Raw genomic sequence first — 55,519 nt, 5'->3', positions numbered from 1 at the left:
GCGCTGCTCGGCCGGTTCAAGCAGCCAACGGTACCGCCACCTGGTGCCACTCGGCCGGTCAGGACGGCCCACGGCGTGCGCGCGGGGACGCCGCGCGGCCGTGCGGTCCTTCCGTTTCGCGGGGGCGACGGCGGCGCTCAGCCCAGCAGGACGACGTCCAGCTCGGTGCCGGGCTCCACGGACGTCGTCTCCTCGGGCACCACGATCAGGCAGTCCGCGTGGGCGAGGGCCGCCACCAGGTGCGAGCCCGCGCCGCCGACCGGGGCCGCCTCGCCCGTGGCCGCGTCGTACCTGCCCCGCAGGAACTGGCGCCGGCCGGCAGGCGACGACACCGGCTTCCCGGCCGCGAGCCTGGCCCGCACCACCGGGCGGTGCACCTCGGTGGCGCCCATCATCGCCCGGATCGCGGGCCGTGCGAACAGCTCGAAGGAGACATAACTGGAGACCGGATTGCCGGGGAGCGCGAGCAGCGGGGTGTGCGCCGGTCCGATGGAGCCGAACCCCTGCGGCTTGCCCGGCTGCATGGCCAGCTTGCGGAAGTCGATGCCGCTGCCCGGCTCGTCCTCGTCGCCCACCGAGGAGAGCGCCGCCTTCACCACGTCGTACGCGCCGACGCTGACGCCGCCCGTGGTCACCAGCAGGTCGGCGCGGACCAGCTGGTCCTCGATGGTGGAGCGGAGGGTGTCAGGGTCGTCGGCGACGGCGCCGACCCGGTAGGCGATCGCGCCCGCGTCGCGGGCCGCGGCGGCGAGGGCGAAGCTGTTGGAGTCGTAGATCTGGCCCTCCGCCAGCTCCTCGCCCGGCTGCACCAGTTCGCTGCCGGTGGACAGCACGACGACGCGCGGGCGCGGCCGGACCCGCACGGTGCCCCGGCCGATCGCGGCGAGCAGCGCGATCTGCGGTGGGCCGAGCACCGTGCCCGCCTCCAGGGCGAGATCGCCGGCCTGCACGTCGCTGCCGGCGCCGCGCACATGCGCGCGCGGCCCGGCCGGGCGGTGGACGCGCACCTCGCCGCTCGCGCCGTCCGCGCCCTCGCCTGCCGGGAGCATGGTGGCGACCGCGCCGCCGCCCGCGCCCCCGTCGGTCCACTCCACGGGCACGACGGCCTCGGCGCCCGGCGGCAGGGGGGCTCCCGTCATGATCCGCGCGGCCTGCCCCGGGCCTACCTCGGGCAGCGGGCCGCTGCCCGCGGCCACGTCGCCGACCACGGTCAGCACGGCGGGGAACTCGGGCGTCGCGCCGCTGAGATCGGCGGTGCGCACCGCGTACCCGTCCATGGAGCTGTTGTCGAACGGCGGCAGGGACACCGGCACGACCACGTCCTCCACGAGGACGCAGCCCTGCGCGTCGGGCAGGGGCAGCTCGATGGGGTCGAGGGGGCGGATCGCCGCGAGGATGTCCTCGACGTGCTCCTCCACGCTCCACAGGGCCTCGCTCTGGCCCGCCGGTGCCGACTCTGCCGTGCTGCTCACGATGCCTGCATCTCCTCGATGACAAATCTGCGGAGCCAGGCCCGGAAGTCCGGGCCCAGGTCTTCACGTTCGCACGCGAGTCTGACGATGGCACGCAGAAAGTCCCCGCGGTCGCCCGTGTCATAGCGCCGTCCCTTGAAGACGACGCCGTGCACGGGCCCGCCGGTCCTCTCGTCGGCGGACAGCTGCTGGAGTGCGTCCGTCAACTGGATCTCGCCGCCACGGCCGGGCTCGGTCTTCCGCAGTATGCCGAAGACGGCGGGGTCGAGGACATAGCGGCCGATGATCGCGTAGTTGCTCGGGGCGTCAGCGGGCTCCGGCTTCTCGACCAGGTCGTGCACCTTGACCACGTCGGAGTGCGCGGTCGGCTCCACGGCGGCGCAGCCGTAGAGGTGGATCTGCTCGGGCTCGACCTCCATCAGCGCGACGACGCTGCCGCCCTCGCGCTCCTGCACCTCGACCATGCGCGCGAGGAGGGGGTCGCGGGGGTCGATCAGGTCGTCGCCGAGGAGTACGGCGAAGGGCTGGTCGCCGACGTGCGGCTCGGCGCAGAGCACGGCGTGGCCGAGGCCGCGCGGGTCGCCCTGGCGCACGTAGTGCATGGTCGCCAGGTCGCTCGACTCCTGCACCTTCGCGAGGCGCCGCAGGTCGCCCTTGCGTGAGAGTGCCTCCTCCAGCTCGTAGTTGCGGTCGAAGTGGTCCTCAAGGGGGCGCTTGTTGCGTCCGGTGATCATGAGGACGTCGGAGAGGCCCGCCGCGACGGCCTCCTCGACCACGTACTGGATCGCCGGCTTGTCGACGACGGGGAGCATCTCCTTCGGCGTCGCCTTCGTGGCGGGCAGGAAGCGGGTGCCGAGCCCGGCGGCGGGGATGACAGCCTTAGTGATCCTGGGGGGTGGCGAGTAGATCATGCGCGGCACCCTAGTCGCCCCTCATGGACGGGAAGATGAGCTTTGGGTGAACTTCGTCCCGTAAAGAGCGATAAAGAATGATACGAGAGATTCAGGGCGGTCCATGACGAACCCGGAGCCCGGTGGGGCACCCCAGGACCCCGGCGCGCAGCCGGTGGCCAAGGCCGCGGCGCGCGCCGCACTCCTCGCGGCGCGGAGCGCGCTCTCCCCCGGCGCGCGCGCCGAGGCGGCAGCCGCGCTCGCCGCGCGCGCCCTCGAACTCCCCGAGGTCGCCGCGGCCGGCACCGTCGCCGCCTATGTCTCCGTGGGGCGCGAACCGGGTACGCACGCCCTGCTCGACATCCTGCGCGCCCGGGGCGTGCGCGTGATCCTGCCCGTACTGATGTCCGACAACGACCTCGACTGGGCAGTGTACGAGGGAGCGGAACGGCTGGCGCGCGGCCCTCGGGGCCTGCGGGAGCCCGCGGGCGTGCGGTTGGGGCCCCGGGCGGTGCTCGACGCGTCGGTGGTCCTGCTGCCCGGCCTCGCCGTGGACGGGCACGGCAGGCGGCTGGGGCGCGGCGGCGGCTCGTACGACCGGGTGCTCGCGCGGCTGGCGGACGCGGACGCGCACCCGGTGCTCGCGGTGCTGCTGTACGACGGCGAGGTGGTGGAGCGCGTGCCCGCGGAACGGCACGACCGCCCCGTCGACGCGGCGGTGACGCCAGGGGGCGTGCACCGCTTCGGCGGCGGGGCGGCCTGAGGCGGACGAAGAGGGCCGGCAGGGGCAGGCGGCGGGGCCGGGCGCGCCGCGCTCTCGCACGGCCGCCCGCGGCTCCTCACGGCTTCAGGGTCAGCTTGTCCTTGGTGGCCCTGTTCACGGCGTCGATGCCGAAGGCCCACGGCAGCAGCTCGCCGTCCTCCCACTTCTTCGTCTGGTCGGTGTAGTGCGCGCTGTACGCGTGCCCCGAGGCGCCCGTCAGGTTGATCCAGCGGGACTTGTCCCAGTCGCCGACGTTGACGACCATCCGCATCGAGGGGACGGTCGTCACCCTGTAGCCGCCCGCCGCGTTCCAACTCGTCGCGTCGACCGCGGAACCGCCGCCGCCCAGGTTGTAAGGGCCGCGGTTGAGCAGTGACTTGAGGAAGCCAGGGCCGCTGGTGCCGAGGGTGCTGTTGGTCAGCGTCAGCTGGTGCAGCCGCCCCCAGCTCCAGGTCGACATGTCCTTGCCGAGCTTCGCGGTCAGCTCCCAGCGCGCGTCCTTCATGGCACGGGCGAACAACTGGTCGCGGGTGGTGGTCGCGTGGTCCCTGCGGTTGCCCACCGAGGTCCACCAGCTGTTGTGGTCGTCCTTGAGGATGTTCCCCACGACCTCGAACCAGCGGTCGCCGCCGTCCGGCTGCGCCGTGTCGGCGGACCGCTCGCCGCACTCGCGCACCAGCGTGTCGGTGTCCGGCGGCCCGGTGCTCTGCGCCGGGCGCACGTTCAGGCACTGCCCCTTGACCCTGACCTCCTTCGGCAGCTTCTCGCCGAAGGCAAGCTCCAGGATGTTGCGCCAGACCGCGTTGAAGTACGCGGCGGCCGCGGAGTCGGGTTCCTGCGTGTAGTCCCAGTTCTCCAGGAGCTTCTGGGCCTGCCGCACCGCGGGGTCGGGCACGTTGTTCTTCGCGAGGTCGTCCTTGAGCAGGTAGGGCACCAGCTGCTTGGCGATCTCGCTGGTGTTGTCCATCTGCATGGCCTGCATGTCGTCGGTGGAGATCTTGCCGCCGCCGCGCGTCTTCGACTCGATGAGGTCGGTGATGCGCTGGCTGCGCGTGCCGTAGTCCCAGTCCTTCGTCAGCAGGTACGGGTACGTCGCGGTGTCCACGACCGCCTGGTTCGCGGTGACGATGTAGCCGCGCTTCGGGTTGTACTCGTACGGCATCGCGTCGAACGGGATCGACTTCTCCCAGTGGTACGCGGGGTCCCAGCCGGGTGCGGGCAGCGAGCCGTCGCCCTTGGCGCGCACCGGCACCTTGCCGGGCGCCTGGTAGCCGATGTTGCCCTGGGTGTCCGCGTAGACGAGGTTCTGCGAGGGGACCTCGAAGTGGTGCGCGGCGCTCCTGAACTGGGCGAAGTTCTGCGCCTTGTCCAGCGCGAATACGGCGTCCATGGTCTTGCCCGGCGTGAGCGCGGTCCACTCGAGGGAGACCGCGTAGCCGCTGCCCCGGTCGGGCGCGAGGCCCGGCACGGGTGCCTGCTTGCCGACCTTGACCAGCTCGTCGTCCCGGTCGGAGACCACCGGGCCGTGGATCGTGGAGCGCACGACGATGGTCCTGCTGCCCCCGCCCGCGATCTTGATCGTCTCCTTGCGGGTGGTGAACTTCTTGTCCTTGTCGCCGTACTGGTAGGTGTCGCCGTCGACCTTCTCCAGGTAGAGGTCGGTCACGTCGGCGCCGAGGTTGGTCAGCCCCCAGGCGATGTCCGCGTTGTGGCCGATGATCACACCGGGCATGCCGGAGAACGTGTAGCCGGAGACGTCGTACTGGCAGCTGGGCGAGATGGTGCGGCAGTGCAGCCCCATCTGGTACCAGACCGAGGGCAGGCTCGGCGACAGGTGCGGGTCGTTGGCCAGCAGCGGCTTGCCCGTGGTGGTCAGCTTCCCTGACACCACCCAGGAGTTGGAGCCCACGCCGCTGCCGCTGCCGCTCGGACCGAAGATCTGCGGGATGGCGTCGAGGGAGTCGGAGAGAGAGCCGAGCTGCGCGTCGACGGCCTGCGTCGCGCCCGACGCGGTGCTCGCGTCGTCCTGGTACGCGGCGGTGTCGGCGGAGACGGCCGAGCCGTCGGCTGCGAGGCCACTGGCCGTGGTGCCGGCGCCCGTGCCCGTTCCGGTGTTCGTGCCCGCGCCGGTCGAGGCGCCGACCGTACCGGTGCCGGTGCCCGAGCCGTCGCCCGTGCCGGAGAGTCCCGTGGTGCCGCCGGACACCGGCGGCAGGTCCTGCCCGGTACCCGTGCCGGGGTCGGTGCCCGTGCTCTCGTCACCCGAGGTGGCCTTCGGGTCGAACGTGCCGTCCACGACCGTGCCGCCCTGCACGATCGGCTTGTTCTTGGCGGCCGGATACGGCGGGTAGAGCTGGTCGATCTGCTTCGTGCTGAGCCGGCTCGTCAGCAGGGACCTGTCGATCTCGTCCTGCATGTTGCCGCGCAGGTCCCACGCCATGGCCTTGAGCCAGGCCACCGAGTCGACAGGCGTCCACTTGGCGGGCTTGTACGAGCCGGTGAGGTTGAGCGCCGCGTACTCGACGGAGATGTCCTTCGCCGGCCGGCCCTTGAGGTAGGCGTTGACGCCGTCCGAGTACGCCTGGAGGTTCTTCTTGGTCTCGGTTGACAGCTCGTGGTCGTACTCCTGCTGGGCCACCCCGTGCCAGTCGAGCGTGCGCAGGAAGGCGTCCGTGTCCACCTGGCTCTTGCCGAACATCTCCGAGAGGCGGCCCGAGGTCATGTGGCGCCTGACGTCCATCTCGTAGAACCGGTCCTGCGCCTGCACGTACCCCTGCGCGCGGAACAGGTCGGTGTCGCTGTTCGCGTAGATCTGCGGGATGCCGTAGCCGTCCCGCTCCACGTCGACCGGGCCGCTGAGCCCCTTGAGCTGGACCGACCCCGACGTCTGGGGCAGGGAGGAGCGGACGGTGTCGACGCCCCAGTACGCCCCATACCCGATCCCCGCGACCAGCGCCAGGACCAGGACGATCACGATCAGCCGGGCGCGTCGCCCCTTCTTCTTTGCGGGAGGGGGAGCCGAATTGGCGGGCATCGCTGTCCTTCGCGGGGCAGGGCGGTCCTGGAAATGCTGGAGCAACTGTAGGCGCAGTAGCCGGTTCACTCGGACGCGGAGTCCCGTTGAGCCGATCCAGTGATCGCACGCACACTCGAACGCGTCAAGAAAACGTTAAAGATTAGGTAAGGTAACAAAGTACCGGCCCGCCGGAGGAACGATCCGGCTCGCGTGGGAGGAAGGATCGGCCCCTGACTGTCCACCAGCTCAACATCCTGTTGCTCATCTGCTCCCTGGTCCTGCTCGTCGCCGTCGCGGCCGTGCGCATCTCGTCCCGGAGCGGGCTCCCCAGCCTGCTGATCTACCTGGGCATCGGCGTGGTGATAGGTCAGGACGGCTTCTTCCATGTCCGCTTCGACAACGCGGAACTGACCCAGGTCATCGGCTACGCGGCCCTTGTCGTGATCCTCGCCGAGGGCGGCCTCGGCACGAAGTGGAAGGACGTCAAGTCCTCCCTGCCCGCGGGCATCGCCCTGTCGACCCTCGGGGTCGGCGTCAGCATCGGCGTCACCGCGGCCGCGGCGCACTACCTGGTCGGCCTCGACTGGCGGCAGGCCGTGATCATCGGCGCTGTGGTCTCCTCGACGGACGCGGCCGCGGTCTTCTCCGTGCTGCGGCGGGTGCCCCTGCCCACCCGGGTCACCAGCGCGCTGGAGGCCGAGTCCGGGTTCAACGACGCCCCCGTGGTGATCATCGTGGTGGCGCTGTCCTCGACCGGGCACGTGGAGAGCTGGTACGTGCTGGTCGGGGAGATCCTGCTGGAACTCCTGATCGGCGCCTGCGTGGGCCTCGCCGTGGGCTATGCCGGCGCCTACGGGCTGCGGCGCGTGGCGCTGCCTGCCTCCGGCCTCTACCCGATCGCCGTGATGGCCATCGCCGTCGCCGCGTACGCCATCGGCGCCACGGCGCACGGCAGCGGCTTCCTCGCCGTCTACCTCGCGTCCATGGTCCTCGGCAACGCGCGCCTGCCGCACGCCCCCGCCAACCGCGGCTTCGCCGAAGGGCTCGGCTGGATCGCGCAGATCGGCATGTTCGTCCTGCTCGGGCTGCTGGTCACCCCGCACGAACTCGGCGCGGACTTCTGGCCCGCCGTGATGGTCGGGCTGGTCCTCACGGTCGTCGCGAGACCCCTGTCCGTCCTGCTCAGCCTCGGCCCCTTCCGCATCCCGTGGCAGGAGCAGGCCCTGATGTCGTGGGCGGGTCTGCGCGGCGCCGTCCCGATCATCCTGGCGACCATTCCGGTCGTGGCCCGGATCGACGACAGCCGCCGGATCTTCAACATCGTCTTCGTGCTCGTCGTCGTGTACACGCTGGTGCAGGGTCCGACCCTGCCCTGGCTCGCCAAGGCCCTGCGGCTCGGCAGTTCGTCGGACGCGGCCGACCTCGGCATCGAGTCGGCGCCCCTGGAGCGGCTGCGCGGCCATCTGCTGTCCGTGGCCATCCCCCGGCGCTCCAAGATGCACGGCGTCGAGGTGGGCGAGCTGCGGCTGCCCCAGGGCGCGGCCGTGACCCTCGTCGTACGGGACGACAACAGCTTCGTGCCCCAGCCGTCCACCCTGCTGCAACGCGGCGACGAACTCCTCGTCGTGGCCACCGACCCGGTGCGCGACGCCACGGAGGAACGCCTGCGCGCGGTCGGCCAGAGCGGCAAGCTCGCCAGCTGGCTGGGCGGCCGGGGCGCACCGGGCACACCGGGCACACCGGGCGCCGCCGGCGGGGGCGCGGGCGGCGGGCGGCGCCGGACCGCCGGAAGCACCGGAAGCGACCGGGACGGCGGGAAGCGATGACCCACGCGGGGCCTCACCCGGGGGGCGCGCCCGCCGGGGCGTCCCCCGGCGGGCGCCCCGGCGCGGTGGCCCCGACGGAAGCAAGGCCGACCGGTCGCTTCTCCGTCCATTCGCAGGGCTCACATCCCCGGTGCCTGTAGGATTGGCGAGCTGTGGATGCGCCGCGACAGCCCTCTCCGAGGCCGGGCCCCAGAGCCCGACGCTCCGCACGCGCGTCCCCGCACCGCGACGTCCTCACGTCGCCACCTCACTGACCGAAGCACTCGACAGTTCTCGACCCCGTCTGACGCAGGGCTGGCGCGGCCCCCGGGCCCGCGCACAGCGGACAGCCTTCGGCCGCCCCTCACGCAGGGGCGCGTCACCAGACGGCAGAAAGGCAAGGACCGTGTCCCACACGGTCGACTCCCCCGCCGTGGAAACGGCCGCCCCGAGGCCCGGCTACGGGCAGCTCCTACGGACCCCCCGCGCCTGGACCTTCCTCGTCCCTGGCTTCGCGGCCCGGCAGCCCTTCGCGATGCTGACCATCGGCATCGTCCTGCTCATCCAGCACACCACCGGCTCCTACGGCACGGCGGGCGCCGTCGCCGCGACGACCGGCGTGGCCATGGCGCTGTGCGCGCCGCAGAGCGGCAAACTCGCCGACCGCGTCGGACAGGCCCGCGTGCTGGTCCCCGGCGTGCTCGCGCACGCCGCGTCCGTCGCGGCGCTCATCGCGCTCGCCCTCGCCGACGCGCCCCTGTGGACGCTGTTCGCCGCGGCGGTGCCGACCGGCGCCTCCGTGCCCCAGATCGGCCCGATGGTGCGCTCGCGCTGGGCGACCGCGCTGGCCGGGTCCCCGGGGACCGCCCGGCTGCTGCCGACCGCCGCCGCCTTCGAGTCCGTGACCGACGAGTTCACCTTCGTCATCGGCCCCGTGCTCGCCACCGCCCTGTGCACAACCGTCCACCCGGCGGCGGGACTCGGGGCCGAGGGTGCGCTCACCCTCGCGGGCGGCCTCCTGTTCGCGGCCCGCAGGGCCACCCAGCCACGCCCCCTCAGCGCCGGGACCGGGGCGCGCGGCGCCCGCGCCTCCGCCCTCTCCGTGTCCGGCGTACGCGTGCTCGCCGCGGCCTTCCTCGGCATCGGGACCGTCTTCGGCGGGATGCAGGTCTCCCTGGCCGCGTTCGCCGAGGAGATCGGCAGCCCCGCCGTGAACGGCCCCCTCTACGGCGTCTTCGCGGCAGGCAACATGCTCTCGGGCCTCGCCTTCGGCGCCATCACCTGGAAGACCGGGCCCCGGCGCAGGCTGGTGCTCGGCTACGGCGGCCTGACGCTGATCGCCGCCACGCTGTGGGCCGTCCACTCCGTGCCGCTGCTCGCCCTCCTCGGCTTCCTCGCGGGACTGTGCATCGCCCCCGCGCTGATCAGCGGATACACCCTGGTCGACGCGCTGGTGGAACCCTCGGCGAGGACCGAGGCGTTCACCTGGCTGACCGGAGCCGTCGCCCTGGGCCAGGCCGCGGCGGTCACGGTCGCCGGCCGGCTGGCCGACGCGCACGGCGCGCGCGCCGGTTTCCTGGTGCCGCTCGCCGGCACGGGCCTCGCCCTGATCGTGCTGCTCTCCTTCCAGTCGAAGCTGCTGCCCCGGGGCGCGGGGCACAGCGCGATACGTGCGATGGGTCACCGGGAACCGGCGGCAGTGGACTGATGGCGCGGAATACGTCACTATGGAGCGTCGTTAGCACTCATCGAGTGAGAGTGCCAGGAGGAGCAAGTGCCGACCTACCAGTACCAGTGCACCGAATGCGGCGAGGGCCTCGAAGCGGTGCAGAAGTTCACCGATGACGCCCTGACCGTGTGCCCCAACTGCCAGGGACGCCTCAAGAAGGTGTTCTCGGCTGTCGGCATCGTCTTCAAGGGATCCGGTTTCTACCGCAACGACAGCCGCAGCTCGTCGTCGAGCAGCGCCCCCGCGGCGAAGTCGTCGTCCTCGGAGTCCAAGACCTCCTCCGAGTCCAAGGGCTCCTCAGACTCGAAGACGGCCGCCTCGTCGTCTTCTTCGTCCTCGACGTCCTCGACCTCGGCCCCGTCGAAGTCTTCCGCCTCGTCGAGCGGCTCCTCGGCCGCCTGAGCCAGCCCGGCTCCGCCTCCTTGCCGAATGCCCCGGCCCGCCCCGTGCGGGCCGGGGCATTCGGCTGTCCGCTCCTTCTTCCGCCGCTGCCTCCGCCGCCTCCTCCGGGTACGGCCGGGGTGCGCGGCCACCGCCTCCGCCGACTACGGCCGGGGTGCACGGCCGCGGCTGTCGGCTGATCTGCGGCGACGGTTAGGGTGACGGCCATGGCGAACGCAGAGATCGGCGTGATCGGTGGCTCCGGCTTCTACTCCTTCCTCGATGACGTGACCGAGGTCGAGGTGGAGACCCCTTACGGTCCCCCGAGCGACTCTCTCTTCCTCGGCGAGGTCGCGGGCCGGCAGGTGGCCTTCCTGCCCCGGCACGGGCGCGGCCACCACCTCCCGCCGCACCGCATCAACTACCGCGCGAACCTCTGGGCACTGCGCTCCGTGGGAGTCCGCCAGGTGCTCGGCCCCTGCGCCGTGGGCGGTCTGCGCCCCGAGTACGGCCCCGGCACCCTGCTGGTGCCGGACCAGCTGGTCGACCGCACGAAGTCGCGGACGCAGACGTTCTACGACGGCCTGCCGCTGCCCGACGGCAGCAGGTCGAACGTCGTCCACACCTCGCTGGCCGACCCCTACTGCCCCGAGGGCCGCAAGGCGGCCGTCGCGGCGGCGCGCGGCAAGGGGTGGGAGCCCGTCGAGGACGGCACACTGGTGGTGATCGAGGGACCGCGCTTCTCCACCAGGGCGGAATCCCGGTGGCACGCGGCCATGGGCTGGTCGGTCGTCGGGATGACCGGTCATCCCGAAGCGGCACTCGCTCGTGAACTCGGCCTCTGCTACACCTCCATGACGCTCGTGACGGACCTTGACGCGGGGGCGGAAACGGGTGAGGGCGTCTCGCACGACGAAGTGCTGAGGGTCTTCGCCGCGAATGTGGAGCGACTGCGCGACGTGCTGTTCGACGCGGTGGGCGGACTGCAGGCGAGCGAGACACGCGACTGCCTCTGCGCACACGCCCTCGACGGAATCGATCCCGGGATCAGCCTGCCCTGACCGCCGGGCGGCGAACCGCCGCCGCACCGGCCCAGCGCACAACCACCCCCGCGGGTGAGCGAGTTGTCCACAGCCCGGGGGGTTGTCCACAGGCCCCGGCGGGATTCGGCGAGGCGGGGCAAGGTGAGGGGCGGCGACCGCGTCGAGGCGGTCGCGCACCCTTCACAGCAGGCGGTGGTCCGGCATGTCCCGCAGTGTTCCCCACAGTGTTCCGACCGATTCGACGCACGCGTCCGCCCCCGCGGGCCCGTCCGCGCTCTCCCCTTCGTCCCTTCCTTCGCCCCTTCCTTCGCCGCCTTCTTCCTCCCCTCCTTCTTCTCCTTCTCTCCGCCCGCTGTGCGCCCGGCACCGGCCCCCGGGCGGCCCCTCGGTGCCCGAACCGCGCGGTGTGCCCGCCTTCGACCCCGTGCGTGTGCGCGGACAGCGGGACCGCCTGCGCAGGGCGGTGCTGCGCAGGCAGCGCGTCATGGCGGCGGGCCTCGCGGTGGGTGCCGCCGTGCTCGCCCCGACCGGCGCCGGCGGCGCCACGGGCGCGGCCGGCCCCGTCTCCTCGCGCACGGGCCCCGACGCGCGGGCGGGCGAGCACACGGGCGCGGGCGGGCGCCAGGACACACCGGTCGGGGCGGAGCCCGCGGCCCGCCCACCGGACGGCCCCGCTGAGCGCGGTGTGTCCGCGCCGGTGCGCATCGCCGACGCCGCGACCGTGCGGCTGCTGCGCCCCGGGGACAGGGTCGACGTGATCGCCACCCCGGCCGCGGTGCCGGGCGCCGCGGACCGGGCGCCCGAGGCCAGGACCGTGGCCTCGGGCGTGAGGGTCGCGGAGATCCCCGATGCGGGCCCCGATGACCCGGTCGAGGGCGGCGCGCTGCTGGTGCTCTCGGTGTCACGGCGGGTCGCCGCGGAGCTCGCCGCGGCCGCCCCGGTGTCCCAGCTGGCGGTCACACTGTGCTGACACTGCGAGAGAAACACCTGGTCGCAGCGGCGTGTCGTCAATCTGGTGTGACGCCGGACTGGACAGCGACGCCCTGCCCTGACGTAAGTTGCCAGGCAGAATGCCACCCCTTTGGCACGGGCGAAGAAAGGCTCTTTCGTGAGCAAGGAGAAGGAGAGCGTGCTGGCGGGCTTCAAAGCCTTCCTGATGCGCGGGAACGTCATCGACCTCGCGGTCGCGGTCGTCATCGGCGCCGCGTTCACGAACATCGTGAACGCGGTCGTGAAGGGCGTCATCAACCCGGTGGTCGGCGCCTTCGGCACCCAGGACCTGGAGCAGTACACCTACTGCCTCCAGGCCCCCTGCACGACCGACAAGGCGGGAGAGGCGACACACGGCATCGAGCTCATGTGGGGAACGGTCCTCAGCTCCGCGCTGAACTTCCTCATCACGGCGGCCGTCGTCTACTTCCTCATGGTCCTGCCGATGTCGCGGTACCTCGCCAGGCGCGCCCGGCTCCTGGCCGCCAAGGAGGAGGTGCCGGTGGAGACCGTCGTGGAGGCCAGCGAGCTGGACGTGCTGAAGGAGATCCGCGACACGCTCGTCTCGCAGCGCGGCCCCGGCGGCAGCGAGACCGTCGTTCCGCAGCGGAAGTAGGGCCGCTCTGCGGGCCGCCCCGTCAGATGTGGTGGGGCGGCTTCTCGTCGAGGAACCGTGCCAGGTCGGCAGCGCTGCCCGAGGCAGCGGAGGGGCGCTCGCCCCAGCCGTCGTCGGTGTCGTCCGCCGCCCGCTGGTCCAGCGGGTCGTCGAAGACCAGGCGGGGCCGGGCGGCGGGCGGGGCCTGGGGCGCCGCCCCTGCGGGTGCTCCGGCCCGCCCGGCGTCGTCGGGCTCTGGCCCGGTGGCTGTGCTCATGCCCCCAGCCTACGGCGGTCGGCAGGGCTGCCGGCGAGGGCGGAAAGCGCGTCCTCGTCCGGCATGGCCGCCGAGTCTGATGTGCTGGGCGCATGACGACGGCAGGCCCCAGGAAAAGGATGGCAGGTGTCGTGCGGCACATGACCGCACGCGCGCGGGACGAGGAGCACCGCGCCTCGACACCGTTGGAGCTCTTCTTCGATCTTTGTTTCGTCGTCGCGGTGGCCCAGGCCGGCGCGCGACTGGTGCACTCCCTCGCGGAGGGGCACGTGGGCAGCGGCGTGATCGGCTATGTCTTCGTGTTCTGGGGCATCTGGTGGGCCTGGATGAACTTCACCTGGTTCGCCTCGGCCTACGACGTCGACGACGTGCCCTACCGGGTGGCGACGCTGGTGCAGATCTGCGGCGTCCTGATCTACGCCGCGGGCGTGCCGCGGGCCTTCTCGGAGAACGACTGGACGATCGCCGTCATCGGCTATCTGGTCATGCGGCTGGCGCTGACCTGCCAGTGGCTGCGGGCGGCGGCCTCCGAGGACCGCGGAAGCCGGGCGCGGCGCACCGCCGTGCGGTACGCGGTGGGGGTGGCGGTCTGCCAGGCGGCGTGGGTGGGGCTGCTGTGGGCGCCGGAGGGGACCCGCCGATGGCTGTTCCTCGTCGTGGGCATCGCCGAGATGCTGGTGCCCGTGGTGGCGGAGCGCGCCCAGGAGACGCCGTGGCATCCGCACCACATCGAGGAGCGCTACGGGCTGTTCACGCTGATCGTGCTGGGCGAGACGATGTCCGCTGCCACGGTCGCGGTGCAGTCGGCGCTCGACGAGCACGAGGCGCTGGACCGGCTGCTGCCGATCGCGGGCGGCGGCATCCTGATCGTCTTCGCCGCCTGGTGGGTCTACTTCGCGGCCCCGGTCCACCAGCGTCTTGCCAGCGACAGGGAGGCCATTCCCTGGGGTTACGGGCACCTCGCGATCTTCGGTTCCGCGGCGGCGATCGGGGCCGGTCTCGAAGTGGCCGTCGAACAGGCGGTGGGCGAGGCGCACATCTCGGCCCGGGCGGCGGGGGCGGCCGTGTGCGTGCCGACGGGGGTCTTCCTGCTCGTGGTGTGGCTGCTGCACGCGCGGCACTTCAAGCGGGGTCTGGCGGAGCAACTGGTGCTGCCGTTCACCTCGGTGGCGGTGGTGTGCTGCCTCTTCGCGGGCGAGTGGGCGGTACCGGCGGCGGGTCTGGCGGCGGCCGCCGCGGTGGCGGTCGGTGTGACGCTGGCCGCGCGGATCCCCGAGGACGGGTCGGGCGGGTCGGGCGGTCCCGTACGCGGCCTGCCGCCCGCGGGAGCGGAGGGCGCCGCCGACGCCGGGGAGGGCCCCCGGTGACGCGGGAGCGCCCCGGCGGCGGGCAGGGCAGCTCCGGCGGGGAGTTTTTGGTGCCCGGCGGTGCGGGGGCGCGTCCTCGCACGCCGGGGCGGGGCGGTGCGCTGACCGATGTCGCGGGGCTGCGGGTGGGCCATGCCCGGGTGGCGGGCGAGCGGGCGCTGACGGGAACGACGGTGGTGCTCGCGCCGGACGGCGGGGTGACGGCGGCGGTGGACGTCAGGGGCGGCGGCCCCGCGACCCGCGAGACGGACGCGCTGGACCCGCGCAACCTGGTCGGGCGGGTGGAGGCCGTGGTCCTGACGGGCGGCAGCGCCTACGGGCTGGACGCGGCGTCCGGGGTGGCGGCCTGGCTGGAGGAGCAGGGGCGCGGGGTGCGCATCCCGGACCGGGGGCACGTGGTCCCCGTGGTGCCCGCGGCGGCCGTGTTCGACCTGGGGCGCGGCGGCGACTGGAGTGTCAGGCCCGGGGCCGCGACGGGCCGCGCAGCCGTCGAGGCGGCGGCCGACTCGCCCCTCCTCGCGCCGGTCGCGGAGGGCTCGGTGGGCGCGGGGACGGGCGCGCTGGTCGGCCAGTTGAAGGGCGGCGTGGGGACGGCGAGCACGGTACTGCCGGACTCCGGCGCCACCGTCGCCGCGCTCGTCGTCGCCAACGCGGCGGGTTCGGCGGTGGATCCGCTCACCGGGGTGCTGTACGGGCGGTACTTCGGGGGGCACGCGGTCCCTCCCGCGCCGGCGGTCCACGAGGCGGCCCAGGCCCGACTGGCCGCGCTGGGCGAGGACATGGGGCCCGCGCCGCTCAACACCACGCTCGTGGTGGTCGCCACGGACGCCGCGTTGAGCCGCGCCCAGGCGCAGAAGGCGGCGGGCACGGCGCACGACGGCATCGCCCGCGCGGTGCGGCCGGCGCACCTGTTGAACGACGGGGACACCGTGTTCGCCCTCGCCACCGGTGACGTCCCTCTGGGCGAGGGCCCGTTGGCGCTCAATCCGGTGCTGGCGGCGGCGGCCGACACGGTCACGCGGGCGATCGTGCGGGCGGTGCTCGCGGCGGAGGGGGTCAGCGGCCCCGGAGGCGTGTTCCCCTCGTACCTGGACCTGTACGGATCTGACAGCGCGCGGGATGTTCTGTGACGCACGGAGGAGGGAATTCTCCGAATGGCGCTGTCTTTACCAAAACTCTGGACGTGATCTCACCCCAAGGGGCTACCGTATGCGTTCACAAAGTTACACCTGGCGATGTCGGGGAGATCCCTCTTGAACGGTCCGCACGAGACGACCGAGACGCACATCCAGCGCCTTCTGGAACGCTCACTCAACTCCTTCGCCCTGCCGGCCGCGCTGATCGGGCGCCTCGACTCCGCGCTGACGCACGCCAGTTCGCTGTCCTCCGCACACCACAGCAAGGGGCGGCACCGGGAGACGTACCGGCACACGTTCCTGCTCTCCGACGGGAGCGCGCTGACGCTGTGGGAGGTCGTCCACACGGCGGCGCGCGGGGACACACCGCTGCACGAGCTGTTCGCCGCGGAAGCGGACGCCCGTGAGGCGTCTGCCCGCCTCTTAGGCGGGGAGGAGCCGCCTCCCGGGCCGGCCGACGCGGACGGCGACGGCTTCGCCCACGACATCCGGATCTCGCCGCCCGAACTGCTCGCGGCCCAGCCGTCCGCGCTGCCCAGGCTCTATGTGAGCGACAACTCCCCCGACCACGCGCGCCGGGTGCTGCGCAGGGCGGAGAACGCGGACCGGCCGGGCGAGGCGACCGCGCGCCTCCTGCGCACGGCCTTCGCCCATCACATCGCCCAGGTCTTCGGCCACTGGTCCCACGCGGAGGAGGGCGGCGGGTTCATGCTGTACGAGCACGCGTTCCTGCTGCTCGACGGCACCGAGACCAGCCTGTGGGAGGTCGAGCACACGGCCACGCCTGACGGGCGGCACATGTGCGAGGTCTATCTGGACGAGGGCGCGGCGAGGGCCGCGCTCGAACGCAGGTCGCGGGTGCGCTGACCCGCGGGCGCGGGGGCCCGGCCCCGGGCAGGGGAGAGCCCCGGCGCCTGGGGGGGTTGGCACCGGGGCTCGTCTGTGGGGCGGCGGAAAAGCCGCCGTCTTCGTGAGTGACCATACGGGCAATGGGCGCATGCGTCACGCCGCCGCGTCGAAGCCCGTGTCCCTCGCCATCTTCTTCAGTTCGAGGAGGGCGTGCTTCTCGATCTGCCGGATCCGCTCACGCGTGAGGCCGTGCTCCTTGCCTACCTCCGTCAGCGTGCGCTCCCGGCCGTCCTCGATGCCGTAGCGCATCCTGATGATGGACGCCGTCCGCTGGTCGAGCCGGCCGATCAGGTCCTCGAGCTCCTCGCTGCGCAGCAGCGTGAGGACCGACTGCTCGGGCGAGACCGCGGAGGTGTCCTCCAGCAGGTCTCCGAACTGCGTGTCGCCCTCGTCGTCCACGGACATGTTCAGGCTCACCGGGTCGCGGGCCCAGTCCAGCACGTCGATGACCCGCTCGGGCGTGGAGTTGAGCTCTGCCGCGATCTCCTCGGGCTCGGGGTCCCTGCCGTTCTCCCGGTTGAACTCGCGCTGCACGCGGCGGATCCTGCCCAGCTCCTCCACCAGGTGGACGGGGAGCCGGATCGTGCGCGACTGGTCCGCTATGGACCGGGTGATCGCCTGGCGGATCCACCAGGTCGCGTACGTGGAGAACTTGAAGCCCTTCGCGTAGTCGAACTTCTCGACCGCGCGCACCAGGCCGGCATTGCCCTCCTGGATCAGGTCGAGCAGCGGCAGGCCGCTGCGCGGGTAGCGCCGGGCCACGGCGACCACCAGGCGGAGGTTGGAACGGATGAAGACGTCCTTGGCGCGCTCGCCCTCGGCCACCAGCGCCTCCAGCTCCTCGCGGGACGCGCCGCCCGCCTCGCTCGTGACCTCGCCGTCGAGGATCTGACGGGCGTAGACTCCCGCTTCGATGGTCTGGGACAGCTCGACTTCCCTCGCGGCGTCGAGCAGCGGGGTCCGCGCGATCTCGTCGAGGTACATGCCGACCAGGTCGCGGTCGGCGATCTCCCCGCCAGTAGCGCGAACACTGTTCGCCTCGGTCGTTCCGCGCGAGGCAGTGCGACGGGCGACGGCACGGGTTGCCATGCGAGCTCCCTTGCTGGACTGAGTAGGTCGCGACACCCGATCGGGTGCCCTGCTTCCGGTGGTAAGAACGCCTGGAAACCGGACAGAATTCCCATGCCGTCCGCGATTTTCGTGATCATGCAGTACCCTGTCCGGCTAGCCTGGCCCCCCAAGGAGGGGGAACCATGGGCAGCTCAGTGACGGAAGTGCAGGTCAGGCCCGGCATCGAGGCAGATGCCGAGGCGCTCGCGGACATCTACAACCACTCCGTCCGGGAGACGGCCGTCACATTCGACACCGTTCCGGTCACTGCGCAGGAGCGCCTCGGGTGGCTGCGCTCCCACCCGGTAGACGGCCCGCACCGCCTGCTGGTTGCTCGGGATGTCCCCTCTGCCCGCATTCTCGGCTATGCGACGAGCGGCCCGTTCCGGGCCAGGCCCGCGTACGCGACCTCGGTCGAGGTGAGCGTCTACTGCGCGCCGGGGGCCCGCGGCCACGGGGTGGGCACGCGGCTCTACGCCGCCCTCTTCGCGGCCCTCGGCGGCGAGGACCTCCACCGCGCGTACGCGGGGGTCGCCCAGCCCAACGAGGCCTCCGTGCGGCTGCACGAGCGGTTCGGCTTCCGCCACGTCGGGACGTACGCGGAGGTGGGGCGGAAGTTCGGGACGTACTGGGACGTGGCCTGGTACGAGAAGCCGCTGCCGGGTGCGCGGCACGAGGGGTGAAGAGGCGCGGGGCGAGGGCGGGGCCGGAGCGCGGCCCCCGGTGGCGCCGGCCGCCCCGCCGGAACACGGCCCACGGGCGGCGCCGCAACGCCCTCCCCCGTTGACGCCGTCCGCCGGGACACGGCCCCCGGGGCGGCGCCGCCCGCCCCCGTCCGGCGGCGTCCGGGAGGCTCAGCCGTACTGGAGCGAGCGCTTGGCGAGGCCGAGCCAGAAGCCGTCGATCACGCTGCGGCCACTGCCCAGCTCGTCCTCGGCCGCGCCCAGCGTGACGAACAGCGGGGCGAAGTGCTCGGTCCTCGGGTGCGCGAGCCGGCCGGCGGGCGCCTTGTGCTCGAAGTCGAGCAGCGCGTCGACGTCCTGGGCGAGCAGGGCCCGGTTGCCCCAGTCGTCGAACTCGACGGACCAGGACGGCAGCCCGCCCTCCTGCCGCAGCGCGGCGAGGTTGTGGGTGAAGAAGCCGCTGCCGATGATCAGCACGCCCTCGTCGCGCAGCGGCGCGAGCTTGCGGCCGATCTCCAGCAGCCGCCGCGGGTCGAGGGTCGGCATCGACATCTGGAGCACCGGGATGTCGGCCGCGGGGAACATCTCCTTGAGCGGCACGTACGCGCCGTGGTCGAGGCCGCGGTCGGGCTCGTCGTGCACGGGCATCCCCGCACCGCGCAGCAGCTTGCGCACGGACTGCGCGAGGGCGGGGGCGCCGGGGGCCTCGTACCGCACCTGGTAGTAGCGCTCGGGGAAGCCCCAGAAGTCGTAGACGAGCGGAACGGTGGAGGTCGCGCTCAGCGCGAGCGGCGCCTCCTCCCAGTGCGCCGAGACGATGAGGATCGCCGTGGGGCGCGGGAGGTCCGCCGACCAGGCGGCGAGCTCGCGTGGCCACTGGGGGTCGTCGGCGAGCGGCGGCGCGCCGTGCGACAGGTAGAGGGCGGGCATGCGCTCGGCCACTGCGGTCATGGAAACGACCTCCCACAGAAGATCTTGAACTCTAAAATAATAGCCTCAGGCTATCTGGATATCGTCAAACTTTCAAGGAAAGGTAGGATTAGGACCATGACAACGCCGCCGGTCCCCTGTCCTGACGAGGAGCCGCGCTGGCTGAGCGACGAGGAGCAGCGGGCCTGGCGTGCGTTCATGCACGCGACCGTCCTCCTCGACGACCACCTGGACCGGCAGCTCCAGCGGGACGCCGGTATGCCGCACATCTACTACGCGCTGCTCGTCCATCTCTCCCAGGCGCCGGACAGGGCCCTGCGGATGACGGACCTCGCCCAGGGCGTGAAGATCACCAGGTCGCGGCTTTCGCACGCCATCACCCGGCTGGAGGCGGACGGCTGGGTGCGCAGGGAGGAGTGCCCCTCCGACAAACGGGGTCAGCTCGCCCGCCTCACGGAGAGCGGGGAGGCCAAGCTGCGGGAGGCGGCGCCCGGCCATGTCGCGGCCGTACGGCAGGCCGTCTTCGACCGGCTCACCCCCGAGCAGACGACGCAGCTCGGCGAGATCATGCAGGCGGTGGCCACCGCGCTCGAGCCCGAGGGCCCCTGCGCCGACCTGCCGTGGCGGCGCTGAGGCGCCGCGCGCCCTCACGCAGGCGCCTCGCGGCGCCACCGGTCCCCGCGGCCGTACGCGCACCCACCCGCGACAGGACGCGCGACCGCCCGCCCCCCTGACGCACGTCCGCCCCGGTACCGCGATCGCGGTACCGGGGCGGAGTCCGTGCGGCGGATGCCCGTCGGGGCCCCCTCGGGGCCCGGGTCCCGCGGCCTCCCCGGCCTTGCGGCACGGCCGCGGAACCCCGGTGTCCCGGATGTCCCGGGTCCCCTCGCGGGTCAGTGCATGGAGACCGGCAGCTGGACCTCGTCGTCGAGGCCCGCGGCCCCGTCCTCGGTGCTCTCGGAGGTGACCTTCGTGACGCCGGGGCGTCCCGCGTTGATCGCGGTCAGCGCGATCGCGGCAGCCACGGCGAGAATGGCGACGGCGACCCAGATGGCGGACGTGTACCCGTGCACCAGGCCCTGGGCCTGCACCAGCCGCGCGCCTGCGGCGCCGGCCGCGGCGGGCGCGTGGTGCGAGGCGAGGTAGGTGCCCGTGGCGGACGCCGCGATGGTGTTCAGCAGGGCCGTGCCGATGGCGCCGCCGACCTGCTGCGAGGTGTTGACCATCGCGGAGGCGACACCCGCGTCACGCGGCTCGATGCCGTGCGTCGCGAGTGACATGGCCGGCATGAACGCCGTACCCATGCCGAGGCCGAGCAGGATCATGCCGGGCAGGATGACGCCCGTGTACGAGGAGCCGACCTCCAGGCGCGTCAGCAGCAGCATACCGACGGCCGCGACGACGAAGCCGGGGCCCATCAGCGCCCGCGCGGGCACCTTGTTCATCAGCCGGGCGCCGATCTGCGTCGAGCCGGTGATCATGGACGCGACCATGGGCAGGAACGCGAAGCCGGTCTTGAGGGCCGAGTACCCCTGGACGACCTGGAGGTAGTACGTCAGGAAGAGGAACAGGCCGAACATGCCGATGATCGCGAGGCCGAGCGAGGAGTAGACGCCGGCCCTGTTGCGGTCGGTGACCACGCGCAGCGGCAGCAGCGGCGCCTTGACCCGCGACTCGACGAACGCGAAGGCGGCGAGCAGCACGACCGTCGCGACGAACATCGCGAGGGTCACCGAGTCGGTCCAGCCGTCGGACTCGGCGCGGGTGAAGCCGTACACCAGCGAGACCAGGCCGAGGGTGGCGAGGAACACGCCGGGGATGTCCAGCGGGTTGCGGTTGCGGCCGCCCGCGGGCTCCTTGATCACCAGGAACGCGCCGAGTGCGGCGATGATCGCGAACGGGATGTTCACGAAGAAGGTCCAGCGCCAGTCGAGGTACTGGGTGAGGAAGCCGCCGAGCAGCAGGCCTACGGCACCGCCGCCACCGGCGATCGCGCCGAAGATGCCGAACGCCTTGGCGCGCTCCTTCGGGTCCGTGAAGGTCGTGGCGAGCAGCGAGAGCGCGGCCGGCGCGAGCAGCGCGCCGAAGACGCCCTGCGCGGCGCGCGAGCTGAGCAGCATCGCCTCGTTGACCGCGGCGCCGCCGACCGCGGAGGCCGCGGCGAAGCCGAACAGGCCCACGACGAAGGTGCGCTTGCGGCCCCATAGGTCGCCGACCCGGCCGCCGAACAGCAGCAGGCCGCCGAACGCCAGCGCGTAGGCCGTGATGACCCACTGCTTGTTGCCGTCGGATATGTGCAGGTCGGTCTGGGCGTGCGGGAGCGCGATGTTCACGATGGTCGCGTCGAGCACCACCATCAGCTGGGCGAGCGCGATGAAGACGAGCGCCTTCCAGCGGCCTGCGGCCGCGGCGTGCTCGGGAGCGGAAGCGGAGCTCGCGAGCTCGCTTTCCGGCCTTTTCGACAGTCTTCTTGACATGGAGGTATCCGCCTAAGGAGGTACGGGAGGACGGGAGCGTACGTAAGTCCTGGCGACGCTGCCGTGCTTACGAGAGGGGACGCCACCCCGGTCTGCGGGTGACGCGGTCTTCGGTGTCCGCCGCCCGGGACGGACGTGGCCCCGGGGCGGACATGGCCCCGCGGCGCTGCGGGCGTCCGGGCGCCGCGGCGGTCAGTGCGTGCGGTGCGCCGGCCCGTCCGGCGGGCGGGATCGGTTGCGGGTGGTTCGGTGGCGGGGTCGTGGGACCCGGTACGTGGTACGTGGTGAGGGCGGGTACGGCCCGTCCGGCGGGAGGCCGGTCCTGTCCTGCCCCGCCTCGCGGCGGGCCGTGTGCCCTTCTGGCGTGTGGCTGTGTGTCTGGGTCAGGGCGCGTCAGGGGGTGGCGCGGCGCAGATCCTCCAGAGTCGCGGACCTGCCCGGCAGAGCGGACCTGGCAGGGGCTTCGAGGCCGTCGAGAAAGAGCTGCAGGTGCCGGTGGGTGAACCGGTCCGTGTCCAGGCAGCCCGTCCCTGGCAGTGGGCGGGAGAGCTGGGCGAGCGCGACCATGAGGTCGCCGTGACCCACGTCGGAGCGGAGCCTGCCGGCCCGCCGCGCGCGCTCCATCATCGCCTCGACCGTCTCCGTCAGGCGGAGGCGCTCCGTGTCCAGATCCGCCCGGCGCGGCCCGAAGCCGTCGGACAGCAGGGCACACAGCGCGCCGATCCGCTCGTCGACCGCCTCGTGCGCGAAGCGGCACAGCGCGGCGAACGGATCGGGTTCCTCGGCGCCCGCCCGCTCGGCCGACTCGGCCGCCCGGGACATGACGCTCCGCGCGACCTCGACGAGGAGCGCGGACCTCTCGGCGAAGTGCCGGTACAGCGTGGCGTTGCCGATGCCGGCCCGGCGGGCGATGTCGTCGAGCGGGGCCTCGGGCCCGTACTCCACGAAGATCTCACGGGCGGCCGAGACGATCCGCTCCCTGTTGCGCAGGGCGTCGGCGCGCGGCCGCGTGGAGCGGTGCGCCTCGGCCTCCGTGCCGGGTCGGGTGGCGGTCTTCATGTCGGCCTTCCGTCTGCGCCCCGGGTCTGCGCCGGGGCCGCGATCGCTCGCTGTGAACTCTCCGTTGATTCCACGTAAACGGGGATCACCTCCCCGCTTGCCGCGGACACAGGTGCAAACGGGGATACGGTCCCCAGTTATTTCCCACCCACTTTGTGATCCGGGTCACATGGTCTTTGAATCCCGTTTTGCCCGGAAAACCCACGATCGGCGCACCCAGCGAGCGGCGACACGCCGACGGACGGAGGGTGATCGAACAGAGAGCAGTCAGGACGGCCGGCTGCCGCGGACCCGGAGGGCGACCGCATGCAGGAGAGGCGCCGGATACGCAGCTCGCACATATCCAGCGGGACCAACGCCCGCGGGCGCCGCGGCGCCCACCGCCGCAGCCGCCGCCACCGCGTCGGGATGCTCGCCGGCTTCACCGCGCTCGCCCTCGCCGCCCTGACCACGGCCAGCGGCTCCCCCATCGCCACCCGCGCCACCGCGGGCCCCGGCTCCGCGCAGCACGACGCGGTGCTCGGCCCGTGCCGCATCAGCTCGAAGCCGGGCGCCGCGGTCCAGATGTCCGAGGGCCTCCCGACCAACACCGGCTACGCGCACTCCACCGGCGTCCTGCACGCCCTCAACCTGATGGTCGACTTCCCGGACGCGCAGGGCCCCGGCCCTGCGATGTCCCGCTTCCACGAGTTCTTCCCGCAGACCGCGCGGTGGTTCAGGACCGGCTCGTACGGCCGGCTCGACTACCGCCCCGAGACGCCGGTGCGCCACTGGCTGCACATGCCGAAGACGTTCCGTGCCTACGGCATCAACCGCGGCTCCCCGTACGAGCCCGGCTATCACCGGCTGGTCGACGACATCGTGAAGGCCGCGGACCCCGAGGTGGACTTCAGCAGGTACGACCTCGTCAACATCCTGGTGACGCCGAACGCCGGGCCCTCGGCGCTCGACACCGTGCTCTCGGTGACGTTCTCCGGCAACAAGGACGCGTCGCACGCGGACGGGGTGCCGCTGTCGAACATGTCGTTCGTCTACAGCCGCCAGGACGACGGCTCGGGCTCGTACGGGAGCACCGGCTACCGGGTGCTGCCCCACGAGAACGGCCACACCTTCGGCCTGCCGGACCTCTACACCTCGGAGGGCGGCGGCTCGGTGGGCCACTGGGACATCATGTCCGAGGACTGGGGGGCCGACAACGACCTGCTGGGCTGGCACAAGTGGAAGCTCGGGTGGCTCGACGACGACCAGGTCAGCTGCGCGTCGTCGAGCGGCGCCCTGGAGCGGCGGCTCGAACCGCTGGAGACCCGCGGCGGGCGCAAGATGATCTTCGTGCCCGTCTCCGGGCAGTCCGGGTACGCCATCGAGGTGCGCACCCGCGCGGGCAACGACGACGCGGTGTGCCGCCCCGGCGTGCTGATCTACCGCGTCGACGCGTCCGTCGACACCGGCGAGGGCCCGATCTCGATCTCCGACGCCACCAGGAACAGCGGCGGCTGCACCCGCCTGCCCAACGTCCAGGCCGAACTCTCCGACGCCACCTACCAGCCGGGCCAGACCTTCACCGACAGGGCCGACCACCTCACCGTCTCGGTCCTGTCGAAGGAGGCGGACGGCGGGTACGCGGTACGGGTGACACGCCCCTGAGGCGCGGGGCGGTCCCTGAGGCGCGGGGCCGGTCCCTGAGGCGCAGGGCGGTCCCAAGAGCGGCGGGGTCCTGAGAGCGGCCGGGGTCGCCGCGTACGGGCGTACGCGGCGACCCCGGGGAGCCGTACGGGCCGCAACGGCCGCCTAGGCGGAAGGGGACAGCCCGGCCGCCCACTCCTCGATCCGTACGACCTCCGCCTGGCCCGGGAAGACCTTGCCGGTCAGCACGCGGTGCACCTCGGGGTCGCCGTCCAGGCAGCCGTCCTCCAGCACCGTCAGGCGGAAGTCCAGGTCGGCGGCCTGGCGGAGTGTCGAGAGCACCACACCGCTGGTGGCGATGCCGGCCAGCACCAGCGAGTCGACGCCCTGCGCCCGCAGCACCATGTCGAGGTCGCTGCCCGCGAAGGCGCTCACCCGCTTCTTGGTGACGACGATCTCGCCGTCGAGCGGCGCGACGTCCGGGTGGATCGCGGCGCCGGGGTCGCCCGGGGCGAACCCGCGGGCCGCGCCCTCCGCGACCGCGCCCGCGATCCGGCCGAAGGCCTTGTTGCGCGGGCTGACTTCGGGGTGCCCCGCGCGGAACCCGACCACGACATGGATCACCGGCGTTCCCGCCGCGCGCGCCGCGTCGACGGCCCCGCGCAGCCTGGGCAGGTACGCGGGGTCGCCGTCGAAGCGGCCGACTATGTCCTGCTGCACGTCCATCACGAGGAGCGCGCTTTTCGCCATTGCGGCTTTCCCTTCTGGTTCTTCTGCTTCTACTGGTTCTTCTGGACCTTCTGGTCCTGCCGGTCCTTCTCGTCCTGCCCGTCCTGCCCGTCCTGCTCCGAGGCGGGCTGCCCGTCCGCGCGCTGGTGGCGGCCGCGCAGCACCGAGGCGACCGCGGAGACGAGCGCCATGCCCGCGGCCACGGTGAACACGATCACGAGCCCGTGGTGGAACGGTCCCGAGACCAGCTGCGGGAAGAAGCTGTGCCCGGTCAGGGTGCGCCGCTGAGCGCCGGTCAGCCGGTCGAGCACGCCGCTCGGGCCGAGCAGGTGCTGGACCGGGTTGTTGCCGAGGAACGTCGCGAACAGCGTGCTGACCGGCGGCAGCGAGGCGACCTGGTGCGCCGTCGCCGCGGGCACGCCCTGGCCCTGGAGGCCGGAGCTGAGCGTCGCGGGGAGCTTGGCCGCGAGCCCCGAGACCATCAGCGAGAAGAACACGCCGATGGACAGCGCCGTACCGGAGTTCTGGAAGGTGGAGCGCATGCCGGAGGCGACGCCCCGGTACTCGGACGCCACGCTGCCCATGATCGACGACGTGTTGGGCGAGGAGAACATGCCCTGGCCGAGCCCGTTGAGCAGCAGCAACAGGGCGAACAGGGAGTAGTTGAAGTTCACCGGCAGCAGGAGCAGGCCGATGAAGGAGGCCGCCACCACGAGCAGCCCCGTCGTGGAGAACAGCCGCGCCCCGAACCGGTCCGACATATAGCCCGAGATCGGCCCCGCGACCAGGAAGCCGCAGGTCAGCGGGAGCATGAAGATCCCGGCCCAGAGGGGCGTGGCCTCGAAGTCGTAGCCGTGCAGCGGCAGCCAGATGCCCTGCAACCAGATGATCAGCATGAACTGGAGGCCGCCGCGCGCGATCGAGGTCAGCAGCGCGGCGAGGTTGCCCGCGGCGAAGGCGCGCACCGTGAACAGCGAGAGCCGGAACATGGGCTCCTTGACCCGCGTCTCGATCAGGCAGAACACCGCGAGCAGGAACACCCCGCCGAACAGCCCGGCGAGGACCATCGGATTCCCCCAGCCGGTGGCGCTGCCGCCGTACGGCTGGATCCCGTACGTGATCCCGGCGAGCAGGATGCCCGCGCCCGCGGCGAACGTGAGGTTGCCCCACCAGTCGATCCGCCCGCGCCGCCCCGACGCGGTCTCCCGCAGGGAGAGGTACGACCAGATGCTGCCGGCCACGCTGATCGGGACGCTCACCCAGAACACGGCGCGCCAGTCGACCACGGCGAGCAGGCCGCCCGCGAGGAGCCCGAGGAACTGCCCGGCGAGCGCGGTGATCTGGTTGATGCCGAGCGCCATGCCGCGCTGCCGTGCGGGGAACGCGTCGGTGAGGATGGCGGCCGAGTTCGCGGTCAGCATGGAGCCGCCGAAGGCCTGGACGACTCTCCAGAGGATCAGCCAGAGCGCGCCCCCGCCGCCGGTGAGCGGGTCGAGGGAGAGCGCGATCGAGGCGCAGGCGAAGATCATGAACCCGAGGTTGTAGATCTTCACGCGGCCGAACATGTCCCCGAGCCGCCCGAGCACGACGACGAGGACCGCGGAGACCAGCAGGTAGCCCAGGATCATCCACAGCAGGTAGCCGATGTTGCCGGGCGCGAGCGGGTCGAGCCCGATGCCCCGGAAGATCGCCGGCAGCGAGATGATCACGATGGACGCGTCCATCGTCGCGATCAGCACACCGAGCGTGGTGTTGGACAGGGCGATCCACTTGTAGTTCGCGGGCATGGGGGACTTCGCCATGCGCTCGGCGCGGGTGGGCCGGCCGCGCCGGCCGGAGCCCGCCCCTGCAGCCACCCCGCCCGCGGGCCCCTCGTGGCCCGGGGCGCCTGAGCTGCCGCCTGGCGTCCCCGGGGCGCCTGAGGCACCACCGGACGTACGCGGGGCGCCCGGCATGCCCGGAGAACCCGGGGTGCCCGGAGACCCCGGGGTACCCGGAGAACCCGGGGTGCCCGGAGACCCCGGGGTGCCCGGCCCGGTCACAGCCGTTCTGCCAGGCGGTCGAGCAGCGGCAGTACGGCGACGAGCATCCCGCGCTCCTCGGGCGTGAACTCCCGGTCGAGCACGTCGGTCATCCGCTGCACCGACTCCGAGCGCCGGTCCATCAGCACCTTCCGCCCCTCTTCCGTGACGCTCATGACGGACCGCCGCCCGTCCGCCGCGTCCTGTTCGCGCCGTACCAGACCGCGCTCCTCAAGCAGCGCCAGCGTCGAGGCCATCGCCTGCGGCCGTACGCGCTCAAGCTCGGCGAGCGAGCCGGGGGAGTCGGCGCCGTCCCTGCTCAGCCGCGCCAGCACGGACGCGCCCGACAGCGTCACGTCGCCGACGGCGTGCGTCTGCCGCAGCCGCCTGGTGATCCGCGCGACGGCGAGGCGCAGCGCGGCCCCCACCTGTGCGACATCGTCCTCGCCCGCCGCCCCGGGCATCCCCTCATCCATATTTAGTAACAATAGGCTTATCAACCCGTCGTAACTACTGCCTCCACCTGTGAAAACGCCACGCCCCCGCGCGGCCCGGACGGCTAGGGTCCGGCGGATGGATCTGACCCGGGCCCTTCCCCTCACCACCGACCGCCTCCTGCTGCGCCCCTTCGTGCCGGAGGACCCGGAGGACATCGACGGCATGTACGCGTACCACCGCCTTCCCGAGGTGGCCCGCCACCTCTACCGACCGCCGCGCACCCGCGAGCAGTGCGCGGCCGTCGTCACAGACGCCGCCACCCTCCCCACCTGGGAAAACGACGGTGACGCTCTCATCCTCGCCGCCGAGAGGGCCGTTGCGCCCGGCGTGATCGGCGAGATCGTCCTGCGCTGCGCGAGCGCACACGCACGGCAGACGGAGATCGGCTGGACGCTCCACCCCGCTCACGGCGGGCGCGGGTACGCCACGGAGGCGGCCGCCGCGCTCGCGGCGTTCGCCTTCGACACGCTGCGCACCCACCGCCTCTTCGCGCGCCTCGACGTGGAGAACACCGCCTCCGCACGCCTCTGCGGACGCCTCGGCATGCGCCGCGAGGCCCACCTCGTCGAGAACGACCTGGACGGCGACCGCTGGGGCAGCGAGTACGTCTACGCGGCGCTGACCCACGAGCTCCGGCGCGCCTGAACCCTCCGGCCGCGCGGAGCGCCACGCGCGACGGCCAACGAGCCCGCCACCCCCACCCCGTGTCACCATGCGTGAACACGACGCGACAAGACGTGAGGAGAAAATAACTTTCACGGCCCTTGTGTCCTCCTGAAGGAATCCTTCACCCTGGCCTGGCGCCATGCTCCTTGACCTCGCTCAGTCCCGGCCCCGCTCAGTCCCGGCCCCGCTCAGTCCCGGCCTCGCTCAGCCCCGGCCCCGCTCAGTCCCGGCCCCGCTCAGTCCCGGCCTCGCTCAGTCCCCACCGGCGAAAGAGGAACCCCACCATGGACACCCCGCACAGCCGCACACCCGCCAGCCGCCGCACCGTCCTCACCGCGGCGGGCGCCGCCGTCGCCTCCCTTGCGCTCGGCACCTCCGCGGCGTCCGCCGCGACCCGCCGCCGCAGGCCGCTGCCCGACCTGCTCTCGGAACTCACCCCCGCGCAGCGGGTGGGTCAGCGGATCATCTACTCGTACCCGGGCCTCACCCCGCCGGACAGCCTGCTCAGCGCGATCAGCGCCGGCGAGGCGGCCGGGGTGATCTTCTTCGGCGAGAACATCTCCGACGCGGACCAGATCGCCTCCGCCGTCTCCCAGCTGAAGGCGGCGAACGAGAGCAGCCCGGTGAAGGCCCCCCTTCTCCTGATGACCGACCAGGAGGGCGGCCAGGTGCGCCGCCTGCCGGGTGCGCCCGAACTGTCCGAGAAGCAGGTGGGCGAGGCGTCGGACCCCGAGGCCGCCGCACAGGACGCGGGGACGGGCGCGGGCCGCAACCTCGCGGGCGTGGGGATGAACGTCAACCTCTCCCCCGTACTCGACGTCTACCGCGAACCCGGCGACTTCGCCGACGCCCACCAGCGCTCGTACGGGACCGACCCGGACGAGGTCGGCACACTCGGCGGTGCGTTCGTCACCGCACAGCAGGACACCGGCGTCGCCGCGACCGCCAAGCACTTCCCCGGCCTCGGCGCGGCCACCGCGGAGGAGAACACCGACCTCGGCCCCGTGACCCTCCGTCAGTCGCTCGACGAGCTGCGGAACGTGGACGAGGCGCCGTACCGCGCGGCCCTCGACGCCCACGTCAAGCTGGTCATGCTGTCCTGGGCGGTCTACCCGGCCCTCGACGCGACGCACCCCGCCGGCCTCTCCTCGAAGATCATCCAGCAGGAGCTGCGCGGCCGCCTCGGCTTCACCGGCGTCACCATCACGGACGCCCTGGAGGCGAAGGCCCTGAGCAGCTCCTACACCACAGAGCGCCGGGCGGTCCTGGCCGCAGGCGCGGGCATGGACCTCCTCCTCTGCTCGGCCAGAGACGTCTCCCAGGGGCGCGCCGCCGCCTCCGGCCTCACCACGGCCCTCGCCGACGGCACCCTCCCAGGCACCCCCTTCGACACCGCGGCCAAACGAGTCGCCGCCCTCCGCGCGGCCCTGGCGTGAGCCTCGGACCCGGGCGCCACGGGGCGCGCGTGGACCCTGCTCCCGCGTGCCGCCGAGCGCGCCGCGCCCGCCCGAGCCCGGAGTCCCGGCGCCGTGCCCCCGCGCCGTTCCCCCGGCTCCGGATCCGCTACCCTGTAGCTGCGCCTTCGTAGCTCAGGGGATAGAGCACCGCTCTCCTAAAGCGGGTGTCGCAGGTTCGAATCCTGCCGGGGGCACAGGGAAACACCCGGCCAGAGGCCCTTCCGTCCGCAGGACGGGAGGGCCTTCGCCGTCGCCGCACACGGCGGGTGGCGAGCGTCCAGGCGGGGGCCGTCCGGGCTAGGCAGCGGCAGGGTCGCGCGCGGCGCTGCCCTCAGGAACGCTGCACTCCGGCCTCGCCCATATCTGTTCCCGCCGGATGAGAATTGAACTGCGCCCGCGGACAGATTTATTGGCGCGGCAGCCGGAGCGGAATTACGGAACAGACGCGGGCCGTTGCGGCGTGCTACTGTCATTTCAGTTGCAGTTGTGGTTCCCGAAACTTCAGGTGCGTCCCGGTCGGCTCCATGCCGTCGGGAGCATTTTTTGTCATCCGGTGTTTCCGGACGGGGTGATCATCGCGGCGACACGGCGTTCGCACAGTGCGGACGGCGATGCACTGCCCCGAAGGAGAATGACATGGCTACTGGCACCGTGAAGTGGTTCAACTCGGAAAAGGGTTTCGGCTTCATCGAGCAGGACGGTGGCGGCGCGGACGTGTTCGCCCACTACTCGAACATCGCCGCCCAGGGCTTCCGCGAGCTGCTCGAAGGCCAGAAGGTGAGCTTTGACATCGGTCAGGGCCAGAAGGGCCCGACGGCCGAGAACATCGTTCCCGCCTGACGCGACTGACGCGTACTCACAGCTGGGGCCCGCATCCTTCGGGGTGCGGGCCCCGGCTGCTTTCGCCTCCCCGGGGCAGTCCCGGCCGGGCGGAGCGCAAGGATCCCGGAAACCCTCAGGTTCCGCACCCGGTCTTCTTCGCCGGATTCACCGGATTCACCGGACGCGGGCGCGCTTCCGGGCCGTGCCACCCCTGACGCCCCGAGCGGTGCGTCCACATCGCGGCCGCCTTTCTCGAGACCGGCGTCTGCACAGACTGTGCGCGGCGAAAATCTTCTCCCGCGTTCCATTCGGCACGTTCTTGAAATTCTCCGCCTCGGTCAACACCGCGGGAATTGACGTGACATGTGCCGCATCGAGGAAGGTTCTGCATGAACCACACCCGTGCCAACACCCCTTTCACACGCACCACCCGTGGCGGCGGCAGGGGCGCCGCCGTGTCGGCAGGCAGCCGGTCCGGTTCGTCCGCCCGGGGCGAGTTCGCCCTGCCCAGGACGGCGACCCCCGCGCTTCCCGCCGTCGAGGGCTTCGCCGAACTCGACATGCCCGGGGAGCTTCTCGCCACGCTCGGCTCACAGGGCGTCACGATCCCCTTCCCGATCCAGGCCGCGACGCTGCCGAACTCCCTCGCAGGCCGGGACGTCCTGGGCCGCGGACGCACCGGTTCCGGCAAGACCCTCGCCTTCGGGCTCGCGCTGCTCGCCCGTACGGCGGGCCGGCGGGCCGGGGCCGGACAGCCACTGGGGCTGGTCCTGGTACCGACGCGTGAGCTGGCGCAGCAAGTCAGTGACGCGCTGGCCCCGTACGCCCGAGCCGTGGGGCTGCGGATGGTCACCGTCGTGGGCGGGATGTCGATCGGCAGGCAGGTGAGCAAGCTGCGCGGCGGCGCCGAGATCGTCGTCGCCACGCCCGGACGCCTCAAGGACCTCGTCGACCGCGGCGACTGCCGGCTGGACCGGATCGCCGTCACCGTCCTCGACGAAGCCGACCAGATGGCCGACATGGGCTTCATGCCGCAGGTCACCGGCCTCCTGGACCAGGTGAGCCCCGGGGGACAGCGCATGCTGTTCTCCGCCACCCTCGACCGCAACGTGGACCTGCTCGTACGCCGTTACCTCAGCGACCCGGTCGTGCACTCCGTCGACCCCGCGGCCGGCGCGGTCACGAAGATGGAGCACCACGTGCTCCACGTGCACGGCGCCGACAAGTACGCGGCCACCACCGAGATCGCCGCGCGCGACGGCCGCGTGATCATGTTCCTCGACACCAAGCACGCCGTCGACCGCCTCACCGAGCACCTCCTGCACAGCGGGGTGCGGGCCGCCGCCCTGCACGGGGGCAAGTCGCAGCCGCAACGCACCCGTACGCTCGCGCAGTTCAAGACCGGACACGTCAGCGTGCTGGTGGCGACCAATGTCGCGGCGCGCGGCATCCACGTCGACGACCTCGATCTCGTCGTCAACGTCGACCCGCCGACCGACCACAAGGACTACCTGCACCGCGGGGGCCGCACGGCGCGCGCCGGCAAGTCCGGCAGCGTCGTCACCCTGGTCACCCCGAACCAGCGCCGTGCCGTGACCCGTGTCATGGCGGCGGCCGGCGTCGTTCCGCGGACCACCCGGGTCCGCTCCGGCGAGGAGGTCCTGCACAGCATCACGGGCGCCCAGGCGCCGTCCGGTGTCCCGGTCGTCATCACCGCACCCGTGGCCGAACCCGCCAGGAAGCGCGGCGCCGGCTCGCGCGGCCGCCGCCGCCCCGCATCGGGGCCCCGTCGGACGCCCGTACGGCAGCCCCTCTCCGACGCGGCCTGAGGCCCGCGGCGCGATCGGCGAGCCGCACACTTCCGTGCGGGCCGTCCCCGTCCCAGCAGGAGGCACCTTTGACGCCGGACCTGATGCACCACCGCTCGCCGACCGCGTCTCCCGGGCGCGGGACGGCGGTCGACGCCACGGACACGGCCGCACCGCGGGTCTGGGCCACCATGACCGTCGAGGTGGCGCTGTCCGTCATGGCCGCGGCCCGCACGAGGCACCTGGCCGTCTGTGACGAGGACGGCCAGTGCACCGTCCTCGTCACCCTGGCCGGGCTCACCGCCGTCCGCGACAGCCCCGGCTACACGGACAGGACCCGCCTGGGCGACATCGTCCGGGGCCCGGATCCGGGCCCGGGGCACTCGGCGGCCCCGCCGAGCGGCGGCAGGAGCGCGGCCGAGCACACGAGGGGCCGTCGGCCGTCCGTGGCGTCCGTGGCACGCGGGTGCTAGGGGCGCGCTCCCGCTGAACGTCCCGCCCGAACCGTCCCGTTTTCCCCTCCCCCTTGTGAGGCATCATGCGCTGTGTCATCGCCCGTTTCCCGTTCGACCTGACCAGGAGCGGCGTGCTGGAGTCGATGAAGGACGTCAAGCCCGAGCCGGCCGCCGGCGAGGGCGGGACAATCGTCATCGGGCGGCGCCGCTACCCGACCAAGCAGGTCGGCCAGGTCATCACCGGCCAGGACCGGCGCGATTTCAGCGCGGGCGAGGTCCTGAGGGCCATGGCCAGGCTCGGCTTCACCTGCCACGCCCCGGCCCCTGCCGTGGCCGTGACCGCGCCCACGACCGACCCGTACCAGCGGGCTTCCGCGCTGCTCGGCGCACCGCTGCTGCCCTTCTGAGTCCTGTGTCCCGCTGAGTCCGCCGCCCTTCTGGGGCGCGGCTCAGGTGCGAGCGCGCGGTGGTGGGGGCCCGGCCGGGGTGTCGGCCGGGCCCCTGCGCTGTACCCGGGTCGTCGGCTGTGTCCGCGGCGTCAGTGGTCGGAGTAGCTGAAGTCGCCCACCGTCCAGGCGACGACGTCCTCGATCGCGACGCGGTACATGCCGCCCGTCTCCGGGATCCCTACGGTGCCCTGGAGGATCCGGGCCACGTGGAAGTGCAGGTGGGTGGGTGGGCCCTCCGTCTTCGCGGGGTTGTCGAAGACGGCGGAGAACTCGGCCAGGCTGGCCGAGTCCGTCAGTACCTCCGACACCCGCTGCCGCCACACGGCCTCCGGGGCCAGGCGGCCGGTGATGACGGCGCCCGCCGTGACCACCGTCAGGGACATCTGGTTGCTCTGCCCGGACTCCACGAGGGCGGCGATGTCAACGATCAACTCGTCAGCTTTCGACATGGCAGCGGATTCTATGCGCCGGCTCCCCGCGCGGAGCCGTGGCCTCGTCGGCGCCGGAGGCCGGGTACCCGGGAGCCGTGGGGAATGGGGGCCGCCACGGTGGGGTTGGGCGGGGTATGGGTGGATTTCCGGGTGGCGTGGCGGAAGAGTCGGCGCGGGAGCGGCTGCACGAGGAGCAGGCGGCCGTGCGGGGTCTCGTGGGGGCGCTGATGCGGGAGTTCGAGGGGATCATGGAGGCCAACGCGCTGGTGGCGGTGGATGACGAGCACGATCCGGAGGGGTCGAGCACCGCGTTCGAGCGGGCTCATGTCGCGGCTCTGCTGGCGCGGGAGCGCGAGCACCTGGCCGAGGTGGAGCGGGCGCTGGGGCGGTTGGAGCGCGGGGAGTACGGGCGGTGCCTGGGGTGCGGCGGAGCGATTCCGGCGGAGCGGCTCGCGGTGCGGCCGGCGGCCGAGACGTGCGTGGGATGCGCCGGGGCGCGGTAGGGGTCCGGCCGTCGCAGACGTAAGGCACATCGGTGCACAGGCACACAGGCACATTGGTGTACAGGTGCAGTGGTGCACAGGCACATTGCCGCACAGGCGCAGTGGCGCAGGCACACAGGCGCAAGGAACGGCCTCTCCGCCCGGAAGGCACGGGCCCCGGCCGCCGTGAGGGTACGTCGTGGGGCATGGGCGTCGCCTGCCCGGCCGCATCCGGCACCCCGACCGCCCTGGGACATCGGGCCGTACCGGGGGCATGGGACGCCGGCCGCACCCGGGGCCCGGGAACGCGCCGGAGGAAGGGGGCGCCCCCGTTCGGTGGGGCGCCCCCTGTGCCGGGGGTCAGCCCTGGCGGGCCTTGAAACGGGGGTCCTTCTTGTTGATCACGAAGACCCTGCCCCTGCGGCGCACGACCTGCGCCCCGGGCTTGGCCTTCAGGGACTTCAGGGAGTTTCTGACCTTCATGGCGGCCACCGCCTTCCGCTCTGGTTCCTCTGGGAGGGTCAACCATATGGGATTGGTTTTCATTTCCATATGGAGGGGCGGGTCGCTCGTTCCGGTGGGGTCGGGGGGAGGAGGGTTCGATCGGCGGGTTCGTGGAAGATGCACGTGATCGCTGGGTGTCGTCGGCTCGGTCATCCGGCAGCCGTCGCCGTACGAAGGGGCCTCACGTGGTTTTCTCGCCTCCCTTGTTCCGCGGTCCCGGCCCCAGGTGGGTGCTGGGCGCCGTCACGGGGGCCGTCGTCGTCGCGGGGGCGGCGGCCGCGGTCTCGCGGGGGCCCGCCGTGTCGTTCGGGCCCCTCGGGCCCCTCGCCGAGCTGGCGGTTCGCCGGATCCGGCTCGGGGACCAGGTGGCCGCAGCCAAGCGGAGTACGGGCGCGCCGGTCGACGATCCCGTACGGGAGCGCGAGGAGCTGGCCCGGGTGCGGCGGCGGGCGGCGGAACTCGGGCTCGATCCGGAGGCCGCGGCGCGGTTCTTCGAGGACCAGATCGAGGCGAGCAAGGTCGTGCAGCGCGGGCTGCTGGAACGGTGGCGGGACCACCCGGGCGAGGCGCCCGCCACGTGCCCCGACCTGGCGGCGGTCCGTGCGGAGCTGGACGCCGTCGCTCAGCGTCTTCTGTACGAGCTGGCCGCCACGGAACGGGTGCGGGGCGCGGGGCCCGGGTGCGCGGTGGCGCTGTCGGGGGCGCGGACCGCGGGCGCGGCCGTGCACCGGCTTGACGCGCTGCACCGCGAGGCGCTGGGGATCGCGCTGCGGTCGGTCTGCGGCGTGGGAGGGGCGTAGGGGGTGCGGGGGCGCCCACGCGGAGGCGCGAGGGGTCAGGAGTGGCTCTCCGGGGAGAGATCTTGGGTGCCGAGGGTGGCCAGGAGGGGAGGAGCTGGGCACTGGGGGAGCCGGGTGGGGCGGAGTAGACCGCGATGCGCAGGTCGGCGCCCGGGACGGTGAGGGTGTCGCAGTCGACCGGGACCGGGCCGAGTTCGGGGTGGTGGACGGTGTTGTGGTCGGCGCTGTGGAAGCCGACGACATGGGTCTGCCAGAGCTCCTCGAAGCGGGCGCTCACCCGGCGGAGGTCGGCGACGAGGGCGCGCAGCCCGGGGTCCTCGGGGTAGCGCGCGGTGGAGGAGCGCAGGTCGGGGACGAGCGCGGTCTCGAACAGCGCGCGCTGCTCAGGCTCGTGCGTGACGCGGTTGGGGTGGCCGGCGAAGTACCGCCAGGCGACGCTGCGTTCGAGGCCGCGGTACGCGGACGGGTCGCCGACGAGGGCGGCCCACAGCGGGTTCCAGGAGATGGTGTTCCAGTACGCGTCGTGGACGGCGAGCGGCGACTGGCCGAGCTGGTCGAGGAGGCGCTGCACGGTCGGCGGGATGTACGGGGAGAGCCGTCCGGCCGCGGGCGGCGCCTGCCCGCGGCCAGGAACAGGTGGTCGCGCTCGACGGGCGAGAGCCGCAGCGCGCGGGTGAGGGCGTGCAGGACCTGCGGCGAGGGTGCGGTGGCGCGGCCTCGTTCCAGCCGTACGACGTAGTCGAAGGAGACCCCCGCGAGCTGGGCGAGCTCCTCGCGGCGCAGGCCGGGGGGTGCGGCGGGTGCCGGACGTCGGGCCTGCGGGCAGCCCGGCGTCCGTGGGCGCGGTGCGGTCGCGCCAGTGGCGCAGGGCGCGCCCCAGGTCGCCGTGGTCGGTGCGGCTTCCCGGGCCGCCGGAGCCGCCGCCGGGACCGCTGCCGCCCGCGCCCGGCCCCGCCGCGCCGGGCCCGCGCACCCGCGGGCCGGGGCGGGGGCTGCTCGGGCGCTGGGGGCGTGGGCTCACCCGTCCAGTACCGGGCGCGGCGCGGCGCGCAGCCTGGTACCGGCGGTCCCCCCGCAGGCGGGGGCCCTGTCGTGGCCCGGCGGGCGGGCGGGCGGGCGGGCGGGAGCGTGGGCGGCATGACCATCACCGTGATCACCGGGGCCGACAAGGGCCTCGGATACGAGACAGCCCGCCGCCTGGTCGAGCGGGGACACACCGTGTACGAGGGCGCGCGGGACGCGCCGCGGGGGCGGCGCGCCGCCGGGGAGCCGGGGGCGCGGGGGCGGCGCGCCGCCGGGGAGCCAGGGGCGCGGCCGCTGCTGATCGACATCACCGACGAGGGGTCCGTACGGGCCGCGGCCGAGGCGGTGAGAGCGGAGGCAGGCCGCGTCGACGTGCTGATGAACAACGCGGGCGTCACCGGGGCCGGTGCTCCGGACGAGACCGAGTCCGCGGTGCTGCGGCGGGTGTACGAGACCCACGTCTTCGGTGCCGTACGGACCGTCCACGCGTTCCTGCCGCTGCTGACGGGCGGGGGCGCCACCGTGGTGAACGCCGGCGGCGGCCTCGGCTCGCTCCGCGTCGCCGCGGACCCGGAGCTGCGCGGGGCGGTGCCGGGGTGGGCGCCGTTCCCGCCTCCTCGAAGGCCGCGCTGAACATGCTGACCGTGCTGTACGGGCACGCTGTACCCGGGCGTCGCCTTCCGCGCGGTGGACCCCGGCCACACGGCCACCGACCTCAACGGCCACCGGGGGCTGCAGAGCGTGGCGGAAGGCGCCGAGCCCATCGTGGCGGCGGCCATGGCGGGGCCCGGGGTCGGCGGGCCCGCGAGGTTCACCGGGCCCGGGGGCGTCGTCCCCTGGCGAGCCCGTGGCTTCGGGCTCGGCTTCGACACGGCGACCGAGGTCACGCTGATGGTGATGGCGGGCTCCGGCGCTGCGGCCGGGCTCCCCTGGTACGCGGTGCTGAGCCTGCCGCTGCTGTTCGCAGCGGGCATGAGCCTGTTCGACACGCTCGACGGCACGTTCATGAACTTCGCGTACCAGTGGGCGTTCGCGAACCCGGTGCGCAAGGTCTTCTACAACCTGGCGATCACCGGTCTGTCCATCGCGGTGGCGTTCCTCATCGGCACGATCGAACTGGTCGGCGTCCTGCACGACAAGCTCGACCTGCGCGACGCCGTCACCGGCTGGATCGCGGGCCTCGACCTGGGCGACGTCGGCTATGTGATCGTCGGCCTCTTCGTGGTCGTGTGGGCCGCGGCGCTCGCGTACTGGCGCCTCGCCAGGGTCGAACAGCGCTGGGCGGTACGGGCGGCGGGCGACGGGCCCGGCGCGGGGGCCGGGCCGCGGGGGCGGTGAGGCCCGGCGCGCGGCTCGCGCGCCGGGCGGGCGGGGCTCAGGCGGCCGGCGGGGCGCAGAGCCCGCCGAGGCGCCCGAGAGCGGGGCGCAGCCGGGTGTCCAGGCTCCAGGTGGAGCCGGCGAACGCGTAGTACAGCGCGAGCGACGCGAAGATGTAGCCGACGGACGGGCCGAGGTCGGTCATGCCCTGCTTCCACGGCAGGTGGAAGCCCTCGGCGCCCGACCAGATGCCGAACGAGAACACGGCGCTGCCGAGGAGTACGAGGTTGCTGAACGCGCCGAGCAGCAGTCCCAGCGCGATCAGGGTCTCGACGACGGCGGTCACCACGGCGAACGTACCGGGCGACGAGGTGCCGACGGCGTGCCACAGCTGGAGCCACTGGTGGAGGACGGGGGTCTTGACCGCGTCCGCCTTGCCGAGTTCGTCGCCGAGGGTCTGGCCGTGGATGAAGCCGGGCAGCCACTTGAAGACCGCGTCGATGGCCCACAGGACGCCGAACCCGACGCGGACGGCGGCCGCGGCGTGCAGCCGCCCGGTGGTGAGGGCCGCGCGGGGCGCGGGGAGCGCGGCGGCGCGGGACGAGGGAGCGGCGAGGCCGCCGCCGGTGGTTGAGGCCGGTGTGGTCACGGGAGCAATCCGTTCCGGGGGAGGGGAAGGGCAGGGGCCGCTGGCGCCAGGGCGCAATTAGGTTAGGCATGCCTAAGCCCGCTTCCCAAGGGCATGCGGGCGTGACGAAGAACGCGGGGTCCGCGTTGAGCGGGAACGGTCCGGCGTCCGTGGGACAACGTCCGCTTTTCGTCCCGGCGGGCGCTCCCGCGCCCGCCCGCGGTCGCACACGGACCGGCCCCGCGCGCCCGGACGCCCGACGCGCCCGGCTCGGCGCACACGGCCGCCCGGCCGCCCGGCGCGCCCGGACGTCGCACGGGCGGGGCCGGTCCGCGGCGGGGGTGGCGCCGCGGCTCCCGCTACCGCAGCTCCGGGGGGCAGCCCGTGCCGCGCGGGAGCTGGTAGGGGGCGGCGAGCCGGTACACGCCAGGCTTCGGCGCGAGCAGGATCGTCCACTCGTCGCCGTCGTCGTCCTTGTCGGCCTTCGTCAGGCAGCCCGCCCGGTTGACGTACTCCTTCGGCAGGTCGGCGTCGGCGCCGCCGCGCGCCGCGCGCGCCTTGGACGCGGGGGTCTCCTCGGGCGGCGGCAGGCTCTTGCCCCGGGCGTCGACGAGGCCGAGCCACGGCGAGTACGGGATCCTGATCAGCACGCGGCCCGGCTGCCGCACCCGGATCGTCAGCTCGCCGGCGCCCGCGCGGTCCACCGTGGCGGGCGGGTCGGCCATCGGCATCGGATCCTTGACCGCGTACAGCTGCCAGTTGGCGTCGCCCCACAGCTTGTGCAGGTACGGCTCGCCGTGCCGGACGAGCGCCGCCTCGCGGGCCGCCCCCTCGTCGGGCCTGCCCTGCGGCAGGACGACGAAGTGCACGGCCCACCGGTCGAGCCAGCCGCGGTAGTTGTCCGCGGTCAGCGTGTCGTCGTAGAACAGCGGGTTGCGCGCGATGTCCGCCTGCCGGTTCCAGCCGCGCGCGAGGTTGACGTACGGGGAGAGCGCGGACGCCTCGCGGTGGCTGCGGGCCGGCACGACCTCCACCCGGCCCTTCGCCGCGCCCGCCTTCTGCAACTGGTGCACGAGCGGCGCGAGTTCGCGGGTCCACGACGCGGTGGGCGCCGTGATCACCATGTCGTCGACGCCCTTGAAGCCCGTCCACACGTTGACGCCGGCGAACGCGAGGACCAGCGCGCACCAGCGCAGCGAGCCGAGCGCCGCGTACGGGATCGCCGCGAGCAGCACCACCGCGCCCACGACCATCGCGAGACGCGAGACGTTGGAGCCGATCTGCGAGTCGACCGCCCAGGTGGCGACGGTGCCGAGCCCGTAGACGACGGCGGCGATCCGCACGGTGCGCCAGTCGCGCGGCACGAGCACGAAGACGGCCGCGGCGAACAGGAACGGCAGCGCGGCCGTGCCGACCGACATCGGCTGCGTGCCGGAGAACGGGAACAGCCAGACGGACAGCGCCTCGACGAGCAGCGGCGGCAGCCCCAGCGTGTACGCGCCGGGCCGTCGCCCGCAGCAGAAAAGGGCGACCGCGACGATCCCGAGGAACAGGCCCGCGACGGGGCTCGCCGCCGTCGCGAGGCCCGCGAGCGGCGCGGCGACGGCCGCCTTCCCCCACCGGTTCGTACGCCACCGGTGCGGCCAGCAGAACACGGCGGCGACCGCGCCGAGCGCGAACACCACACCGAGACCGAAGGTCACACGCCCCGACATCGCGTTGCAGAAGAAGGCGAACACCCCGGCCATGGAGCAGGCGACGGGGTTGCGCACGGCCTTGACACGCACCAGCACGAGCGCGGTCAGCGCGGACGAGACGGTGCCCGCCACGATCATCGTGGAGCGCACGCCGAGCAGCGACATCAGGTACGGCGAGACGACGCTGTACGAGACCGGGTGCATGCCGCCGTACCAGGCGAGGTTGTACGCCGAGTCGGGATGCCTGCCGACGAACTCGGCCCACGCGTCCTGCGCGGCGATGTCACCGCCGCTGTTCGCGAGGAAGAAGAACCAGACGAGGTGCGCGGCGAGCGCCACGCCCGCGGTCAGCAGGACGGGGTGGCGCAGGGCGAACGCGCGGAAGCCCGTGGCGGGCGAGGGCGAGGGCGCCCGCGGTGCGGGGACGGCGGCGGGCCCGGCCGCGGGTGTCGTCGGCAGCGCCGCCCGCGGCGGCTCGGCGGTGGTCACTGCGGCACTCCACGTCTCCCCTTGGTGGTCCGGCACAGGGAAGGACGCCGTCGTCCCGCCGAACAGTTGCCGAACACTCCCCGCCCCCGCCTCGGGACGCTAGCACGCGGGCGCGGCGCGCCGTAGGGGACGCCTCACGCCGCGGCGCCCCCGGCGGCGCCCTCTCGGGGAGGGGGCGCCGCCGGGGGCGCGGGCTCGGAAGGGGCCAGGACAGGGGCTCAGAAGTGGGTGAGCTTGGCGCCGAGCCCCGGCTCCGTCAGGTCGTGCTGGAGGGCCACCGGGATCTTCGTGGAGCTGAGGCCGTTGCCGACGGTCAGCGTGCCGACCCGGGTGCCCGCCTTCGCCTCGTGCGGGACGGGCGTGGAGCCGCTGTCGAGCGCCAGCTTCTCGGTGAGGCCGCCCCAGCCGACCGCCTTCGCGTCGGCCGTGGCCACGACCGGCACCGTGCCGCCCATGCCGTCGTCCACCTCGCCGACGACCTGGCCCTCGCGGACCACCGCGGCCCGCTTCAGCTCGCCCTCGGCGGCGAGCAGCGCGGTCTTGCTGACCGCGTTGACGGTGTCGATGATGGCGGGCTTGTGCTGGCCGAAGATCGCGCCGACGATCAGCTGGTCCTTGCCGTCGACCACCCTGTGCGCGGCGAACACCAGGTTGCCGCCGGCCGCGTTGGTCGTGCCGGTCTTCAGGCCGATCGCGCCGTTGTACGGGACGAGGGTGTTGTAGTTGCGCCAGGTGTGTCCTGACGGGTCGGTCCACTGCGGCAGGACCGTGATCGCGGTGAGCGCCGGGATGCCGACGAGCTTCTGCCCGAGCACCACCTGGTCCTTCGCCGTGCTCACCGTGGACGACTTGAGGCCCGAGGGGTCGGTGTACGTGGTGTGGTCCATGCCGAGCGACGCCGCCTCGGCGTTCATCTTCTTGACGAAGGCCGCCTCCGAGCCCGCGTCCCAGCGGGCCAGCAGGCGGGCGACGTTGTTCGCCGAGGGGATCATCAGGGCGGACAGCGCGTCCTTGAGGCTGAGCTTGTCGCCCGCCTTGATCGTGTTGAGCGTCGACTCGCCCTCGCTGTCGAGGCCGCCCTCCTGCTCGGCCCGCTTGTCGACGGGGATCGAGGGGCCCTTGGCGCCGGTTTTCAGCGGGTGGTCCTTGAGCACCAGGTACGCGGTCATCATCTTGGCCACGCTGCCGACCGGTACGGGGGTCTCCTTGCCGAACGAGTCCATCGTCCCGAGTCCTGGCGCGGCGAGGTAGCCCTGACCCTCGGAGGGCCACGGCAGCCGCGGCTTCTTCCCCGCGAAGCTGTACGTGGCGGACGCGGTCAGCTGCAACGACGGCGTCGGCAGCGGGCGTACGGCCTGCACGACGACGTAGACGATCGCCAGCAGGACGACGAGCGGCGTCCAGATCTTGAACCGCCGCACGACCACGCGGACCGGGGTGTCCGGCGTGTTCGTCAGCTCGGCGAGCAGGTCGAGCGGGTCCTTCGGCGGTACGGGCTGCTGGGCGGTCCGCTCGGGGTCGATCACGGGCGTGATGGGCCCGCCCGCCCCGCCGGCCTCAGCGTCGTCGCGCTTGAGCGGTACGAACGTGCTGCCCTCGGCACCCGCACGGCCGTTGAGCGCCGGGGCGTCGGGCAGCTTGAGCGCGGTCGTCGGCTGGTCGGTCCGCGCGGTCGCGCCGGACACCGAGACGGCCCGGATCGCGGTCGTCGGCTGGTCCGTCCCGCGCCGCAGCGCGGTCGTCGGCTGGTCCACCACGCCCGGGGCCCGCTCCCCAGAAGCCGGCGCGGGCACCCCACCGGAGTCCTTCGCACCGGAGGCCTTCCCACCGGGGGCCCCGCCGTCTGGGGCCTTGCCGCCGGATGTCTTCCCGCCGGAGGTCCCGCCACCAGAGCCCTTCGGGCCGGGGGCCCCGCCCTCAGGGGACTTGGCGCCGGAGGCCTTTCCACCAGGGGCCTCACCACCGGGGCCCTTGGGACCGGGGCCCTTGGGACCGGCAGCCGAGCCGCCCTGCGCCTTCGCACCGGAAGCCGCCTTCGCGCCGGAAGCCGGGGACTCGCCCCCGGCTGCCTTCCCTCCGGGGGCACCGCCCTCGGGGGAGTTGGCGCCCGGGGCCTCGGTGTCGGCGGCCAGGCCGCCGGAGGCGTCGGCGCCGGACGTCTTCGCGCCGGATGCCTCCCCGTCCGGGGTCTTCGGGGCAGCAGCGGCCGTGCCGGAGGCGGAGGCCGCCGGGACCTTGCCACCGGGGGCCTCGGGGTCGGGGCCCTTCGCGGTCGGGGCATCGCCGCCGGAGGTCTTCGCGCCGGATGCCTCCCCGTCCGGGGTCTTCGGGGCGGCGGCGGCCGTGCCGGCCCGCTTCGGCTCGGGAGACTCGGCGCCCGATGTCGTAAGAGCCGCGGACTCGGCGGGGTCCGCCTCGGCTTCGGCCGCCTCGAAGCTGGCGGGCTTGGTGCCGGACGGCTTCGCGCCGGACGCGCCGGCGTCGCCCGACCGTGCGTCGGGCACCTTCGCGGTGCCCGCGCCGGCGCCGCCCGACTCCGGGTCGCCGGGCTCCGCGTCGGCAGCCTCGGCGCCCGCGCCGGCGGGCCGAGTGGCCGTGGGCTCCGGGACCGCGCGCTCGGCGGTGTCTGCGCCGCCCCTCGCGGCCACGGGGCGCTCGCCCGTGCCTGCGGCGGTGTCCGCTCCCTTGGCGGTGGCGCCCCCGGCGCCCGTCGCGCCGGCGGGCCGCGTGGCCCCTGGCGCGGGGGTTATGGCCGCTTCGGCGTCGGACTCGGCCTCGGTGTTCGCTTCCGCAACGTTCGCAGCGCCCTCCGGGCCGCTCGCGCCCGCCTCGCGTTCGTCCGGGCCCGTCTCCCCCGACGCCTTGTGCTGTTCCGACTTGCCGGGGGACTCGCCCGCCACCGTGTCTCCTTCGTATCGCTCCGCCGTACGGCGCCTACCCGCGCCGGACCGCGCTGTCCGAACCGTCTCCCAGTTTCCCGTTCGGGACCTGCGCCCGTGTCCTAGACGAGAACGACATACATAACGGTTCCCGCACAAAGCACCCAGGCGCTCTCGACAGACCAATGTGAGAGGGGTCACCCTGTCATTCATCCACGCGGGGAGGCATGGATGGGCAGGAGCCGCAGAACAATTCCGGAGGAGCTTCTGCTGCTCGCTCTGGACCCGACCACGGGTACCACAGCGCAGCCGCAGTCGCTCGACCTCGGCCTGGCCGGAGCACAGCTAGTAGAGCTGGCGATGGCAGGCCGGATAGCCCCTGACGGGGATCGTATCGCCGTGGTGATGCCACGGCCGACCGGAGATCCGACGCTGGACTCCGCACTGGAGCTGCTGCGCAGACGCGGCAGCCCGGTCCGGGCCGTGCACTGGATCGGCGGGCCCCGGCTGGGGCTGCGCCAGACGTATCTCACGCACCTGGAGCGGTGCGGCATGGTGCATGCCGTGGCGGGCCAGATGTGCGGGGTGCTGCCGACGACGCGCTACCAAGCGACGGACACGGCGGTCAGCCGGGAGATCAGGGCCCGGCTCGACAGTGCGATCCGCACCGGCGTACCGCCGGATCCGCGGACCGCGGCGCTCGCCGCGCTGGCCCACGCGGTCGGCCTCGGCAAGCACCTGTACCCGGGGAACGAGGGGCGTTCTTCGCGCTCCAGGCTCCGGGACCTGATTAGGCACGACCCCATGGGCGGTCTCGTCGCGCACGCCGTGATGGACGTGCAGAACGGCGTCGCGGCCCCGCCGCGGCGCGGCCCCGCCCAGGGGGCGGCCGCGACCGGTCAGAGCGCGGGCGGGCGCCCCGGAGGCGTCCCGATGCAGCCGAGCCGGAGCGGGGGCATGGCCCGCGTGCCGGCGCACTAGGGTCTTTCGTCTGGATCAGGCGGATGCGGCACCGGGGCACGCGAGCCCGGCACGATCCAGACGGAGGACCCTGGGCCGCGTCCGGTGCCGCGCGGGTCGCGCGCGGCACCGGACGCGCGCCGCGGCCCGTAGGGGGCCCGTGGCGCCCGCATGGGTGCCCGTACGGGCATTACACGCGGGCGGCCGCCCCGGCAGTCGGAGGGCGGCCGTCGCGGGCCCGCACCGCCGCGTGCCGCACGTGCCGCACGCCGTACCGACGCCCAGAGCCGGTCCGGGAGCCGCAACCCCGCGCGCGGGGCAGTCCGATCGCCGGACTGCCCCGCGCGCGCGTGCGCACGAACCGGGCGCCCGCGGGGGGCCTGTCTCACCGTTTCCCAGCGGGACCGGGCCGATCGATGGCAATCTGCTGAGCAGTAGATACGTACAGCTACCGCCGCACGGCCGGCCGCTCGCGCGGTCGCAGGACGGCGTGCCGACCCCCCTTCCACCGGAGGTGCAGTCCCCGTGGCGTCCAACGTCAACCCCACTGTCAGGCGACGCCGATTGGGCCAGGAGCTGCGCAGGCTCCGCGAGCAGCGGGGCATGACGGCCGAGGAGGTCGCGGAGCGCCTGCTCGTCTCCCAGTCGAAGATCAGCCGACTGGAGAACGGGCGCAGGTCGATCAGCCAGCGCGACGTGCGCGACCTGTGCGGGGTCTACGAGGTCGACGACCGCCGCATTGTCGATTCGCTGATGCAGATGGCGAAGGATTCGCGCCAGCAAGGATGGTGGCACGCGTTCGGCGACATCCCGTACAGCGTCTACATCGGCCTGGAGACCGACGCGGCGTCGCTGCGGGTGTACGAGCCCCAGGTGGTGCCGGGGCTGCTCCAGACCCGGGACTACGCGGAGGCGCTCGTCACGGGCGCGCTGCCGGAGTACAGCAAGGCCGACGTGGACAAGCGCGTGGGCGTGCGGATGCGGCGGCAGGACCGGATCAAGGACGGCGAGTCGCCGCTGCGGCTGTGGGCCGTGGTGGACGAGGCGGCGCTGCGCCGGGTCGTGGGCGGCAAGCAGCTCATGCGGGAGCAGCTCGAACACCTGCTCGACCAGTCGCACCTGCCCCATGTGACCGTGCAGGTACTGCCGTTCGAGATGGGCGCCCACCCGGGCATCAGCGGGCACTACGCGATCCTGGAGTTCCCCGACGCGTCGGACTCCAGCGTCGTCTACATCGAGGGCGTCACGAGCGACCTCTACCTGGAGAAGGCCAACGACGTCCAGCGGTACAGCGTGATGTACGAGCACCTGCGCGCGCAGGCCCTCAACGTCGAGCAGACGCGGGACTTCATCTCCGCGATCGCGAAGGACTACACCGCCAAGTAGCACCTCTCAGAAGGGTGTTGATCTTGGACGTTGTTCAGGGTGCGGGGAGAGTACACCGAGTGGGGCGATGATCAGACCATCCCCCTGGAATATGCCACCCAAACGAGTGAACGGCCGTCCCGTCCACGAGGCCGGGCGAGTAGCGTCGATCGCGCCAGCAGAAAGTTGGCGTGATTTCACACCACTTGCCGAACCGGAGTGAAGAAGCATGGCAATCCTTCAGGGCGCCACGGAGACGTGGACCAAGTCGTCCTACTCGGGCGGAAACGGTGCGTGCGTCGAGGTCAGGTCCCCCGAGGTCCTGACGGTCGACGTCCGTGACTCGAAGGCCCCCGAGGGCCCCTCGATCGCCTTCTCCCCCACCTCGTGGACGTCGTTCGTCACCGAGGTGCACGGCGGCGGGTTCTGACCCGCCCGACCCACCGCAGTTCTCGGAGCCCTCTCGACCGGTCCGCCGTCCTGGCCGAGGGGGCTCGGCCGTGCCCGGGGTCCCCGCCACCCGGCCGGCCCCCGTGAAGCCGCGCACACCCCTCCCCCGCGACGCAACGCCCGCCGCCCGCGGCGCCGTTCCCCCTTCCGCGGCCACCGCGGGACCCGCATCCCGCGCCCGGCCGTCCTCGTTCGCCGTCCTCGTTCGCACGCGACGGCCGCCGTACGGCCTCACATGGCATGAGCCCGACAGAGAGCTCACCCATGGTGTGGCGGCGGTCACGACCACGACAACTCTTTACCAAGTCAAGGGATAGTAAAATCGTTCGGTTAGCTGATCTGGGTTCACATCCCTGACCAACCTCACCCTTGACCCGCCCCCACGCCTGACGGTTCAATCCCCCGGAGTCCCCCTTCCCGCAAGGGCGGCCCCCGCCCGCGGAACAACCGGCAGAGAGCGACCGGACGTTCACAAGGCGGACCCCTGGAGGGGGCATATGAACAGCCTCGACTGGGTCGTGCTCATCGCGTACTTCGCCGTGATGATCGCGATCGGTGTGTGGTCGCACAAACGCGTCGGCGACGTCGGCGACTTCTTCACCGCGGGCGGCCGGATGCCCTGGTGGCTCTCGGGCATCTCGCACCACATGTCCGGCTACAGCGCGGTGATGTTCACCGGTTACGCGGGCATCGCGTACACCTACGGCGTCACGTCGTTCTGGACGTGGTCCTTCCCGATCGCGGTGGGCGTGGCGATCGGCATCAAGCTGTTCGCGCCGCGGCTCAACCGGCTGCGCGCCCGGTTGCACGTGGCGTCGCCGCTGGAGTACCTGAAGGACCGCTACGACGTGAAGACGCAGCAACTGCTGGCCTGGTCCGGCCTGTTGCTGAAGATCGTCGACGTGGCGTCCAAGTGGGCGGCGATCGCCACCCTGCTGTCAGTGTTCACCGGACTCTCGCTCACCCAGGGCATCATGATCACCGGCGCGATCACGGCGCTGTACTGCACGGTCGGTGGTCTGTGGGCGGACGCGCTGACCGAACTCGGCCAGTTCATCATCCAGTTCGTCGCGGGGATCGCGATGCTGGTCGCGGTGACGGCGAAGCTCGGCGGCTTCGACACGCTGTGGACGGTCTGGGACAAGCTGCCCGCGGGCCACGGGAATCCGACCGCGGGCCCGTACACCGGGATCTTCCTGGTGGCGTTCCTGTTCATCAAGACCTTCGAGTACAACGGCGGCATGTGGAACCAGGCGCAGCGCTACATGGCGACGCGCACGCCCCGCGAGGCGAGCAGGTCGGCGACGCTGTCGGCCGTGCTGTGGCTGGTCTGGCCGCTGGTGCTGTTCTTCCCCATGTGGTGCGCACCGCTGCTGGTGCACGCCGCGAAGCCGGACGCCTCGGACTCGTACGCGCTGCTGACCGAGCAGCTGATCCCGCACGGGCTGCTCGGCCTGGTCGTCGTGGGTTTCTTCTCGCACACCATGGCGATGTGCTCGGGCGACGCGAACGCGATCTCCGCGGTCTTCACCCGCGACCTGGCGCCGGTCCTCTCCAAGTCGGCCCGCACCTGGTCCACCCGGGCGGGCCTGGTCGCGGCGCGGCTCTCGACGCTGGCGTTCCTCGCGCTGTCGATGGCGGTGGCCACGCAGGTCAACTCGCCCACGTTCAAGGACATCATCACTGTCGTGATCAAGTGGGTGGCGGGTCTTATGGGCCCGATCGCGATCCCGTTCATGCTCGGCATGCTGCGGGCGTTCCGCCGCTCGGGATCCTTCGCGGCGATCACCAGCTGGGCCGCGGGCCTGATCGCGTTCTGGCTGGTCAACTACCCGATCAACTGGGCAGTCGAGGGCGGTGTCGGCCTGGAGTACCAGGTGTCGGTGCCGTGCGCGATCTCGCTGGTGCTCTACATCGTCCTCGGCTTCCTGCGCCCGCAGGAGGCGCCCGGCCTCGACGCGCTCCTCGCGAAGATCAACGAGGACGGCCCGGAGCCGGACGCCGCGGGCACGGCCGCCGTGCCGCCGCAGCCGGCGGGGGACAGGGCCGCGGACACGGGCGCGGACGCGTCCTCGGGGCCCGACGCCCGCACCTGACCCCGGGCGCCCGGCGGCGCCTTCGGCCCACGCGCCCCGCGCACCCGCCCGTCCTGCCCGCCGCGCCTCCCCGCGGCGGGCCGGCGGCCGAGGGGCTCAGCCGACCGGGTACCGCCGCAGCCATGCCTCCTCGCGGGCGCCGGGGCCGTGCAGGGCCTGGGCCTGGGTGAGTTCCATGGCGAAGTCGTCGGCCAGCTCCAACAGCGCGGCCCGGCCTTCGAGTTCGGCGAGCCACAGCGGCGGCAGGGCCGTCTCGCCGTGCCAGGCGCCGAGCAGGGCTCCGCACAGCGGGGCGGCGGCCGCGGCCGTGGGGCCCGCGGCGGCAAGCGACAGGCCGTGCCGCACGTCCTCGGCGACGAGCGCACAGTAGACCGCGACGGCGAGCGCGTCCTCCGCGCCGCCGCTGCCGCCGAGCGCGGCCACCCGGTGCACGTCCGGCACCCCGGCGCGCACGCTCTCCAGCGCCTCGTCGAGTGCCCTGCTGACGGGCTCGGCGCCCGGCTGCCCCGCGAGCAGTCCGAGCGCGGCGCCGACCGCGGCCTCCAGCGGGGCGCGGCGTGCGAGGCCGTGCACGATCACCGCGTACGCGGAGGCGGAGCGCCTCGCCGCCGGATGGCCGTGCGTGTGCACCGCGCACTCGTCCGCGAGCAGGGACACCAACTCCGGTTCCCAGCCCACCAGAAGGCCGAACGGCGCGGAGCGCAGGGCGGCACCGGCGTCGCGGGCCCGCGGGTTCTTCGGGGCCTCGGTGGTGCCCATCACCTCGTCGCCGAGACCGAGCAGCAGCGGGCGCGCCGGGTCGCGGCGCGCGTACAGCCACTCTTCGAGGGCGAGCCAGCCGTTGTCCGCGCGCCGCTCGTCGGGGCCCCAGTCGCGCTGGGTGGAGTACCAGCGCCGGTGCGCCCTGTGGACGTCGGTCGGCGGGTGCCAGTGGCCGCGCTCGCGGCGGATCTGCGCGCGGATCAGGCCGTCGACGGTGAACATCGTCAGCTGGGTCGCCCAGGTCACCGCGCCGCGCCTGCCGTAAGCGGGCACGAGGTCGACCTCCGCGGGCAGCGAGCCGGGCTCGGGCGCCGCGCCCGGCGAGCCCGTACCCGGGGCGCCCGCGCCCGAGACCCCCGCGCCCACCGCGTCGCCGATCGCGCCGCCGAGCAGGCAGCCGCGCACCCGGCTGCGGAAGTCCAGCTGCTCGGCCCGGCCCCACACCGCGCTCACCCGTCACTCCCCACGTCAGGCAGCCCTCGACCCGCGGGCCTTCCGGGCCCCGGCGGAGAAACCTACCGTCCCGGGGCCCGGCGCGGCCTCACTCCGCGACCAGCGGCAGCAGTTGCGGCAGGTGGCCGTCGGAGGCCGAGGCGGCCCGTACGCGCTCCTCGGGGACCTCTCCGTACAGGGTGGTGCGCGGCCGGGACGGGCGGCCCGCGGCCTCCGCGATGGCCTGGAGGTCCTTGATGGACCGGTACGAGCCGTAACTCGACCCGGCCATACGGGAGATGGTCTCCTCCATCAGGGTGCCGCCGAGGTCGTTGGCGCCGGAGCGCAGCATTTCGGCCGCGCCCTCCGTGCCGAGCTTCACCCAACTCGTCTGGATGTTGGGGATGTACGGGTGCAGCAGCAGGCGGGCCATCGCCGTCACCGCCCGGTTGTCGCGGTCGGTCGGGCCGGGGCGCGCGATGCCGGCGAGGTACACGGGCGCGTTGGTGTGGATGAACGGCAGCGTCACGAACTCCGTGAAGCCGCCGGTCTCCTGCTGGATGCCGGCGAGGGTGCGCAGGTGGCCGAGCCAGTGGCGGGGCTGGTCGACGTGCCCGTACATCATCGTGGACGACGAGCGGATGCCGAGTTCGTGCGCGGTCTTCACGACCTCGATCCAGGTGGCGGTGGGCAGCTTGCCCTTGGTGAGGATCCAGCGGACCTCGTCGTCGAGGATCTCGGCGGCCGTGCCGGGGATCGAGCCGAGCCCGGCCTCCTTCGCCGCGGTCAGCCACTCGCGGATCGAAAGCCCGGTGCGGGTGGCGCCGTTGACGACCTCCATCGGTGAGAACGCGTGCACGTGCATGCCGGGCACGCGTTCCCTCACGGCCCGCGCGATGTCGAAGTAGGCGGTGCCGGGCAGGTCCGGGTGGATGCCGCCCTGCATGCAGACCTCCACCGCGCCCACGTCCCACGCCTGTTCTGCGCGGTCCGCGACCTGGGAGAGGGAGAGGGTGTACGCGTCGGCGTCGGTGCGGCGCTGCGCGAACGCGCAGAACCGGCAGCCGGTGTAGCAGACGTTGGTGAAGTTGATGTTGCGGGTGACGATGTACGTGACGTCGTCGCCGACCACGTCCCTGCGCAGCTCGTCCGCGATGCGGGTGAGCGTGTCGAGCGCGGGCCCGTCGGCGTGGAAGAGGGCGAGGGCCTGCTCGTCGGTGAGCTTCGTCGGGTCGTCGGCGGCCTGACCGAGGGCCTGGCGCACATCGCCGTCGATGCGTTCGGGCGCCATGCCGGGCGCCGCGGCCTCGCGCAGCGCGTCCCAGTCCCCGTACACCACGTCGAAGTCGTCGCGGCGGTCGCCGGTGCGGCCCTCGGTGTCGATGGTGCGGTGCAGGTCGGTCCTGCCGGTGGAGGTGAACACCTCGTCCGGCTCCTGCCAGGGCAGCCCCACCGGGATCACGTCCTCCCGGGCGAGGCCGGTCTCCGGGTCGGCGAGCGCGGTGACGTGCGGCAGCAGCCGCGGGTCGAGCCAGGGCTCGCCGCGCCGGATGAACTCCGGGTAGATCGTGAGGCGTTCCCGCAGCTCGAAACCGGACTCCGCGGTCTTCGCCGCGAGTTCGTCGATGTGCGGCCAGGGCCGCTCCGGGTTGACGTGGTCGGGGGTGAGCGGCGAGACACCGCCCCAGTCGTCGATGCCCGCGCGGATCAGCAGCGCGTACTCGGCGTCGACGAGGTTCGGCGGGGCCTGGATGCGGGCGGACGGGCCGAGGATGTGCCGGGCGACGGCGATCGCGGCGGCCAGCTCCTCCAGTTCGGCGTCGGGCATGCCGCGCATCGCCGTGTCCGGCTTGGCGCGGAAGTTCTGCACGATGACTTCCTGGATGCCGTGGTAGGCGCGGGCGGTGCGGCGCAGTTCGAAGAGGGCGTCGGCGCGCTCCTCGTACGACTCGCCGATGCCGATCAGGACGCCGGTGGTGAACGGCACGTTGGAGCGGCCCGCGTCCTCAAGGACGCGCAGCCGCACGGCCGGCTCCTTGTCGGGCGAGCCGTGGTGCGGGCCGCCCGGCTCGGACCACAGGCGGGTCGCGGTGGTCTCCAGCATCATCCCCATCGAGGGGGCGACCGGCTTGAGCCGCTGGAGGTCGGTCCACGACATGACGCCCGGGTTGAGGTGGGGCAGCAGCCCGGTCTCCTCCAGCACGCGGATCGCCATGGCCCGCACATAGGCGAGGGTGTCGTCGTACCCCTCGGCCTCCAGCCACTCGCGCGCCTCCGGCCAGCGCTCCTCGGGCTTGTCGCCGAGCGTGAACAGGGCCTCCTTGCAACCGAGCGCGGCGCCCTCGCGGGCGATCGCGAGGACCTCGTCGGGCGAGAGGAACATGCCGTGGCCGGCGCGGCGCAGCTTGCCTGGCACGGTGACGAAGGTGCAGTAGTGGCACTTGTCGCGGCACAGCCGCGTCAGCGGGATGAAGACCTTGCGCGAGTACGTGATGATCCCGGCGCGCCCCGCGGCCGCCAGGCCCGCGTCCCTGACCCGGGCGGCGGACGCGGCGAGGTCGGTCAGGTCGTCCCCCCTGGCCTGGAGCAGCACGGCGGCCTCGCCGACGTCGAGGGCGACGCCGTCACGGGCACGTTTCAGGGCGCGGCGCATGGAGTTGGCGGTGGGCAGCCCTGCGGCGGCCCCTGACCCCTCGGGCACGTGCGTAGTCATCCTTCGAGCATACGGAGCCACCGCCCGACCGCCAGAACAGGTGACGGGGCACACAGTCCGAGGTCAGGGGCGGTGCCCGGGGCGCGTCCTCCCCGTTGCGGGCCGAGGCCGTCCGGTGCGCGCCATGTGCTGGTCGCCGTGCCGCAACCCGGGGGTCGTGGGGGTGCCGGATCGTGCGGCGGTGGCCCGTTCCCCCCGAGCGCGAACCCGAGGAGCATCCCCTTCATGACCCGCGAAGCCTCCCCCGCGCGGCCCGGCCGCCGCGGCGTCCTCGTGACGGGCGCCGCCGCCGCGCTCACCCTGTCCACCGTGACCTTCGCCCACGACGCGGCGGCCGACGGCCCGTCCGCGCATCCTGACGGCGCGGCGGCGGGCACCGCCGGGAGCCGCGTCTCGCGCACGGTCGCAGGCACCCTGCCCGCCGGCTCGCCCGACTTCGTGTACCTGCCCTTCGAGGTGCCGCGCGGCGTGCGCGAGGTGCACGTCTCGTACACGTACGGCAAGCCGGCCGTGCCCGCGGGCACCCAGGGCAACGCCCTCGACATCGGACTGTTCGACGAGCGCGGCACCGGCCTCGGCGGCGCGGGCTTCCGCGGCTGGTCGGGCGGCGCGCGCACCGAGTTCTTCGTACGCTCGGACGACGCCACGCCCGGCTACCTCAGGGGCCCCGTGCGGCCCGGGACCTGGCAGGTCGCGCTCGGCCCCTACACGGTCGCGCCCGAGGGGCTGCCGTACGAGGTGACGATCACCCTCACCCACGGCCCGCAGGCGCCCACGCCCCGTCCTGTGTACCCGCCGGAGCGCGCGAAGGGCCGCCGCGGGGCCGGGCGCGCCTGGTACCGGGGCGACTGCCACCTGCACTCGGTGCACTCGGACGGCGGGCGCACGCCCGCCGAGATCGCGGCGCTCGCCCGCGCCGCCGGGCTCGACTTCCTGCACAGCAGCGACCACAACACCACGTCCGCGCACGGCGCGTGGGACGGGCTGTGGGGCGACGACCTGCTGATCCTCGTCGGCGAGGAGGTCACCACCCGCAACGGGCACGTCCTCGCGCTCTCCCCCGACCCGGGCACCTTCGTGGACTGGCGCTACCGGGCCCGCGACAACCGCTTCGGCCACTACGCGCGCGCCGTGCGCAGGGCGGGCGGCCTCGTCGTGCCCGCGCACCCGCACCAGACGTGCATCGGCTGCAACTGGAAGTACGGCTTCGCCGACGCGGACGCCGTCGAGGTGTGGAACGGGCCGTGGACCCCGGACGACGAGGTCTCCCTCGCGGACTGGGACAACAGCCTCGTGGCGTCGGTGCGTTCGGGCCGCGCGTGGACGCCGGCGATGGGCAACAGCGACGCGCACCGCGACCCCGACGCGGTCGGCAGGCCGCAGACGGTCGTGCTGGCCGACGAGTTGAGCCGCCGCGCGATCCTCGCGGGCCTGCGCGCGGGCCGCAGCTACGTCGCCGAGTCCGCGGAGGTCTCGCTCGCCCTCACCGCCTCGGGCGGCAGGGGCGGGCACGCGGGCATCGGGGAGCGGCTGACGGGCGCCGGGCCCGGCGACGACGTGACCGTGCGGCTCGACGTGACGGGCGCGCCCGGCTGCACGGTGTCGTTCGTGACCGACCAGGGCACCCTGTTCACGGCGCCTTCGCCGCTGCCTGCGACGGGCTCGGGCTCGGCCGTGTGGACGACCACGCCGCAGTACGCGAGCTATGTGCGCGCCGAGGTGCGCCACCCGGCGGCGCCCGGGAGCGGCGGCCTGCCGGGCGCGCTCGCCGCGTTCACCAACCCGGTCTTCCTCGGCGCGGAAGGCGCCGCACGCTGACGGGGCGCGCCGAGGGGCCGCCCGCCCGGGGCGGAGCCACGGCCGGGACCCCGGGGCGGAGCCACGGGTGGAGAGCGGATTTCCACCTGTGGTTCCACCCCGGGGTTGATCGCGGAAACGCCCGCGGAGCGGATGCTCGACGGCATGACGCTCACCGAATGGTTCATCGACATCGCGCTGGTCCTCGTCGTGTTCCGCCAGCTCCGCGAGGAGAAGCTGACCGTGCGCACGATCCTGCTGCCGCTTGCCATCGTCGGCTGGGCCGCGAGCCAGTACCTGCACGCCATACCCACCGCGGGCAACGACCTCGCGCTCGCCCTCGCCTTCGCGGGCACCGGCGCCGCCTTCGGCCTCGCGGGCGGCCTGCTCACCCGGGTCAGGCACGCGGAGGGCCACGTCCGCATCAGGGCCACGCCGAGCGCGGCGGCGCTCTGGGTGCTCAGCATGGGTTTCCGCCTCGGCTTCGCGGTGTGGTCCTCGCACGCCTCGGGCGGCGCGCACCTCGCCCGCTTCTCCGCCGACCACGACATCACCACCGCGCAGGCCTGGGTGGTGGCGCTCATCCTGATGGCCTTCGCCGAGGTCGTCTTCCGCCTCGGCACCATCGTCGCCCGCGCCCGCCGCACCACCCTCCGCGCCCGCACCATCCCCACCCCCCAGTCCCCCACCTACGCCTGACCCCCGCCCGTCCGCCGGGCCGGGGGCGGTGGGGATTGAACCTTTCGAGGGACTTGTACGTAGTACCGGGTGAGGCGCCCGGGTCTCCCCCGGGCCTCGGGCGCCTCGCCCCGGTCAGCGGGCCAGGGAGGCGGCGTCGCCCATGACGACGACCGGGCGCAGGGCCGGGTCGAGCAGGCGGAGCAGCTGCCTCATGCGGTCCTCGGGGAGCGCGACGCAGCCGTGGGTGGGGCCGCCGTGGTCGACGTGGAACCAGATGCCGCCGCCGCGGTCCTCGCCGAGAGGGCGCTTGAGGTCGAGCGGCGAGACGCCCGCGACGCGGTTGTAGTTGATGGCGACGACGTAGTCGAAGGCGTGCGCGAGGGACTCGCCCTCGAAGCCGGTGCCCTCGGTCGCGAAGTCCGGCGACGCGTCGTACGGCAGGCGGGTGCCGGGGTCGGGCAGCCGGCCGCCCGCGTCGGTGAGGCCGAAGACGCCGACGGGTGAGCGCAGGTCGTCGTCGTGGTGGTCCTGCGTCCAGCCGTCGCGCGCGTTGCGCGCCCGCCAGTCGGCGTCGGTGACCCAGCCCGCGCCGGTGAGGCGGTACGCGACCAGGCGTGCACGCGGCGAGTCCACGTCCCTGCCCCTGACCACGACGACCTGGCGGGCGCTCGCGGGCACCTGGGCGAGGGTGCGCGGGCCGAGGCCCGGCAGCTGCCGGTGGACCGGGGCGCCGGCCGCCTCAAGCGGGCCCGGCGCGGCCCGCGGCCCCGGCGGTCCCGCCGCGGTGGCCGCCGCGCGGGCCGCGGGGTGCCGGAGGAGATGTCGACCGAGTCGACGGAGAAGCCGAAGGGGT

Annotated in this window: 47 protein-coding genes, 1 tRNA gene and 3 pseudogenes; 30 read left to right on the top strand and 21 right to left on the bottom strand. The window is 73.2% G+C overall.

Annotated features, from left to right (window positions below; translation table 11 throughout):
• Positions 1–137: 137 nt before the first annotated feature.
• Together glp and galU are read right to left on the bottom strand one after the other, a co-directional pair.
• Positions 138–1,472, bottom strand: coding sequence for a molybdotransferase-like divisome protein Glp (gene glp, locus ABEA77_RS08875; RefSeq protein ID WP_345643592.1), 1,335 nt, complete (start codon positions 1,470–1,472; stop codon positions 138–140).
• A complete protein-coding gene (gene galU / locus ABEA77_RS08870; protein WP_345643590.1) occupies positions 1,469–2,383 on the bottom strand; it encodes a UTP--glucose-1-phosphate uridylyltransferase GalU in 915 nt (304 codons plus the stop codon). The genes glp and galU overlap by 4 nt, the downstream gene beginning before the upstream one ends.
• Positions 2,384–2,486: 103 nt before the next feature.
• Between galU and ABEA77_RS08865 the strand changes: the two genes are divergently transcribed.
• Positions 2,487–3,125: a 5-formyltetrahydrofolate cyclo-ligase gene (locus ABEA77_RS08865; protein ID WP_345643588.1), complete on the top strand. Its 639-nt coding sequence runs from the start codon at positions 2,487–2,489 to the stop codon at positions 3,123–3,125.
• A 76-nt stretch (positions 3,126–3,201) separates the two neighbouring features.
• Here ABEA77_RS08865 and ABEA77_RS08860 read toward each other — a convergent pair whose 3' ends face one another.
• A complete protein-coding gene (locus ABEA77_RS08860; protein WP_345643586.1) occupies positions 3,202–6,159 on the bottom strand; it encodes a penicillin acylase family protein in 2,958 nt (985 codons plus the stop codon).
• Positions 6,160–6,398: 239 nt separating this feature from the next.
• Here ABEA77_RS08860 and ABEA77_RS08855 point away from each other — a divergent pair, with 239 nt between their 5' ends.
• From ABEA77_RS08855 to mscL, 6 genes are all read left to right on the top strand, one after another.
• Entirely contained in the window at positions 6,399–7,967 is a 1,569-nt protein-coding gene (locus tag ABEA77_RS08855) for a potassium/proton antiporter (protein ID WP_345643583.1), read from the top strand.
• 385 nt (positions 7,968–8,352) lie between these two features.
• On the top strand, positions 8,353–9,654 hold the full coding sequence (locus ABEA77_RS08850) for an MFS transporter (RefSeq protein ID WP_345643580.1): 1,302 nt from the start codon (positions 8,353–8,355) through the stop codon (positions 9,652–9,654).
• A 66-nt stretch (positions 9,655–9,720) separates the two neighbouring features.
• Positions 9,721–10,077: an FmdB family zinc ribbon protein gene (locus ABEA77_RS08845; RefSeq protein WP_345643577.1), complete on the top strand. Its 357-nt coding sequence runs from the start codon at positions 9,721–9,723 to the stop codon at positions 10,075–10,077.
• Between the two features lie 206 nt (positions 10,078–10,283).
• The gene (locus ABEA77_RS08840; RefSeq protein WP_345643574.1) at positions 10,284–11,117 is read left to right on the top strand and encodes an S-methyl-5'-thioadenosine phosphorylase; all 834 of its coding nucleotides are present in this window, start codon (positions 10,284–10,286) and stop codon (positions 11,115–11,117) included.
• Between the two features lie 370 nt (positions 11,118–11,487).
• Complete coding sequence (locus tag ABEA77_RS08835) at positions 11,488–12,069, top strand: RcpC/CpaB family pilus assembly protein (protein ID WP_345643571.1); 582 nt, start codon at positions 11,488–11,490, stop codon at positions 12,067–12,069.
• 138 nt (positions 12,070–12,207) lie between these two features.
• Entirely contained in the window at positions 12,208–12,705 is a 498-nt protein-coding gene (gene mscL / locus ABEA77_RS08830) for a large conductance mechanosensitive channel protein MscL (protein ID WP_345643569.1), read from the top strand.
• Positions 12,706–12,727: 22 nt separating this feature from the next.
• On the opposite strand, the gene ABEA77_RS08825 is transcribed toward mscL, so the two are convergent.
• Positions 12,728–12,961, bottom strand: a complete 234-nt coding sequence (locus ABEA77_RS08825) for a hypothetical protein (protein ID WP_345643567.1) — start codon at positions 12,959–12,961, stop codon at positions 12,728–12,730.
• Between the two features lie 92 nt (positions 12,962–13,053).
• Here ABEA77_RS08825 and ABEA77_RS08820 point away from each other — a divergent pair, with 92 nt between their 5' ends.
• The 3 genes from ABEA77_RS08820 to ABEA77_RS08810 all read left to right on the top strand — a co-directional run bounded on the left by ABEA77_RS08820 (position 13,054) and on the right by ABEA77_RS08810 (position 16,331).
• Positions 13,054–14,328: a low temperature requirement protein A gene (locus ABEA77_RS08820; RefSeq protein ID WP_425588235.1), complete on the top strand. Its 1,275-nt coding sequence runs from the start codon at positions 13,054–13,056 to the stop codon at positions 14,326–14,328.
• Between the two features lie 50 nt (positions 14,329–14,378).
• Positions 14,379–15,458, top strand: coding sequence for a P1 family peptidase (locus ABEA77_RS08815; protein WP_345643862.1), 1,080 nt, complete (start codon positions 14,379–14,381; stop codon positions 15,456–15,458).
• A gap of 123 nt (positions 15,459–15,581) precedes the next feature.
• Positions 15,582–16,331 (top strand): DUF6227 family protein, encoded by a 750-nt coding sequence (locus tag ABEA77_RS08810; RefSeq protein WP_345643561.1) that lies wholly within the window; start codon positions 15,582–15,584, stop codon positions 16,329–16,331.
• A 135-nt stretch (positions 16,332–16,466) separates the two neighbouring features.
• Here the strand turns inward: ABEA77_RS08810 and ABEA77_RS08805 are convergent, their stop codons facing one another.
• Entirely contained in the window at positions 16,467–17,462 is a 996-nt protein-coding gene (locus tag ABEA77_RS08805) for a sigma-70 family RNA polymerase sigma factor (protein WP_345643558.1), read from the bottom strand.
• Between the two features lie 164 nt (positions 17,463–17,626).
• Between ABEA77_RS08805 and ABEA77_RS08800 the strand changes: the two genes are divergently transcribed.
• Positions 17,627–18,166: a GNAT family N-acetyltransferase gene (locus ABEA77_RS08800; protein WP_345643555.1), complete on the top strand. Its 540-nt coding sequence runs from the start codon at positions 17,627–17,629 to the stop codon at positions 18,164–18,166.
• Positions 18,167–18,337: 171 nt separating this feature from the next.
• Here the strand turns inward: ABEA77_RS08800 and ABEA77_RS08795 are convergent, their stop codons facing one another.
• A complete protein-coding gene (locus ABEA77_RS08795) occupies positions 18,338–19,117 on the bottom strand; it encodes a dioxygenase family protein (RefSeq protein ID WP_345643552.1) in 780 nt (259 codons plus the stop codon).
• A gap of 96 nt (positions 19,118–19,213) precedes the next feature.
• Here ABEA77_RS08795 and ABEA77_RS08790 point away from each other — a divergent pair, with 96 nt between their 5' ends.
• Complete coding sequence (locus ABEA77_RS08790) at positions 19,214–19,729, top strand: MarR family winged helix-turn-helix transcriptional regulator (protein ID WP_345643549.1); 516 nt, start codon at positions 19,214–19,216, stop codon at positions 19,727–19,729.
• Between the two features lie 260 nt (positions 19,730–19,989).
• Here ABEA77_RS08790 and ABEA77_RS08785 read toward each other — a convergent pair whose 3' ends face one another.
• Both ABEA77_RS08785 and ABEA77_RS08780 read right to left on the bottom strand, forming a co-directional pair.
• Entirely contained in the window at positions 19,990–21,573 is a 1,584-nt protein-coding gene (locus ABEA77_RS08785; RefSeq protein ID WP_345643546.1) for an MFS transporter, read from the bottom strand.
• Positions 21,574–21,966: 393 nt separating this feature from the next.
• The gene (locus ABEA77_RS08780; protein WP_345643543.1) at positions 21,967–22,632 is read right to left on the bottom strand and encodes a TetR/AcrR family transcriptional regulator; all 666 of its coding nucleotides are present in this window, start codon (positions 22,630–22,632) and stop codon (positions 21,967–21,969) included.
• A gap of 408 nt (positions 22,633–23,040) precedes the next feature.
• Here ABEA77_RS08780 and ABEA77_RS08775 point away from each other — a divergent pair, with 408 nt between their 5' ends.
• Positions 23,041–24,276: a M6 family metalloprotease domain-containing protein gene (locus tag ABEA77_RS08775; protein WP_345643859.1), complete on the top strand. Its 1,236-nt coding sequence runs from the start codon at positions 23,041–23,043 to the stop codon at positions 24,274–24,276.
• A gap of 144 nt (positions 24,277–24,420) precedes the next feature.
• Here ABEA77_RS08775 and ABEA77_RS08770 read toward each other — a convergent pair whose 3' ends face one another.
• From ABEA77_RS08770 to ABEA77_RS08760, 3 genes are all read right to left on the bottom strand, one after another.
• Positions 24,421–25,005 carry a cysteine hydrolase family protein gene (locus tag ABEA77_RS08770; RefSeq protein WP_345643540.1) on the bottom strand — a complete coding sequence of 195 codons (585 nt, stop codon included), beginning with the start codon at positions 25,003–25,005 and terminating at the stop codon, positions 24,421–24,423.
• A 29-nt stretch (positions 25,006–25,034) separates the two neighbouring features.
• A complete protein-coding gene (locus ABEA77_RS08765) occupies positions 25,035–26,786 on the bottom strand; it encodes an MFS transporter (RefSeq protein ID WP_345643538.1) in 1,752 nt (583 codons plus the stop codon).
• Between the two features lie 236 nt (positions 26,787–27,022).
• Positions 27,023–27,481 carry a MarR family winged helix-turn-helix transcriptional regulator gene (locus tag ABEA77_RS08760; RefSeq protein WP_345643536.1) on the bottom strand — a complete coding sequence of 153 codons (459 nt, stop codon included), beginning with the start codon at positions 27,479–27,481 and terminating at the stop codon, positions 27,023–27,025.
• Positions 27,482–27,578: 97 nt separating this feature from the next.
• Here ABEA77_RS08760 and ABEA77_RS08755 point away from each other — a divergent pair, with 97 nt between their 5' ends.
• The 7 genes from ABEA77_RS08755 (at position 27,579) to ABEA77_RS08725 (ending at position 33,118) form a co-directional block, all read left to right on the top strand.
• A complete protein-coding gene (locus ABEA77_RS08755; protein WP_345643533.1) occupies positions 27,579–28,148 on the top strand; it encodes a GNAT family N-acetyltransferase in 570 nt (189 codons plus the stop codon).
• A 305-nt stretch (positions 28,149–28,453) separates the two neighbouring features.
• Positions 28,454–29,605 (top strand): glycoside hydrolase family 3 N-terminal domain-containing protein, encoded by a 1,152-nt coding sequence (locus ABEA77_RS08750; protein ID WP_345643531.1) that lies wholly within the window; start codon positions 28,454–28,456, stop codon positions 29,603–29,605.
• A gap of 142 nt (positions 29,606–29,747) precedes the next feature.
• Positions 29,748–29,820 (top strand) — tRNA-Arg (locus ABEA77_RS08745).
• 442 nt (positions 29,821–30,262) lie between these two features.
• Positions 30,263–30,466, top strand: a complete 204-nt coding sequence (locus tag ABEA77_RS08740) for a cold-shock protein (protein ID WP_345643529.1) — start codon at positions 30,263–30,265, stop codon at positions 30,464–30,466.
• 371 nt (positions 30,467–30,837) lie between these two features.
• Complete coding sequence (locus tag ABEA77_RS08735; RefSeq protein ID WP_345643526.1) at positions 30,838–32,277, top strand: DEAD/DEAH box helicase; 1,440 nt, start codon at positions 30,838–30,840, stop codon at positions 32,275–32,277.
• An 83-nt stretch (positions 32,278–32,360) separates the two neighbouring features.
• On the top strand, positions 32,361–32,729 hold the full coding sequence (locus ABEA77_RS08730) for a CBS domain-containing protein (protein WP_345643856.1): 369 nt from the start codon (positions 32,361–32,363) through the stop codon (positions 32,727–32,729).
• A 65-nt stretch (positions 32,730–32,794) separates the two neighbouring features.
• Positions 32,795–33,118 (top strand): SCO5918 family protein, encoded by a 324-nt coding sequence (locus ABEA77_RS08725; protein WP_345643523.1) that lies wholly within the window; start codon positions 32,795–32,797, stop codon positions 33,116–33,118.
• A gap of 131 nt (positions 33,119–33,249) precedes the next feature.
• On the opposite strand, the gene ABEA77_RS08720 is transcribed toward ABEA77_RS08725, so the two are convergent.
• Positions 33,250–33,609, bottom strand: coding sequence for a hypothetical protein (locus ABEA77_RS08720; RefSeq protein WP_345643520.1), 360 nt, complete (start codon positions 33,607–33,609; stop codon positions 33,250–33,252).
• Positions 33,610–33,725: 116 nt separating this feature from the next.
• Between ABEA77_RS08720 and ABEA77_RS08715 the strand changes: the two genes are divergently transcribed.
• On the top strand, positions 33,726–34,094 hold the full coding sequence (locus ABEA77_RS08715; RefSeq protein ID WP_425588234.1) for a TraR/DksA family transcriptional regulator: 369 nt from the start codon (positions 33,726–33,728) through the stop codon (positions 34,092–34,094).
• Positions 34,095–34,433: 339 nt separating this feature from the next.
• On the opposite strand, the gene ykgO is transcribed toward ABEA77_RS08715, so the two are convergent.
• Positions 34,434–34,556, bottom strand: a complete 123-nt coding sequence (ykgO, locus tag ABEA77_RS08710) for a type B 50S ribosomal protein L36 (RefSeq protein WP_345643517.1) — start codon at positions 34,554–34,556, stop codon at positions 34,434–34,436.
• Positions 34,557–34,762: 206 nt separating this feature from the next.
• On the opposite strand from ykgO, the gene aroQ reads away from it, so the two are divergent.
• Positions 34,763–35,377, top strand: a complete 615-nt coding sequence (gene aroQ / locus ABEA77_RS08705) for a gamma subclass chorismate mutase AroQ (RefSeq protein WP_345643514.1) — start codon at positions 34,763–34,765, stop codon at positions 35,375–35,377.
• A 154-nt stretch (positions 35,378–35,531) separates the two neighbouring features.
• Here aroQ and ABEA77_RS08700 read toward each other — a convergent pair.
• Both ABEA77_RS08700 and ABEA77_RS08695 read right to left on the bottom strand, forming a co-directional pair.
• A pseudogene (locus ABEA77_RS08700) lies at positions 35,532–35,948 on the bottom strand (MmyB family transcriptional regulator); the annotation flags it as partial.
• A 122-nt stretch (positions 35,949–36,070) separates the two neighbouring features.
• Positions 36,071–36,160: pseudogene (locus ABEA77_RS08695) on the bottom strand (helix-turn-helix domain-containing protein); the annotation flags it as partial.
• 354 nt (positions 36,161–36,514) lie between these two features.
• On the opposite strand from ABEA77_RS08695, the gene ABEA77_RS08690 reads away from it, so the two are divergent.
• Positions 36,515–37,033: an SDR family NAD(P)-dependent oxidoreductase gene (locus tag ABEA77_RS08690; protein WP_345643511.1), complete on the top strand. Its 519-nt coding sequence runs from the start codon at positions 36,515–36,517 to the stop codon at positions 37,031–37,033.
• 219 nt (positions 37,034–37,252) lie between these two features.
• Positions 37,253–37,738, top strand: a pseudogene (locus ABEA77_RS08685) (HoxN/HupN/NixA family nickel/cobalt transporter); the annotation flags it as partial.
• Between the two features lie 37 nt (positions 37,739–37,775).
• Here the strand turns inward: ABEA77_RS08685 and ABEA77_RS08680 are convergent.
• The 3 genes from ABEA77_RS08680 to ABEA77_RS08670 form a co-directional block, all read right to left on the bottom strand.
• Complete coding sequence (locus ABEA77_RS08680) at positions 37,776–38,366, bottom strand: hypothetical protein (RefSeq protein ID WP_345643509.1); 591 nt, start codon at positions 38,364–38,366, stop codon at positions 37,776–37,778.
• A 338-nt stretch (positions 38,367–38,704) separates the two neighbouring features.
• Complete coding sequence (locus ABEA77_RS08675; protein WP_425588233.1) at positions 38,705–40,531, bottom strand: MFS transporter; 1,827 nt, start codon at positions 40,529–40,531, stop codon at positions 38,705–38,707.
• A 218-nt stretch (positions 40,532–40,749) separates the two neighbouring features.
• Complete coding sequence (locus ABEA77_RS08670) at positions 40,750–43,431, bottom strand: D-alanyl-D-alanine carboxypeptidase (RefSeq protein ID WP_345643507.1); 2,682 nt, start codon at positions 43,429–43,431, stop codon at positions 40,750–40,752.
• Between the two features lie 210 nt (positions 43,432–43,641).
• Between ABEA77_RS08670 and ABEA77_RS08665 the strand changes: the two genes are divergently transcribed.
• From ABEA77_RS08665 to ABEA77_RS08650, 4 genes are all read left to right on the top strand, one after another.
• Positions 43,642–44,391 carry a GOLPH3/VPS74 family protein gene (locus tag ABEA77_RS08665; RefSeq protein WP_345643505.1) on the top strand — a complete coding sequence of 250 codons (750 nt, stop codon included), beginning with the start codon at positions 43,642–43,644 and terminating at the stop codon, positions 44,389–44,391.
• 504 nt (positions 44,392–44,895) lie between these two features.
• Complete coding sequence (locus ABEA77_RS08660; protein WP_345643504.1) at positions 44,896–45,756, top strand: helix-turn-helix domain-containing protein; 861 nt, start codon at positions 44,896–44,898, stop codon at positions 45,754–45,756.
• A gap of 208 nt (positions 45,757–45,964) precedes the next feature.
• Positions 45,965–46,165: a DUF397 domain-containing protein gene (locus tag ABEA77_RS08655; RefSeq protein WP_345643501.1), complete on the top strand. Its 201-nt coding sequence runs from the start codon at positions 45,965–45,967 to the stop codon at positions 46,163–46,165.
• Between the two features lie 517 nt (positions 46,166–46,682).
• Positions 46,683–48,281, top strand: coding sequence for a sodium:solute symporter family protein (locus ABEA77_RS08650; RefSeq protein WP_345643498.1), 1,599 nt, complete (start codon positions 46,683–46,685; stop codon positions 48,279–48,281).
• A gap of 96 nt (positions 48,282–48,377) precedes the next feature.
• Here the strand turns inward: ABEA77_RS08650 and ABEA77_RS08645 are convergent, their stop codons facing one another.
• Both ABEA77_RS08645 and ABEA77_RS08640 read right to left on the bottom strand, forming a co-directional pair.
• On the bottom strand, positions 48,378–49,496 hold the full coding sequence (locus tag ABEA77_RS08645; protein ID WP_345643495.1) for an ADP-ribosylglycohydrolase family protein: 1,119 nt from the start codon (positions 49,494–49,496) through the stop codon (positions 48,378–48,380).
• Positions 49,497–49,584: 88 nt separating this feature from the next.
• Positions 49,585–52,188: a bifunctional FO biosynthesis protein CofGH gene (locus ABEA77_RS08640; RefSeq protein ID WP_345643492.1), complete on the bottom strand. Its 2,604-nt coding sequence runs from the start codon at positions 52,186–52,188 to the stop codon at positions 49,585–49,587.
• 225 nt (positions 52,189–52,413) lie between these two features.
• On the opposite strand from ABEA77_RS08640, the gene ABEA77_RS08635 reads away from it, so the two are divergent.
• Together ABEA77_RS08635 and ABEA77_RS08630 are read left to right on the top strand one after the other, a co-directional pair.
• Positions 52,414–54,006, top strand: coding sequence for a CehA/McbA family metallohydrolase (locus ABEA77_RS08635; protein WP_345643489.1), 1,593 nt, complete (start codon positions 52,414–52,416; stop codon positions 54,004–54,006).
• A 144-nt stretch (positions 54,007–54,150) separates the two neighbouring features.
• The gene (locus tag ABEA77_RS08630; protein ID WP_345643486.1) at positions 54,151–54,684 is read left to right on the top strand and encodes a hypothetical protein; all 534 of its coding nucleotides are present in this window, start codon (positions 54,151–54,153) and stop codon (positions 54,682–54,684) included.
• A 114-nt stretch (positions 54,685–54,798) separates the two neighbouring features.
• Here ABEA77_RS08630 and ABEA77_RS08625 read toward each other — a convergent pair.
• The coding region (locus ABEA77_RS08625) for a L,D-transpeptidase family protein (RefSeq protein WP_345643484.1) at positions 54,799–55,519 on the bottom strand (721 nt) is incomplete at its 5' end.

The sequence above is a fragment of the Streptomyces tremellae genome (assembly GCF_039540215.1).
In the GTDB taxonomy this organism is placed as follows: Bacteria; Actinomycetota; Actinomycetes; order Streptomycetales; family Streptomycetaceae; genus Streptomyces; species Streptomyces tremellae.
This window is presented reverse-complemented; position numbering and strand designations above follow the sequence as displayed.

What these genes read in the sequence shown, in the direction of transcription:
- ABEA77_RS08800 (WP_345643555.1), top strand. Translation starts at nt 17,627, where the DNA reads ATGGGCAGCTCAGTGACGGAAGTGCAGGTCAGGCCCGGCATCGAGGCA.
- ABEA77_RS08820 (WP_425588235.1), top strand. Translation starts at nt 13,054, where the DNA reads ATGACGACGGCAGGCCCCAGGAAAAGGATGGCAGGTGTCGTGCGGCAC.
- ABEA77_RS08795 (WP_345643552.1), bottom strand. Translation starts at nt 19,117, where the DNA reads ATGACCGCAGTGGCCGAGCGCATGCCCGCCCTCTACCTGTCGCACGGC.
- galU (WP_345643590.1), bottom strand. Translation starts at nt 2,383, where the DNA reads ATGATCTACTCGCCACCCCCCAGGATCACTAAGGCTGTCATCCCCGCC.
- ABEA77_RS08785 (WP_345643546.1), bottom strand. Translation starts at nt 21,573, where the DNA reads ATGTCAAGAAGACTGTCGAAAAGGCCGGAAAGCGAGCTCGCGAGCTCC.
- ABEA77_RS08655 (WP_345643501.1), top strand. Translation starts at nt 45,965, where the DNA reads ATGGCAATCCTTCAGGGCGCCACGGAGACGTGGACCAAGTCGTCCTAC.
- ABEA77_RS08690 (WP_345643511.1), top strand. Translation starts at nt 36,515, where the DNA reads ATGACCATCACCGTGATCACCGGGGCCGACAAGGGCCTCGGATACGAG.
- ABEA77_RS08780 (WP_345643543.1), bottom strand. Translation starts at nt 22,632, where the DNA reads ATGAAGACCGCCACCCGACCCGGCACGGAGGCCGAGGCGCACCGCTCC.
- ABEA77_RS08865 (WP_345643588.1), top strand. Translation starts at nt 2,487, where the DNA reads ATGACGAACCCGGAGCCCGGTGGGGCACCCCAGGACCCCGGCGCGCAG.
- ABEA77_RS08805 (WP_345643558.1), bottom strand. Translation starts at nt 17,462, where the DNA reads ATGGCAACCCGTGCCGTCGCCCGTCGCACTGCCTCGCGCGGAACGACC.
- ABEA77_RS08650 (WP_345643498.1), top strand. Translation starts at nt 46,683, where the DNA reads ATGAACAGCCTCGACTGGGTCGTGCTCATCGCGTACTTCGCCGTGATG.
- ABEA77_RS08630 (WP_345643486.1), top strand. Translation starts at nt 54,151, where the DNA reads ATGACGCTCACCGAATGGTTCATCGACATCGCGCTGGTCCTCGTCGTG.
- ABEA77_RS08755 (WP_345643533.1), top strand. Translation starts at nt 27,579, where the DNA reads ATGGATCTGACCCGGGCCCTTCCCCTCACCACCGACCGCCTCCTGCTG.
- ABEA77_RS08750 (WP_345643531.1), top strand. Translation starts at nt 28,454, where the DNA reads ATGGACACCCCGCACAGCCGCACACCCGCCAGCCGCCGCACCGTCCTC.
- ABEA77_RS08790 (WP_345643549.1), top strand. Translation starts at nt 19,214, where the DNA reads ATGACAACGCCGCCGGTCCCCTGTCCTGACGAGGAGCCGCGCTGGCTG.
- ABEA77_RS08640 (WP_345643492.1), bottom strand. Translation starts at nt 52,188, where the DNA reads ATGACTACGCACGTGCCCGAGGGGTCAGGGGCCGCCGCAGGGCTGCCC.
- ABEA77_RS08740 (WP_345643529.1), top strand. Translation starts at nt 30,263, where the DNA reads ATGGCTACTGGCACCGTGAAGTGGTTCAACTCGGAAAAGGGTTTCGGC.
- ABEA77_RS08825 (WP_345643567.1), bottom strand. Translation starts at nt 12,961, where the DNA reads ATGAGCACAGCCACCGGGCCAGAGCCCGACGACGCCGGGCGGGCCGGA.
- ABEA77_RS08720 (WP_345643520.1), bottom strand. Translation starts at nt 33,609, where the DNA reads ATGTCGAAAGCTGACGAGTTGATCGTTGACATCGCCGCCCTCGTGGAG.
- ABEA77_RS08635 (WP_345643489.1), top strand. Translation starts at nt 52,414, where the DNA reads ATGACCCGCGAAGCCTCCCCCGCGCGGCCCGGCCGCCGCGGCGTCCTC.
- ykgO (WP_345643517.1), bottom strand. Translation starts at nt 34,556, where the DNA reads ATGAAGGTCAGAAACTCCCTGAAGTCCCTGAAGGCCAAGCCCGGGGCG.
- ABEA77_RS08725 (WP_345643523.1), top strand. Translation starts at nt 32,795, where the DNA reads ATGCGCTGTGTCATCGCCCGTTTCCCGTTCGACCTGACCAGGAGCGGC.
- ABEA77_RS08730 (WP_345643856.1), top strand. Translation starts at nt 32,361, where the DNA reads ATGCACCACCGCTCGCCGACCGCGTCTCCCGGGCGCGGGACGGCGGTC.
- ABEA77_RS08770 (WP_345643540.1), bottom strand. Translation starts at nt 25,005, where the DNA reads ATGGCGAAAAGCGCGCTCCTCGTGATGGACGTGCAGCAGGACATAGTC.
- ABEA77_RS08665 (WP_345643505.1), top strand. Translation starts at nt 43,642, where the DNA reads ATGGGCAGGAGCCGCAGAACAATTCCGGAGGAGCTTCTGCTGCTCGCT.
- ABEA77_RS08840 (WP_345643574.1), top strand. Translation starts at nt 10,284, where the DNA reads ATGGCGAACGCAGAGATCGGCGTGATCGGTGGCTCCGGCTTCTACTCC.
- ABEA77_RS08715 (WP_425588234.1), top strand. Translation starts at nt 33,726, where the DNA reads ATGGGTGGATTTCCGGGTGGCGTGGCGGAAGAGTCGGCGCGGGAGCGG.
- ABEA77_RS08765 (WP_345643538.1), bottom strand. Translation starts at nt 26,786, where the DNA reads ATGGCGAAGTCCCCCATGCCCGCGAACTACAAGTGGATCGCCCTGTCC.
- ABEA77_RS08760 (WP_345643536.1), bottom strand. Translation starts at nt 27,481, where the DNA reads ATGGATGAGGGGATGCCCGGGGCGGCGGGCGAGGACGATGTCGCACAG.
- ABEA77_RS08860 (WP_345643586.1), bottom strand. Translation starts at nt 6,159, where the DNA reads ATGCCCGCCAATTCGGCTCCCCCTCCCGCAAAGAAGAAGGGGCGACGC.
- ABEA77_RS08735 (WP_345643526.1), top strand. Translation starts at nt 30,838, where the DNA reads ATGAACCACACCCGTGCCAACACCCCTTTCACACGCACCACCCGTGGC.
- ABEA77_RS08775 (WP_345643859.1), top strand. Translation starts at nt 23,041, where the DNA reads ATGCTCGCCGGCTTCACCGCGCTCGCCCTCGCCGCCCTGACCACGGCC.